43 protein-coding genes and 2 tRNA genes (2 of these 45 only partly in view) are annotated in these 57,671 nt (G+C 61.4%); 31 read left to right on the top strand and 14 right to left on the bottom strand.

Annotated elements, in window-relative coordinates; translation table 11 throughout:
* From smpB to BINDI_RS04975, 7 genes are all read left to right on the top strand, one after another.
* Positions 1 to 7, top strand: the final stretch of a protein-coding gene (gene smpB / locus BINDI_RS05005; protein ID WP_033490497.1) for an SsrA-binding protein SmpB. 470 nt of this gene lie to the left of the window's left edge; 7 of the gene's 477 nt are visible here — the last part of the coding sequence; its start codon lies beyond the left edge, outside the window; the stop codon is at positions 5 to 7.
* Between the two features lie 318 nt (positions 8 to 325).
* Positions 326 to 1,270 (top strand): ABC transporter substrate-binding protein, encoded by a 945-nt coding sequence (locus BINDI_RS05000; protein WP_033490496.1) that lies wholly within the window; start codon positions 326 to 328, stop codon positions 1,268 to 1,270.
* Positions 1,271 to 1,439: 169 nt separating this feature from the next.
* Positions 1,440 to 2,405, top strand: a complete 966-nt coding sequence (locus BINDI_RS04995; protein WP_033490494.1) for an amino acid ABC transporter permease — start codon at positions 1,440 to 1,442, stop codon at positions 2,403 to 2,405.
* A gap of 56 nt (positions 2,406 to 2,461) precedes the next feature.
* On the top strand, positions 2,462 to 3,274 hold the full coding sequence (locus BINDI_RS04990) for an amino acid ABC transporter ATP-binding protein (protein WP_052108967.1): 813 nt from the start codon (positions 2,462 to 2,464) through the stop codon (positions 3,272 to 3,274).
* A 156-nt stretch (positions 3,275 to 3,430) separates the two neighbouring features.
* On the top strand, positions 3,431 to 5,323 hold the full coding sequence (gene glmS / locus BINDI_RS04985; protein ID WP_033490493.1) for a glutamine--fructose-6-phosphate transaminase (isomerizing): 1,893 nt from the start codon (positions 3,431 to 3,433) through the stop codon (positions 5,321 to 5,323).
* Positions 5,324 to 5,390: 67 nt separating this feature from the next.
* Entirely contained in the window at positions 5,391 to 6,137 is a 747-nt protein-coding gene (locus BINDI_RS04980) for a pseudouridine synthase (protein ID WP_052108965.1), read from the top strand.
* Between the two features lie 89 nt (positions 6,138 to 6,226).
* Positions 6,227 to 8,335 (top strand): beta-galactosidase, encoded by a 2,109-nt coding sequence (locus BINDI_RS04975; RefSeq protein ID WP_033490492.1) that lies wholly within the window; start codon positions 6,227 to 6,229, stop codon positions 8,333 to 8,335.
* Here the strand turns inward: BINDI_RS04975 and BINDI_RS04970 are convergent.
* A complete protein-coding gene (locus tag BINDI_RS04970; RefSeq protein WP_033490491.1) occupies positions 8,319 to 9,089 on the bottom strand; it encodes a type III pantothenate kinase in 771 nt (256 codons plus the stop codon). The two genes, BINDI_RS04975 and BINDI_RS04970, sit on opposite strands and share 17 nt — an antisense overlap.
* A 204-nt stretch (positions 9,090 to 9,293) precedes the next feature.
* Here BINDI_RS04970 and BINDI_RS04965 point away from each other — a divergent pair, with 204 nt between their 5' ends.
* The 14 genes from BINDI_RS04965 (at position 9,294) to BINDI_RS04900 (ending at position 26,651) form a co-directional block, all read left to right on the top strand.
* Positions 9,294 to 10,967: an ABC transporter substrate-binding protein gene (locus BINDI_RS04965; protein WP_033490490.1), complete on the top strand. Its 1,674-nt coding sequence runs from the start codon at positions 9,294 to 9,296 to the stop codon at positions 10,965 to 10,967.
* A gap of 5 nt (positions 10,968 to 10,972) precedes the next feature.
* A complete protein-coding gene (locus tag BINDI_RS04960) occupies positions 10,973 to 11,947 on the top strand; it encodes an ABC transporter permease (protein WP_033490968.1) in 975 nt (324 codons plus the stop codon).
* Between the two features lie 98 nt (positions 11,948 to 12,045).
* Positions 12,046 to 13,017, top strand: a complete 972-nt coding sequence (locus BINDI_RS04955) for an ABC transporter permease (protein ID WP_237742991.1) — start codon at positions 12,046 to 12,048, stop codon at positions 13,015 to 13,017.
* Positions 13,001 to 13,858: an ABC transporter ATP-binding protein gene (locus BINDI_RS04950; RefSeq protein WP_052108826.1), complete on the top strand. Its 858-nt coding sequence runs from the start codon at positions 13,001 to 13,003 to the stop codon at positions 13,856 to 13,858. Before BINDI_RS04955 ends, BINDI_RS04950 begins: the two co-directional genes overlap by 17 nt.
* A gap of 19 nt (positions 13,859 to 13,877) precedes the next feature.
* Positions 13,878 to 14,750 carry an ATP-binding cassette domain-containing protein gene (locus BINDI_RS04945; RefSeq protein ID WP_051875697.1) on the top strand — a complete coding sequence of 291 codons (873 nt, stop codon included), beginning with the start codon at positions 13,878 to 13,880 and terminating at the stop codon, positions 14,748 to 14,750.
* A 143-nt stretch (positions 14,751 to 14,893) separates the two neighbouring features.
* The gene (locus tag BINDI_RS04940) at positions 14,894 to 16,939 is read left to right on the top strand and encodes a RecQ family ATP-dependent DNA helicase (RefSeq protein WP_033490489.1); all 2,046 of its coding nucleotides are present in this window, start codon (positions 14,894 to 14,896) and stop codon (positions 16,937 to 16,939) included.
* A 114-nt stretch (positions 16,940 to 17,053) separates the two neighbouring features.
* Positions 17,054 to 17,536: an S-ribosylhomocysteine lyase gene (locus BINDI_RS04935; RefSeq protein ID WP_033490487.1), complete on the top strand. Its 483-nt coding sequence runs from the start codon at positions 17,054 to 17,056 to the stop codon at positions 17,534 to 17,536.
* A 318-nt stretch (positions 17,537 to 17,854) separates the two neighbouring features.
* Complete coding sequence (locus BINDI_RS04930; RefSeq protein ID WP_081830879.1) at positions 17,855 to 18,493, top strand: hypothetical protein; 639 nt, start codon at positions 17,855 to 17,857, stop codon at positions 18,491 to 18,493.
* Between the two features lie 190 nt (positions 18,494 to 18,683).
* The gene (gene alr / locus BINDI_RS04925; protein WP_033490963.1) at positions 18,684 to 20,042 is read left to right on the top strand and encodes an alanine racemase; all 1,359 of its coding nucleotides are present in this window, start codon (positions 18,684 to 18,686) and stop codon (positions 20,040 to 20,042) included.
* Positions 20,043 to 20,235: 193 nt separating this feature from the next.
* Positions 20,236 to 20,694 carry an Ohr family peroxiredoxin gene (locus BINDI_RS04920; protein WP_033490485.1) on the top strand — a complete coding sequence of 153 codons (459 nt, stop codon included), beginning with the start codon at positions 20,236 to 20,238 and terminating at the stop codon, positions 20,692 to 20,694.
* 228 nt (positions 20,695 to 20,922) lie between these two features.
* Complete coding sequence (locus BINDI_RS04915) at positions 20,923 to 22,200, top strand: deoxyguanosinetriphosphate triphosphohydrolase (RefSeq protein ID WP_033490483.1); 1,278 nt, start codon at positions 20,923 to 20,925, stop codon at positions 22,198 to 22,200.
* Positions 22,201 to 22,276: 76 nt separating this feature from the next.
* On the top strand, positions 22,277 to 24,373 hold the full coding sequence (gene dnaG / locus BINDI_RS04910) for a DNA primase (RefSeq protein ID WP_033490481.1): 2,097 nt from the start codon (positions 22,277 to 22,279) through the stop codon (positions 24,371 to 24,373).
* 197 nt (positions 24,374 to 24,570) lie between these two features.
* Entirely contained in the window at positions 24,571 to 25,269 is a 699-nt protein-coding gene (locus BINDI_RS04905) for an HAD family hydrolase (RefSeq protein WP_033490479.1), read from the top strand.
* A 134-nt stretch (positions 25,270 to 25,403) separates the two neighbouring features.
* The gene (locus BINDI_RS04900; protein ID WP_081830804.1) at positions 25,404 to 26,651 is read left to right on the top strand and encodes an MFS transporter; all 1,248 of its coding nucleotides are present in this window, start codon (positions 25,404 to 25,406) and stop codon (positions 26,649 to 26,651) included.
* 65 nt (positions 26,652 to 26,716) lie between these two features.
* On the opposite strand, the gene BINDI_RS04895 is transcribed toward BINDI_RS04900, so the two are convergent.
* The gene (locus BINDI_RS04895) at positions 26,717 to 27,463 is read right to left on the bottom strand and encodes a helix-turn-helix transcriptional regulator (RefSeq protein WP_033490475.1); all 747 of its coding nucleotides are present in this window, start codon (positions 27,461 to 27,463) and stop codon (positions 26,717 to 26,719) included.
* 58 nt (positions 27,464 to 27,521) lie between these two features.
* Here BINDI_RS04895 and BINDI_RS07475 point away from each other — a divergent pair, with 58 nt between their 5' ends.
* Positions 27,522 to 30,221, top strand: a complete 2,700-nt coding sequence (locus BINDI_RS07475; RefSeq protein WP_052108822.1) for a DUF8744 domain-containing protein — start codon at positions 27,522 to 27,524, stop codon at positions 30,219 to 30,221.
* A gap of 314 nt (positions 30,222 to 30,535) precedes the next feature.
* Here the strand turns inward: BINDI_RS07475 and BINDI_RS04885 are convergent.
* Positions 30,536 to 30,612 (bottom strand) — tRNA-Arg (locus tag BINDI_RS04885).
* A 77-nt stretch (positions 30,613 to 30,689) separates the two neighbouring features.
* Positions 30,690 to 32,585 carry a 1-deoxy-D-xylulose-5-phosphate synthase gene (locus tag BINDI_RS04880; RefSeq protein WP_033490473.1) on the bottom strand — a complete coding sequence of 632 codons (1,896 nt, stop codon included), beginning with the start codon at positions 32,583 to 32,585 and terminating at the stop codon, positions 30,690 to 30,692.
* Between the two features lie 256 nt (positions 32,586 to 32,841).
* Here BINDI_RS04880 and purE point away from each other — a divergent pair, with 256 nt between their 5' ends.
* The 3 genes from purE to BINDI_RS04865 all read left to right on the top strand — a co-directional run bounded on the left by purE (position 32,842) and on the right by BINDI_RS04865 (position 34,988).
* Positions 32,842 to 33,348 (top strand): 5-(carboxyamino)imidazole ribonucleotide mutase, encoded by a 507-nt coding sequence (gene purE / locus BINDI_RS04875; protein ID WP_033490471.1) that lies wholly within the window; start codon positions 32,842 to 32,844, stop codon positions 33,346 to 33,348.
* Positions 33,332 to 34,513: a 5-(carboxyamino)imidazole ribonucleotide synthase gene (gene purK, locus BINDI_RS04870; RefSeq protein WP_033490469.1), complete on the top strand. Its 1,182-nt coding sequence runs from the start codon at positions 33,332 to 33,334 to the stop codon at positions 34,511 to 34,513. Before purE ends, purK begins: the two co-directional genes overlap by 17 nt.
* A 67-nt stretch (positions 34,514 to 34,580) precedes the next feature.
* Positions 34,581 to 34,988, top strand: coding sequence for a Fur family transcriptional regulator (locus BINDI_RS04865; protein ID WP_033490467.1), 408 nt, complete (start codon positions 34,581 to 34,583; stop codon positions 34,986 to 34,988).
* Positions 34,989 to 35,003: 15 nt separating this feature from the next.
* On the opposite strand, the gene BINDI_RS04860 is transcribed toward BINDI_RS04865, so the two are convergent.
* Both BINDI_RS04860 and BINDI_RS04855 read right to left on the bottom strand, forming a co-directional pair.
* Positions 35,004 to 37,676 carry a bifunctional lysylphosphatidylglycerol flippase/synthetase MprF gene (locus BINDI_RS04860; RefSeq protein WP_237742931.1) on the bottom strand — a complete coding sequence of 891 codons (2,673 nt, stop codon included), beginning with the start codon at positions 37,674 to 37,676 and terminating at the stop codon, positions 35,004 to 35,006.
* A 49-nt stretch (positions 37,677 to 37,725) separates the two neighbouring features.
* Positions 37,726 to 39,090 carry an alpha/beta hydrolase gene (locus BINDI_RS04855; protein WP_033490465.1) on the bottom strand — a complete coding sequence of 455 codons (1,365 nt, stop codon included), beginning with the start codon at positions 39,088 to 39,090 and terminating at the stop codon, positions 37,726 to 37,728.
* Between the two features lie 328 nt (positions 39,091 to 39,418).
* Here BINDI_RS04855 and BINDI_RS04850 point away from each other — a divergent pair, with 328 nt between their 5' ends.
* Both BINDI_RS04850 and BINDI_RS04845 read left to right on the top strand, forming a co-directional pair.
* On the top strand, positions 39,419 to 40,327 hold the full coding sequence (locus BINDI_RS04850) for a metal ABC transporter solute-binding protein, Zn/Mn family (protein WP_033490463.1): 909 nt from the start codon (positions 39,419 to 39,421) through the stop codon (positions 40,325 to 40,327).
* 214 nt (positions 40,328 to 40,541) lie between these two features.
* Positions 40,542 to 42,746: an alkaline phosphatase family protein gene (locus BINDI_RS04845; RefSeq protein WP_033490461.1), complete on the top strand. Its 2,205-nt coding sequence runs from the start codon at positions 40,542 to 40,544 to the stop codon at positions 42,744 to 42,746.
* A 77-nt stretch (positions 42,747 to 42,823) separates the two neighbouring features.
* Here BINDI_RS04845 and purD read toward each other — a convergent pair whose 3' ends face one another.
* The 6 genes from purD to purT form a co-directional block, all read right to left on the bottom strand.
* The gene (gene purD, locus BINDI_RS04840; RefSeq protein WP_033490459.1) at positions 42,824 to 44,098 is read right to left on the bottom strand and encodes a phosphoribosylamine--glycine ligase; all 1,275 of its coding nucleotides are present in this window, start codon (positions 44,096 to 44,098) and stop codon (positions 42,824 to 42,826) included.
* A 29-nt stretch (positions 44,099 to 44,127) separates the two neighbouring features.
* Positions 44,128 to 45,168 carry a phosphoribosylformylglycinamidine cyclo-ligase gene (gene purM, locus BINDI_RS04835; RefSeq protein ID WP_033490457.1) on the bottom strand — a complete coding sequence of 347 codons (1,041 nt, stop codon included), beginning with the start codon at positions 45,166 to 45,168 and terminating at the stop codon, positions 44,128 to 44,130.
* Positions 45,152 to 46,720 (bottom strand): amidophosphoribosyltransferase, encoded by a 1,569-nt coding sequence (purF, locus tag BINDI_RS04830; RefSeq protein ID WP_081830800.1) that lies wholly within the window; start codon positions 46,718 to 46,720, stop codon positions 45,152 to 45,154. The genes purM and purF overlap by 17 nt, the downstream gene beginning before the upstream one ends.
* 53 nt (positions 46,721 to 46,773) lie before the next feature.
* The gene (locus tag BINDI_RS04825) at positions 46,774 to 50,592 is read right to left on the bottom strand and encodes a phosphoribosylformylglycinamidine synthase (protein ID WP_033490455.1); all 3,819 of its coding nucleotides are present in this window, start codon (positions 50,590 to 50,592) and stop codon (positions 46,774 to 46,776) included.
* An 84-nt stretch (positions 50,593 to 50,676) separates the two neighbouring features.
* A complete protein-coding gene (gene purC / locus BINDI_RS04820; RefSeq protein ID WP_033490453.1) occupies positions 50,677 to 51,426 on the bottom strand; it encodes a phosphoribosylaminoimidazolesuccinocarboxamide synthase in 750 nt (249 codons plus the stop codon).
* A 122-nt stretch (positions 51,427 to 51,548) separates the two neighbouring features.
* Positions 51,549 to 52,886, bottom strand: a complete 1,338-nt coding sequence (gene purT, locus BINDI_RS04815; protein ID WP_081830799.1) for a formate-dependent phosphoribosylglycinamide formyltransferase — start codon at positions 52,884 to 52,886, stop codon at positions 51,549 to 51,551.
* A gap of 188 nt (positions 52,887 to 53,074) precedes the next feature.
* On the opposite strand from purT, the gene BINDI_RS04810 reads away from it, so the two are divergent.
* From BINDI_RS04810 to BINDI_RS04795, 4 genes are read left to right on the top strand one after another with little or no spacing between them, the layout of a single operon-like run.
* Positions 53,075 to 54,127, top strand: a complete 1,053-nt coding sequence (locus tag BINDI_RS04810; RefSeq protein WP_202805344.1) for a methionine ABC transporter ATP-binding protein — start codon at positions 53,075 to 53,077, stop codon at positions 54,125 to 54,127.
* Positions 54,124 to 54,804 carry a methionine ABC transporter permease gene (locus tag BINDI_RS04805; protein WP_033490451.1) on the top strand — a complete coding sequence of 227 codons (681 nt, stop codon included), beginning with the start codon at positions 54,124 to 54,126 and terminating at the stop codon, positions 54,802 to 54,804. The genes BINDI_RS04810 and BINDI_RS04805 overlap by 4 nt, the downstream gene beginning before the upstream one ends.
* Positions 54,805 to 54,828: 24 nt before the next feature.
* Entirely contained in the window at positions 54,829 to 55,707 is an 879-nt protein-coding gene (locus BINDI_RS04800) for a MetQ/NlpA family ABC transporter substrate-binding protein (RefSeq protein WP_033490450.1), read from the top strand.
* A gap of 45 nt (positions 55,708 to 55,752) precedes the next feature.
* The gene (locus BINDI_RS04795) at positions 55,753 to 56,616 is read left to right on the top strand and encodes a MetQ/NlpA family ABC transporter substrate-binding protein (protein WP_033490448.1); all 864 of its coding nucleotides are present in this window, start codon (positions 55,753 to 55,755) and stop codon (positions 56,614 to 56,616) included.
* A gap of 88 nt (positions 56,617 to 56,704) precedes the next feature.
* On the opposite strand, the gene BINDI_RS04790 is transcribed toward BINDI_RS04795, so the two are convergent.
* A tRNA-Gly gene (locus tag BINDI_RS04790) sits at positions 56,705 to 56,780 on the bottom strand.
* 131 nt (positions 56,781 to 56,911) lie between these two features.
* Positions 56,912 to 57,671, bottom strand: partial view of a threonine aldolase family protein gene (locus tag BINDI_RS04785; RefSeq protein WP_033490957.1) — the 3' portion only. Its footprint extends 266 nt past the window's final position; only the last 760 of its 1,026 coding nucleotides appear in the window; its start codon lies beyond the right edge, outside the window — the gene reads right to left on this strand; the stop codon is at positions 56,912 to 56,914.

Below are 57,671 nucleotides of genomic sequence, written 5' to 3'. Positions count from 1 at the left end.
TCGCTGACCTGTTGAGGGTGTTGCATAGCCCCTGACCGGCACAATCTGCAGAGATTCCCTGCAATCTCTAATTCATCTACTGGTATGAATAACGAGTGATATTTATGCATACGACACGCCCGAGTATTACATGCTGCTGAAGTGAGAACTTGCCTGATAAATACTGAAATTATGCGGGAAACATACGATAGGAAGAGAAGGAAGAGTGTGGTCATCTCGCTATATTGAAGTGCATAAAAATGCAAAAGAGTGCATAATAGTGCATGTCAAGTAAGGACGGATGTGGAGACAGCTGCCAGGTGGCTGCCTTCGGAGAGGGAGCTGAATGATGATGGGGAAGATGAAAGCAGCGGCTGCGGCCGCACTGAGCGTGGCCCTTCTGGCATCGGTCGGAGCCTGCGGAACGACGGATGAGGCCGACAAGACCAGCCAGGGAGGGAATACCGAAACAAGCTCCCACCCAGCAGCCTTCGATGTCAGCGGCATACAGAAGGACCCGGCAATCGCCGCCATGGTGCCCGAGTCGGTGGCCAAGGACGGGAAGCTGACCGTGGGCATGGAGACCACGTATGCGCCCGGAGAGTTCATGGATGAGGACGGGAAGACCCCTATCGGCTACGACGTGGACCTGTCGAAGGCCATCGCCAAGGTCATGGGGCTCGAAGGCGAAATGGTCAGCGCCTCCTTCGATACCATCATCCCCGCCATCGGTAGCAAGTATGATGCCGGCATCTCCAGCTTCACCATCACCAGGGAGCGGATGGAGTCGGTCGACTTTGTTTCCACCTTCAAGGCGGGCATGGCCTTCGCCGTCAAGAAGGGCAACCCCTCCAAGATTGATCCGAACGATATCTGCGGCGCCAAGGTCGGTGTGCAGACCGGCACCATAGAAGAGCAGCAGGCCACCGACACGATATCCGCCGACTGCAAGGCCAAGGGCAAGAAGCCTGTGGATGTGCAGTCGTACAAGCAGCAGACCGATGCCGCCACTGCGGTGGTCAACGGCAAGATCGACGTGTTCTACGCAGACTCCCAGGTGACGGGGTACGCCATCAAGCAGACCGGTGGACAGCTGGAGAAGCTGGGCAAGGATACCGATATCGTCCTGCAGGGTGCGGCCCTGAAGAAGGACAGCGGTATGGCCGAGGCCACCCAGGCGGCCATGCAGAAGCTGATCGATGACGGCACCTACGCCAAGATCCTCAAGAACTGGGGGGTCCAGAGCGGTGCCGTCGAGAAGGCTGAAACCAACCCCGCAGTCTCCGACTGAGAAGGTCGCGGGGGTCGTCAACAACTGACCCTGTATACACACATGGTCCGGCAATGGGTTCACGCACCCCGCTGCCGGACCTTCAACGGTGAGAAGCGGGCGATGCCCGCCCCCTCCACAGCAGTAGGCTGGACCTTAATCATGCCAGCCGTTCGGAAGGAAGCGCACGATGCAAACCAAGAAGAGGACGGAATCGGTTCGGATTCCCGACCGGATACAGGCCCGGCCTGTGCGCAAGCCGGGACCGATCGTGGCTGCCGTCATCGTGGCCATCTTCGTTGCCATGCTGATTCATGGCATGGTGACCAACCCCAAGTTCGACTGGCCCACGGTCTGGAAGTACCTCTTCAATGAGCACGTTCTGGACGGTATCAAGTGGACCCTCCTTCTGACCATCTACGCCATGGTTCTGGCCACGGTTCTGGCCATCATCCTGGCTGTCATGCGCAAATCGTCCAATCCGGTCCTGCGCTGGGTCAGCTGGTTCTTCATTTGGTTCTTCCGGGGCACGCCCGTATACACCCAGCTGGTTTTCTGGGGCCTTCTTTCCGTTCTGATTCCCAAGCTGGCCATCGGGATACCTTTCGGACCCGAATTCTGGAGCATAGACACCAAGACTGTGTTGAACGCAACCGTGGCCACGATTCTGGGTCTGGGACTCAACGAGGCCGCCTACCTTTCCGAGATTGTCCGTGCCGGCATCGAGGCAGTTGACCCCGGGCAGAGCGAGGCTGCCAAAGCCCTGGGCATGCCCCCCTCGATGATCATGCGTCGAATCGTCCTTCCCCAGGCCATGCGCATCATCGTGCCGCCCACCGGGAACGAGACCATAGGCATGCTCAAAACAACCTCTCTGGCCCTGGCCGTCCCCTTCACCCTGGAGCTCCAGTTCGCCACCAATGCCATCGCCAACCGCATCTACAAGACCATCCCCCTCCTGATTGTGGCCAGCATCTGGTACCTGGTCATCACGTCGGTGCTTATGGTCGTCCAGGCCCAGCTTGAAAAGCATTATGGCAAGGGATTCGATTCACGGCCTCTGGCCAGCAAGTCCACCAAGGGGACCGACGGCAGTGAAGACGGTCAGGATGTTGACAAGATCAACCAGGTCCTGATGGCGGGGTTGAACGCATGAGCAGGGGAGCGGAGCCGGGTATGAGGAAAGACCCAGAGGAAACGGAAGGACCGGTCGTGAAAACGGATCAAAGCGAGGATCGGAAGCAGCCGGACTCTTCAAAGCCGGCCATCATCATCAGGGACGTGCACAAGGCCTTCGGTGACCTTCACGTGCTCAAGGGAATCAGCCTGGAGGTCATGCCGGGCACGGTGACCGCCATCCTGGGCCCTTCGGGGTCGGGCAAGTCCACCCTTCTGAGGATGATTAATCAGCTGGAGACCAGGACCGCCGGTGAAATCTACGTCAATGGGGAGCTCACCGGATACAGGCAGGTGGAGACGTCACATGGTCCGGTCCTGCAGACTCTGGACGATAAGGCCATCGCCCGCCAGCGGGCCAGGATTGGCATGGTGTTCCAACGGTTCAACCTTTTCCCCCATATGACAGCCCTAGGCAACGTCATGGAGGCTCCCGTCCATGTCGGAGGGGTTTCCAAGGCCAAGGCGCATGAGGAGGCCGAGGTCCAGCTGGACCGGGTCGGTCTGGGTGACCGCATGGACTACTATCCCGCCCAACTGTCAGGCGGTCAGCAGCAGAGGGTGGCCATTGCAAGGGCCCTGGCCATGCACCCTGACATCATGCTCTTCGATGAACCAACCAGTGCCCTGGATCCCGAGCTTGTCGGGGAGGTCCTGGGCGTTATGCGCCAGGTCGCCGGCGAGGGAATGACCATGGTTGTGGTCACCCATGAAATGGGCTTCGCCCGTGAGGTTGCCGATCAGATCGTGTTCATGGACGAGGGTGTGGTGGTAGAGCAGGGCGGTCCGAAGATCATCGACCATCCTGCCACGGACCGCTTCCGAAGCTTCCTCGATACCGTTCTGTAAGGAGGAGCGGATCGCTAAGCGGTTTGGTTGTTCCTTGTGGGGTTCCGGGCCGTTCCTTATTCCGATGCCTTTGGTCTGGTGCGGGCTTGTAGAAATTCGGGCAAGAAGACCCTTGGACGGCGGGGCCGCCCAGGCACCTGGCTAGACTAGTGGACCATGTGTGGAATCGTTGGATATGCCGGATCGGTTCATGCGGCCTGTGGAAGGCCACTTGAAGTCTGCCTGAATGGCCTCGGACGCCTCGAATACCGTGGATATGACTCCACCGGTGTGGCCCTGGCGGCCCCCGGTATGGAAAAGGTCGAGGTGCGCAAGAAGGCCGGGCGGTTGAAGAACCTCCTTGCGGACATCGAGAAATCCCCCTTGCCTGACGCAACCGTGGGTATCGGTCACACCCGCTGGGCCACCAACGGTGAACCGACCGACCTGAATGCCCATCCCCACCAGAGCCGGGACGGCAAGGTCGCCATCATCCATAACGGGATCATCGAAAACGCCTCGCAGCTTCGTCTGGACCTGCAGACCGAAGGATACACATTCGTCTCCGCCACCGACACCGAGGTGGCCGCCAAGCTCATCGGCAAGGCCGCCCAGGAGATCATCGATGCCGAGGGGGCTCCGGACATCTTCAAGGCCACCCGTCGTGTGGCCCGGATGCTCAAGGGCGCCTTCACCATCCTGGTCGTCGACAGTCGGCAACCCGACCTGGTTGTCGGGGTCCGGCACGACTCTCCGCTGGTTGTGGGCCTGGGCGACGGGGAGAACTTCCTGGGTTCCGACGTGGCCGCCTTTGTCGCCTACACCAAGGAGGCCCTGGAGCTGGGCCAGGACCAGGCGGTCTGCATCAGCGCCGATTCGGTCATCGTCACCGATTTCATGGGGGAGCCCGTCCCCGAACCTCGCCGTTACACGGTCGACTGGGATGCCTCGGCTGCCGATAAGGGCGGCTGGGAGTCGTACATGGACAAGGAGATCCATGAGGATCCGGCCTCCGTGTCCGACACCCTCCTTGGACGGTATGACGACAAGGGGCACCTGGACCTGGACGAGGTCCACATCGATGCCGACGTCTTCCGTCAGATAGACAAGATCATCGTGGTGGCCTGCGGCACGGCCTCCTATGCCGGACTGGTGGCCAAGTACGCCATCGAGCATTGGGTTCGGATACCGGTGGAGGTGGAGCTGGCCCATGAGTTCCGCTACCGGGACCCGATTCTGACGTCACGAACCCTGGTCGTGGCCATCTCCCAGTCCGGAGAGACCATGGACACCCTGATGGCACTGCGGCACGCCCGGGAGCAAGGGTCGAGGGTCCTGGCCATCTGCAACACCCAGGGGTCCACGATTCCCCGGGAATCCGATGCCGTGCTCTATACCCATGCCGGGCCCGAGGTGGCCGTGGCCTCCACCAAGGCCTTCCTGGCCCAGATCGTCGCTGCCTACCTCCTGGGTCTCTACCTGGCCCAGGTCAAAGGGACCATGTACCGCGACGAGATTCATCAGACCATCGACAGCCTCAAGGCCATGCCATCCAAGATCCAGTGGGTCCTCGACACCCAGTCGGAGAAGGTGCAGGAGACGGCTGCACGGATGATCGATGCCCGTTCCTTCCTCTTCCTGGGTCGTCATGTGGGCTACCCGGTAGCCATGGAGGGCGCCCTGAAACTCAAGGAGATCGCCTACACCTTCACCGAGGGGTTTGCGGCCGGGGAATTGAAGCATGGCCCCATCGCCCTTGTCGAGCCGGGGGAGCCGGTCGTGGTGATTGTTCCCAGTCCGCGCGGACGGGATGTTCTCCACAGCAAGGTCATCTCGGCCATCGAGGAGGTCAAGGCGCGCGGTGCCTTTACCATCGCCGTGGCCGAGGAGGGTGACGAGGATGCCGGACGGTATGCGGATGTGGTCTTCCGCAGGCCTCAGTGCCCGACCCTGATGAGCCCCCTGGTCGATGTGGTCCCCCTGCAGCTCTTCGCGCTGGACATGGCCCAACTCAAGGGTCTGGACGTGGACAAGCCCAGGAACCTGGCCAAGTCCGTCACCGTCGAGTAGGGGAGGTCATCCGGTGCCCGAGCGGCCCCATCGGTGGGTTCTGGACGAACCGGATATTCCCTTCGACATGCCCATCCTCTATGAGGATTCCAGAATCATCGTTGTCGACAAGCCGCACTTCCTGGCCACCACCCCACGGGGGATGTGGTACAGGAGCACGGCTCTCATCAGACTCAGGGAGATGAGCGGCGAGAACGGCATCACTCCGGCTCACCGCCTGGACCGGGCAACGGCCGGGGTCCTGGTCTTCGTCCGGGACCCTGCGGCCCGAGGGGCCTATCAGATGCTGTTCCAGGAGCACCGCGTCAGGAAGACCTATGAGTGCCTTGCCCCGGTCCGTCCGGTCCGCCGGCCGGTGACAGGAACCGTGACCGGTCTGAACCGGCCCCGTCCCTTTCCACTCCTGCGCCGGTCGCACATCGTCAAGGATCGTGGTCGGCTGCAAGCCTTCGAGGTGCCCGGCAGGGTCAATGCCGAGACCCGTATCGAGTCGACTGCCGGCAGGGGACCGGTGTTCAGGTCATCCTCCGGGCTGGTGGGCGCCTATACCCTCCATCCGCGAACGGGGAAGACCCACCAGCTGAGGGTTCATATGAACTCCCTGGGACTTCCCATCGTCGGTGACGACCTGTATCCCCGCGTCCTGGAGCGCCCTTACGACGACTTCAGCAACCCTCTTCAGCTGGTTGCGCGCTCCCTGGCTTTTGTCGATCCTTACTCAGGTCATGAGCGTTTGTTCTTCTCCAGCGTACCGCTCGGCTTCGTCTCAAACTCAGGTCATAATGAACGAGTGGCATCCGATACAAGGTCGTGACCATGCCAAACCCTGAGGATGGGGTCGTGGGATGGTTATCAGGAGCCCGGACAGTGCAGCGATGAAGAGCATCCAGGAGGTTTCATTCCATGAGCAAACCCGAACGTCGTCCCTACCGGTGGCCCAGCCATCTCAAAAAGCAGGCATCCAAACTGTGGTATGGCTGTGACTACAACCCGGACCAATGGCCTGAGGAGGTCTGGGATGAGGATATCCGCCTTATGAACCAGGCCGGGGTCAACGTGGTGGCTCTGGCGGTCTTTTCCTGGTCGCGGATAGAACCCTCCGAGGGCGTGTTCGACTTCGATTGGCTTGATAGGATCATCGCCAAGCTGGGGAAGGCCGGTATCGGGGTCAACCTGGCATCCGCCACGGCCTCCCCGCCCGCCTGGCTGACCCAGTCACACCCGGAGATTCTCTGGAAGGACGAGCGCGGCGATACGGTCTGGCCCGGGGCACGTCAGCACTGGCGGCCCACGTCGCCCGTATTCCGCACATATGCCCTGAAGCTCTGCAAGGCCATGGCCGAGCATTACAAGGACAACCCCTATGTGGTGGCCTGGCACGTGGGCAATGAGTATGGTTGCCACAATCGTTTCGATTATTCGGATGATGCCATGCGCGCCTTCCAGCGTTGGTGCAAGCATCGTTACGGCACCATCGACGCCGTCAACGAGGCCTGGGGCACCTCCTTCTGGGCACAGCGGCTCAACGATTTTTCGCAGATACTCCCGCCTCGGTACATCGGTGAGGGGAACTTCCAGAACCCGGGTCGGCTCCTGGACTTCGAGCGGTTCAGCTCAGACGCCCTCAAGGAGTTCTTCATGGCCGAGCGCGACACCCTGGCCAAGATCACCCCGGACATCCCCCTGACCACCAACTTCATGGTCAGCTCCGAGGGATTCATCATGGATTATGACGACTGGGGACCCCAGGTGGACTTCGTCTCCAACGACCACTACTTCATGCCGGGTGAATCCCACCTGGACGAGCTGACCTACTCCTCCGGTCTGGTTGACTCCATTGCCAGGCGCAAACCCTGGTGGCTCATGGAGCACTCCACCTCGGCGGTCAACTGGCGGCCTATCAACTTCCGCAAGGAGCCGGGGCAGCTTGTCAGGGATGCCCTTGCCCACCTCTCACTGGGGGCGGACGCCATCTGCTACTTCCAGTGGCGTCAGTCCCAGTCCGGGGCGGAGAAATTCCATTCGGCCATGGTGCCCCACGCCGGCGAGGACTCGCAGGTCTTCCGTGATGTCTGCGAGCTGGGCAACGATCTGGTCGGCTTCTCCGATGCCGGGCTTGCCGGAACCGTGCTCGACAAGTCTCCGGTGGCCGTGGTTCTCGACTATGAGAGTGAGTGGGCCAGCAAACACTCGTCCGTTCCCAGCAAGAACGTCAGTCATGGCACCGAGCCGCTGGATTGGTACCGCGCCCTTCTGGACTTGGGCATCAGGGCGGACGTGGTGCCGGTTCGTTCCGACTGGGATACCTACCCGCTGGTCGTGCTGCCCTCCCTCTACCTGCTCAGCAGGGAGAACTCGGAGAGGCTGCATGACTACGTAGCCAAGGGCGGAAAGGTCATCGTCACCTATCTCAGCGGCATAAGCGACGCCCATGACCGCATATGGCTGGGTGGATACCCCGGGTCCATCCGGGATCTGCTGGGTATCAAAATCGAAGAGTTCGCCCCCATGGATCAGCACGTCGAAGGCGGCATGGACCACCTTGACCTGACCAACGGAACGGTGGCTCATGACTGGGCCGACGTCATCGCCTCCATATCCGATGACACCCGTATCCTGGCCCGGTACCAGGCGGATTCATGGACGGGTATGGATGGCATCCCGGCCCTGACCCTGCATGATTGGAAGCAGGGGAAGGCGGCCTATCTTGGGTGCAGGCTGGGGCGTGAAGGTCTGAAAAAGACCCTGCCTGAACTTCTGAAGGCCCTGAAGGTGGAGGGTCTGCAGGAGGCCGATGAGGCCCGCGGTGATGTCCTGCGGGTGGAGCGGGTCAGCGAGGACGGACGCAACCGGTTCGTCTTCCTTTTCAACCGCTCCCATCACCAGGTCCAGGTCGACCGGGAGGGGAGCGTCCTGGCGGCATCCCTGGCCTGGGAGGATACGGACGCGAAGACGGCCACCCTGGATGTGAACGGCGTCCTGGTTGAAAAGGTGGTCACCCGTCGGCATTGAGGTCGTGGATATAGGCCATGCCCTTGAAAATGAGTTCAGGGTCGTAGACGTCGATCAGGTCAGTGTCCTGTGAGAAGCTGCGACCCATGCCTCCGGTGGCGACCACCTGGAAATCCTGACTGATTTCGGTCTTGAACTGGGTGATGATACGCTCCAGGCCGCCGAGGAAGTTGTAGTAGAGACCCGCCTGCATGGCCGTCCTGGTACCTGTTGCCAGGATGGTATCCGGGCGGGTTATCTCGACCTGGGGCAGCTGTGCGGTCTTCTCGAAGAGTGCCCTGGCCCCGGAACGTATCCCTACGGTAATCAGCCCTGATCTGATCGTCCCCTTGGCGTCGACGTAATTGAAGGTGGTGGCCGTACCGAAATCCACCACCAGGACAGGTCCGCCATAGACCCGGTAGGCGCCGACACAATCGGCCAGGCAGTCCGCACCCAGGGAGCGGGGGTCGTCCAGGCGGATATTCATGCCCGTCCTGACCCCGGGGCCGACCACCAGGGGTTCAATGCCGAAGAACTTGGTCAGACAGGCCTTGAGGGGGTGCATGACATCGGGCGCGACCGAGGAGATGACGGCGTCATCCACATCCTCGGGTCGGTATCCGGCCATGGCCAGGTATTGGGTGAGCATGAGTCCGAACTCGTCGGCCGTATGATCCGTATGGGTGATCAGGCGGTAGGAGTCCCTGACCTGGCCCCCCTCCATGAATCCGACCTCGATGTTCGTGTTGCCAATATCCACGGCCACCAGCATGCTCGTCTCCCTTGCCATTCGGTTGGATTCCCTGAACGGGTGCCGACCTCTTGGACGGCTTCATCCCCTGGTTCCGATTCCATCATAGGGGGACGGGTGCGGTCATGTCGCCGCAATCCTGTTCCCGCCGGGTTTCGGGGCTATGCTGGTCAGTGGTGATCGACCAGTATGGCGGTCAACCGGAATTCGCAAGGAACACAGGTAATGAGACCAGATGAACCCGGCGTGCATGCTCCTGGCAGCGCGACCGAAGCAGATAAAAACCATGACCCGCTAAGTCGGGGGACGGGTGCCGAGAGTCGTCCGGGCCCAAGCACCGATCCGACCCTGAACGAAGCGTACCGGCCCATGTCGTCCTACGGCAATCCTCTGCCCTGGAAACTGCTCAGCCTGGTCCTGGCGCTGGGCCTGTTGGTCTCGCTCTGGACCGGCCATAGCGGGGGGCGCTTGGACCGGACCGAGGGGGGCCTGGTCGATTCAATCAGCATTGGTTTGAAGCTGGCTCCCGGCAACCTGGACATCCGCAACCAATCGGGGACCGCCCTGGACCAGCTCCTGATTGGGAACGTCTACGAAGGCCTGGTCGCCCGGGATTCGAACAACACGGTGATTCCCGGTCTGGCCAAGGACTGGGACATCTCCGAGGACGGGCTGGAGTACGTCTTCCACCTGCACAAGGGGATGCACTTTTCAAATGGGCACACCCTTGATGCGGATGACGTGGTCTGGTCCCTGCAGGAGCTCATGGACCACCACTACCAGGGCAGCGAAATGCTCAAGAACTACAGGTCCATCGAGCGGGTCGATGCCACAACGGTCAGACTGCGGCTGACCCGGCCATACCAATACCTGCTCTGGGAGTTGAGCGGACGGGCGGGATTGGTCTTCGACCGCCAGGCCACCTATGACATGAAGACCGCAGCCCAGGGATCAGGTCCCTATCTGATCGAGACCTTCCGCCCCAACGACTCGGTCCTTCTCAAGGCAGACCCCCACTACTGGGGGGACAGGAAACCCAAGACCAGGACCATCCGGATACGGTATCTGACCGATGACAATGCCGCCGTCAACGCCCTGCGAAGCGGGGATGTGCAGGCTCTGGCACCCATCACCGCCAACCTGGCCGGCCCCTTCCGGTCAGACCCCTCCTTCCAAGTTCGGACGGGGGAGGACACGGACAAGTTCGTCCTGGCCATGAACGGCAAGGGGGAGGCGACCTCCGATATCAGGGTCCGTCAGGCCATCCGGTATGCCATCGACCATGAGCAGCTGATTGCCTCCCGTGGCGGTGTCGACAAGGCCATGGGAGGGCCGATCCCCTCCCTGGACCCGGGATATGAGGATCTGACAGGCCTTTTCCCCCATGACCCCGACAAGGCCCGCCAGTTGCTGGGCGAGGCCGGTTACGGGCCGGGGCATCCTCTGCGATTGCGGTTGACGTATGCCAATACCTACGGCACCGAGCTGGGGGATCAGCTGCGCTCGCAGCTCAAGGTCGTCGGCATCGAGCTGGACGTCAGGGTGGTCGAGTTCTCGGTCTGGCTCCAGGATGTTCATGCCAACAAGGACTACGATCTCTCCCTGGTCGACCACGGTGAGAGTCACGATTTCTATCAATGGGCCACGCCGACCTATTACTACAACTACGATTCGCCCGAAGTGCGCCGGCTCTACGACCGGGCCATGGATACGGTCTCGCAGGAACGTTCGCAAGAACTCCTGACCCAGGCTGCGCGCAGGGTCAGCGAGGATGCTGCGGCCGACTGGCTCTTCAACTACCGGATCACCACAGCCTGGCATCAGGGTCTTGAGGGGTTCCCGGTCAATCTGAACCAGTCCCTCCTGCCCCTCTCGGACCTGACCTATCGGAGGGATTGACCATGGTGAGATTCCTGACCAGGCGCCTGGCTCTTTTTGCTCTGGCGCTGGTGTTCATCTCCATCCTGGTGTTCGCTGCGCTACGTATCCTGCCGGGCGATGTGGCATCAGTGATGGCCGGGCTGAATGCCCCTCCCGAGCGGGTGGAGACGCTGAGGCAACAGATGGGGCTGGATCATTCCTATCCCAGGCAATACCTGGATTGGGCGAACGGGCTGATTCATGGGGACCTTGGGCGGTCCCTCCTGACTGGTCGTCCGGTCGCCGCCCAGGTAGGGGAGCGGGCCCAGGTCACTTTTCCGCTCATCCTGTGCGGTCTGGTCGTCGCCCTTGCGCTGGGTATTCCCCTGGGTTGTGCCTCGGCCTTGGCACGGAGTCCGAGGATGAGGTCCATCAGCCATATGGTCGCCATCGTAGGGGGAGCCGTTCCGGCCCTCTGGTCCGGCCTGCTTCTCATCATGCTCTTCTCCAAGGGGGGCGGTCTGGTCGGTCTCCTTCCATCCCAGGGCTTCCCCATCCAGGGTTGGGGCCAGCCGGGACGGGCCCTGGAATCCCTCATCCTGCCTGCCCTGTCAACGGGCATCATCGTGGGTGCCGGCATTATGCGATACACGCGCTCCCTCCTGGGTGACATGCTCTCCTCCGGATATGTGGACATGGGTATGGCCTGTGGGATGACACGGACCCAGGCCGCCCTCCGTATCGGTCTGCGGGTGGCTTCGCCGCAGCTGGTTTCCGTTGTGGGGCTGACCATGGCCGAGATGATTACCGGGGTCATGGTCAGTGAGAACCTGTTCGCCCTGCCGGGGCTGGGTTCCATGCTGGTCACCGATGTCGGGAATCGTGATCTTCCGGCCGTCCAGTCGGAACTCTTCCTCCTGGCGGTCTTTTTCCTGTTTCTGGGATTGCTGGTGGATGTTGCCCATAGATTGATTGATCCGCGGCTGCGAGGCGCGGTCGGGCAGGAGGTGGATGCCTGATGAAGACGGAATATGCAGGCAAGGGACACTGTGGAAGGACCTCCGTCTTTCCCGGTCATCTGGGCTTTTCCGGACGGACCCGGGTTGTTCTGGGCACTATGTGGAAGAAGGCCTCGGGGCGGTATTCCCTGATTGTCCTGGCAATCTGGGCTCTGGTTTCCCTGATTTCCCGATTCTGGACACCGGTCCCTGTCTGGGCCACTGACGGCTACCGAATCTGGCAGACCCCAAATAGTGCCCATCTCCTTGGCACGGATGGCACCGGGGCCGACATCCTCTCCTGGCTGATGGCGGGGTCGGCGACCAACCTGGTCATCAGCCTCCTGTCGGTTCTCCTGTCGGGTGTGCTGGGGCTTGGCCTGGTCATGGCCATGGTTTCACGCCATTCGGGGTTTTCCGAGGCGGTCGTGGTCCTGGTGGATGCCTTGATTTCCCTGCCTACGGTCCTTCTCGCCCTGATTCTGGCGGTCCCCCTGGGGCCCAGTATGGCTGTCGTCATTGTGGCCTGTGGAATAGGCTACGGACTCAATCTGGCTCGAATCGTGCGACCGCAGGCCCTTCTGGTGGCAGGATCGGATTATGTGCAATCCGCCAGGCACAGCGGGGTGGGGTCCGTCAGGATATTCTTCACCCATCTGGTGCCCAATATTGTTCCGGTTCTCTGCGTTCAGCTCTCCATGTCGGCGGGGACATCTGTCCTGGCCGAGTCGGGTCTGACCTATCTTGGTGTGGGCGTTCCATCGGGTCTGCCATCCTGGGGGCACTCGCTGTCTACGTCGGTCAGGTTCATCGACATCTTCCCCCTGACCGTGGTCTGGCCCGGGCTGGTGGTCACCATGGTCGTGGTGGCTCTGAATCTCTTCGGTGATGCCCTGCGTGACGCCATCGATCCTGTCACCAACCCCGGCCTCAGGGCCGCCGTGGCCTCTGCCAACCGGCCCCTCCACCGGTCCAGGAGTTGGGAGGCCCCTGAAGGCTGCGTCCATGCCGACTCGACCTCCAGGCCGGCTGTCCATGACGGTCGTGCGGATCACTCCACCCAAGGAGGCTGTGATGTCGCTGAAGATTGAAGGTCTCACCATGTCCATCAACGGGCATTCCATCCTTGACGGGGTGGACCTCAAGGTGGCGGACGGGCAGCGGGTGGGACTGATCGGCTCCTCGGGTTCAGGGAAATCGATGATTGCCCGGAGCATCCTGGGGACCGCGCCCCTGACGGCATCCTTGTCGGGTTCCATCCTGGTAGACGGATTCCAGGTTGTGGGTTCGGATGATCTCTCACTAGCGGACATGCGTGGCTCACGGGTGGGGATGGTCTTCCAGAATCCATCGATGGCCCTGAACCCGATCAGACCGGTCGGTACCCAAATCGAGCTTCCCCTTCGCCGTCACTACCGTCTGAATGCAGGGGAACGACGCAGGCGGGTCGCGGAGGTGCTGACTGAGGTCGGGTTGGATGAATCGTTGGCCGGCTCGTATCCGCATGAGCTGTCCGGTGGTCAGCAGCAGCGTGTGGCCATCGCCACGGCCCTGGTCACCAGACCGCGACTGATTCTGGCCGACGAGCCGACCACGGCCCTGGATGCCATCACCCAGCGGCAGATTGTGGACCTCCTGGTCTCCCTGGCCGAGAGGAGCGGGGCCTCCCTTCTCTTCATCACCCATGACTTCTCCGTCCTGACCAGGGTTGCCGATTATTGCTACATCCTGGATGCCGGTCGTGTGGTCGAAGAGGGAGAAACCCGAAGTGTCCTGTGCAACCCCTCCAGCCATCAGGGCATGGCCCTGGTGCAGGCGGCCAAAGAGCTGACTCTCGGTACGGGTGAGAGCGGACTCGGCGATAAGCCCGAACCCGGGCCAGGTATCGCTGTGGTCCCGGTCGGGGAAGGAGACAGCCGTGGACAGGCATGAAAGAGCGGGCTTGTCAGGTATGGCAGATTCCGAGGTTGTCAGGTCTTCGCCCTCTGTCTCCTCCACTCCTGATCCGATTCTGGTTGGGAGCGGGCTGACCAAGACATATCCCTCGGTCGGTCATGGGAAGGTCGGGAAGGCCGCGGTGTCGGGAATCGATGTCTCCCTCTCCCCCGGGGAGTGTCTGGCGGTCATCGGTGAGTCAGGTTCGGGCAAGACCACCCTCTCCCGCCTTCTTCTGGGCCAGTTGAGGCCGGATGCGGGACAGGTGACATACCGGGGGGTGCCCGTCCAGGATGGGTCGTCGTCCGCCAGGTCCCTCGCCCGGGACTCCGCCCTCGTCTTCCAGAACCCCTTCACCTCCCTTGATCCCCGGTGGACCATCGGCCGCTCGGTTGCGGAACCCCTTCTGGCTGCGGAAAGGAGGGATGGTGGGCCCGGCTGGGGTCGCCGTCGTGTCGAAGAGAACGTCGTCGATGAGGTTGCCGATGTCCTGTCCCGGGTGCGGCTCGATCCGGCCCGGGTCATGGCCGCCTACCCGGCGGACCTTTCCGGTGGACAGGCCCAGAGGGCTGCCGTGGCTAGAGCCTTGATCGCGAAGCCGCGAATCCTTCTGGCCGATGAACCGATGAGCGCCATTGATGTTTCGGCCAGGGTGGGGATTCTTCACACGCTCCAATCGGTCATGGCCGAGTCCAGGCAGCAGTCCGGTTCATCCGACGCGATGGCGATGATTATCATCTCCCACGACCTGGGCGTGGTCCAGCACATAGCGGACAGGGTCATGGTGCTCAGTCGGGGAGTGGTTGTGGAGGAGGGGCCTGTGGAGGCCATACTTGCCCATCCCGGAGAGTCCTATACCCGGCAGCTCGTTGCTGCGGCGACCATGTGATTGGCTCCGCCCGAGATTCCGTCCATACGTGAGTTGGCGGGACGCTGGCGGGCAGCCGCTCAGGGATCCGTCCCGATGGAGGTTGACCACATGGTCATTTCGCCCACTGCGTCACTCCCGGCGAGGCAATAGACTGGAGAATCATGGTGGACATAGAGGATGCAGGACGGGCGCTGAAGCGATATTTCGGGTATGAGTCCTTCAGGCCGGGTCAGGGGGACCTGGTCAAGGCCATCCTGGGTGGGCAGGACTGCCTGGGTGTTATGCCGACCGGGGCCGGCAAGTCCATCTGTTATCAGATTCCAGCCACCCTGCTGGATGGTTTGACCATCGTCATATCGCCCCTGGTCTCCCTGATGAAGGATCAGGTGGATGGGCTGGAGGATGCCGGCATTCAGGCTTCATTCGTCAACTCCACCCAGGATATGGATGAGCAGGCCCTCGCTCTGGCCCAGGCGGCACAGGGGCGGAGCAAGATCCTGTATGTGGCCCCCGAACGGTTGGACGCCCCCAGGTTCAGGGACTTCGCCCAGCGTGTGAGGATATCCCTACTGGCTGTGGACGAGGCCCACTGTGTATCCCAGTGGGGACAGGACTTCCGTCCCTCCTACCTGGGTATCGGCGACTTCATCAGGTCCCTTCCGCAGAGGCCGACGGTTGCGGCCTTCACCGCCACGGCCACCGAGAAGGTGCGTCGCGACATCGTATACATGCTGGGCCTGAACGACCCTTATGTGGCGGTGACGGGGTTCGATCGTCCCAACCTCTTCTTTGATGTGATCAAGCTGGAGACCAAACACAAGAACAGTTGGGTTGCCCGGTACGCCCGGAAGCACCAGGACGAATCGGGCATCGTCTACTGCGCCACCCGTAAGGAGACCGAAGCCCTGGCCGATGACCTGACCAAGGTCGGCATTAGTGCCGTCAGCTACCACGCAGGCATGGATGCCCAGGACAGGGAGCGAGCGCAACGGGACTTCGTCAACGACAAGGTGCAGGTGGTTGTGGCCACCAACGCCTTCGGTATGGGCATTGACAAGTCCAATGTGCGATATGTGATACACCACAATATGCCGGAGAGCATCGAGGCTTACTACCAGGAGGCGGGCAGGGCCGGACGCGATGGGGAGCCCGCCAGATGCTCCCTGCTCTGGAATGAGAGTGACATAGTCACGCGCAGGCGGCTGCTCGACATGGACAGCGGGAATGACCGCCTGACCGGTGACCAGGCCGAAGCGGTCCGGGCCGAGCACCGGCGTCTGCTCAATGTCATGATCGGATACTGCCGGACCACCGGCTGCCTGCACCAGTACATGCTGCGGTACTTCGGTGAGGAGATGGCACAGGCCGCCGCCGGTCCGTCGCCTGCCGCCGCCGACAAGGGGGAATCCGCCCAGGTCGGACGCTCCGGAGCGGGGAGCGAGGAGGGTGAAGAAGGGTCAGGCCAGGATGGTTGCCGTAATTGCTCCAACTGTCTGAGCACCTTCGAGACCATCGATGTCAGCGACGTGGCCCGCGCCATCAGCAGGTGTGTGCATGATGTCAACCAGGGGTTCGGATCGGGGAAGATCACCCAGATACTGCGGGGGTCGCGGTCGCAGGACCTCCTTCGGCGTGGACTTGACCGATGCCCCAGCTACGGGGCCCTTTCCTCAGTTCCGGAGGCGCGAATCCGCGATGTTCTCAACCAGATGGCCTCGGACGGGTACCTGAATATCACCGAAGGCCGGTTGCCCATGGTCCACTTCGGCCCCAAGGCCGCGCAGACGGTCGCTCCCGACTTCCACTATGAAATCAAGCGGACGGAGCGGCGGGGAGTGGCTGTTGCCGTGGACGACCAGGATACCGGTAGGGTTTACGGCGCCAGTTCCTCCTTGGGCGATGCCCCCTCCTCTATGATGGGGGAGGACGGCCTGGACCAGGCCGGGGTCGGCGATGTCAGCCCCGCTGATGAAGAACTCTTCCAGAAGTTGCGCGATCTGCGAACCGTCATAGCCAGGGAAATAGGGAAACCTCCCTACATCGTCTTCTCCGACAAGGCCTTGCGAGATATGTGCCGGCTCCGTCCCACCGATGATGCTGCCTTCCTGGCGGTCAACGGTGTGGGGCAGCACAAGCTGGAGCAGTATGGTACCCGGTTCATGAAGGCCATCGCCGATTTCTCCACCGAAGGCGGGGTTGAGGGTTAAGAGACGCAGAGATGGACGAAGAGGCAGATAGACCGGTCGGCCTACCATGAAACGTATACGATTTCATCAGAGTCGCCTTCCATTTGGGGGCGGCTGGCAGGAAAGGAAACGAATATGGACGACAAGCCTGTAGTCGAGAGCTTCGAACTTGACCACACCAAGGTCAAGGCCCCCTATGTCCGTCTGATTGACGAGGAGGAGGGCCCCAAGGGCGACATTATCTCCAACTATGACCTGCGCCTGGTCCAGCCCAACGAGAACGCCATACCGACCGGAGGCCTCCACACCATCGAGCACACCATCGCCGTGCTGTTGCGTGAACGGATTCCCGGCTACATCGACTGCTCACCGTTCGGTTGCCGCACTGGATTCCATCTCCTGGCCTGGGGTCGTCATTCCACCGAGGAAGTCGCCAAGGCACTGAAGGAGTCCCTGGAGTTCATCGCAGAGAAGGCCACCTGGGATGATGTGCCCGGTACGGAAATCACCTCCTGCGGCAACTACCGTGACCATTCCCTCTTCTCCGCCAAGCAGTGGAGCCGCGACATCGTGGACGCCGGTATCAGCTCCGACCCCTACGAGCGCAAGCTGGTCTGACTTCGGCAGAGATTTGATTCCGGGACCGTCGAAGGTCCCGGTTTTTTGTGCCTGATGACGTATATGGGGGTATGCCGCTTCCTGCTGCGCTAAGCCGGAGTATGCGGTTGCTGGCTTGCCCTGAGTGCCGATCGTCCCGGGTCTTTCCGCGGGCCATTGGAACACGGAATGAGCCGGAGTATTCCCCGATTCGCTCAATGCGTAGTAGTTTTCCTACGACTTGCCATTGGTTACACTCATACTTCGGCAAAGCGCAGGGGCCTGGAAACCCCTGCCTCTCAGGTTAGGAAAGAGGTGCCAAGAGTGCGCAGGTACGAGATGGAAACGGCTCGTTGGATTCGCCATGCCACCATGGATGACTTCGATGCCATCATGGCGGTCTATGCCTATGCCCGCAAGAAGATGGCCGAAACCGGCAATCCACGCCAGTGGGGCGACAAGTATCCGCTGCCTGAACGTATCCAGGCGGACATCGAGGGAGGGCACACCCTCCTCCTGGTGGATGATGCGGCGGCCCTGGTCGACCCACCCGAGGATCCGGACTACCCGGAACCTGAGCTGGACGAGCATCGCGGCGAGCACGAGCGCATCATCGGTGTCTTCGCCATCTTCCATGACGAGGATCCTGACTACAAGGTCATCGACGGGGAGTGGTTGGACGACCAGCCCTACACCACCATCCACCGGGTGGCCTCCTCCGGTCTGGGACGTCATGCAGCCCACGACCTGCTGAGCTGGAGTATGCGCCATTTCGAGAACGTTCGTGCTGATACCGGAATGAAGAACTATGCCATGCAGCACATCCTTGAGACCCACGGATTCACCAAGTGCGGAAACATCGTCATGCCGCAGAACAAGGATATCGACCAGGTGAGGCTTGCGTATCAGCGCCATGACGTTACGGACGGCACCGTCTGCGGTCCGAAGGACACAGCCAGGCAACTGCTTTCCGTATAAACGAAGGCAGCAAGGATGATGTGCCGTTCATGCCCCGATAAGCGGAAGTCGTGGACGGTGTAAAGCAAGAGAATCACGGTCCCCCTCCTCTCCCGGAGGGTCTGTGGTCCACGGGACGGCAAGTGCCGGTATGGTCAGGGTATGGACCATGCCGGCACTTTTTGACTCAGGCCTGTCGCACAATGGTCCCATGAGTTTGAATGCAGCACCGTCCTGGGACTTCTCTTCGGATGCCGGCCGAGATAACTACGAGAAGGCCCTGGAGGCTTATCCCGGCCAGGTCATCGTCGACCTTGCAACCCTCAAGGCCAACATGGGGGAGCTGGTCAGCAGGGTCGGGGAGTCCGGGTCCGGTGCGCAGGTCATGGGTGTGGTCAAGGCCGATGCTTACGGTCACGGTCTGATACCGGCCGCCTTGGCCGCGCTCGCGGGAGGTGCCACATGGCTCGGAACCGCCCAGCCCCGTGAGGCCCTTCATCTTCGAAGGGCGGGTATCGGTCCGGACAGGTGCCGGATACTGACCTGGATGTACAACGTCGACAAGGCCCCCCTGGATGACCTCATTCGCGCCGACATCGATCTGGCTGTTGGTTCCCTGCACATCATCGATCGGGTGGAGGAGGCGGCCAGGCGGGTCGGCATGCCGGCCAGGATACATGTGAAAGTCGATACAGGTTTCGGCCGTAATGGGTTCACGCCGCAAACCTTCGACTCGGCCCTGGAAGAGCTGGGCCCCCTGGCTGCCGAGGGTGTCCTCGACGTCGTCGGGCTCTTCAGCCACTTGGCAGTGGCCGATATGCCGGACGTCCCCGATTTCGTTGCCTCGACCGACGCTCAGATCGCCTCCTTCGAGGAGTTCGTCCGTCGCCTGACCGCGGCTGGAATGAGGCCGATGATTCGTCATCTGGCCAATACCGCCGCAACCCTGAGCCGTCCCGATATCCACTACGAACTGACCCGCCCTGGTATCGGTATGTATGGGTACGAGCCTGACCCATCCATGGGCAGGTCCGCTGATTATGGTCTCAAACCCGCCATGACCCTCCAGGCTCAGCTGAGTACGGTCAAGGATCTGGAGGCCGGGCACGGGGTCTCCTACGGTCGCACCTATTTGACCAGCTCCGATACCTCTACGGCCATCCTGCCCCTGGGGTACGCGGATGGCATTCACCGATCCGCATCAGGATTCGATGTCGAGGGTTCCACCGGAACCATCCACCAAGGTGGTCCGGTTCGACTGATGACCAAGCAGGGGCCACGTCTTGTGCGAGTCTCGGGTCGGGTCTGCATGGACCAGTGCGTTCTGGACCTGGAGGGAAAGGCCGTGACCCTGGGGGTTGGGGAGGGCGACACGGTGGTCCTGTTCGGACCCGGGCGAGGTGAGTCCTTCTGCGAGCCCACCGCCGACGACTGGGCCAGGGCGGCGGGGACCATCAGTTATGAGATCTTCACCTGCCTGCGCAACCGGATACCCAGACTCTATCTGCATGCCTTCGAAGTCATCCGCCCCGAGGATATGCACCTCCTGGACCCGGCCACCATCCTCTGAGACTTACGGTCATACCTGATGATCCGGCTCGAATCTCCCACCTGGTAAAGATGACCAGCCGGTGGTGTCCGTCTCGGCCCGATTGTTGCTGAGCCGTTCTGATTTGGTGAGATGTCCCACAATCCTTGCCCGGACGGGAGAATCGTTCCCTGATATCCTTGCCAAGCTCCCGTCGGCATGATGAGATGAGGACATGAGCACATATGCAGGTAAGGAACCAAGCAGCATTTCGTACACGGCGGTTGCCGACATCACCGGAGGCCGTAATGGTCATGCGGTCAGCCACAACCCTGATCTCGCCCTGGATCTGGACACTCCCAAGGCCATGGGAGGCCAGGAAAACGGAACCAACCCCGAGCAACTGTTTGCCATAGGGTGGGGTGCATGTTTCCAGGGTGCCATGGGGCTGGCCGGCAAGGAACTGAGGGTGGCGGCCACCAAACTGGCCCAGAGCAAGGTCAGGGTCCATATCTCCCTGGGTGACGAGGGCGAATCCTTCGGTATCAAGGCCAGAATCGAGGTGGTCCTGCCCGGCATTGACCAGGAGACGGCCCAGCGCCTGGTTGACAGGACCCAGGAACTCTGCCCCTATTCCAAGGCCACAGCGGGCAATGTTCCCACAGAACTGGTGGTTGTCGATTCGCTGGACTGAATTCTTGGACTGATCGAGACCCCCCACGTTTCGAAATACCCGGTAATGGACGGTGGCCTAGACTTCCGGCAGGTGGTCCTCTCTATCGGAGCGCCATCTGGTTCCGAGTTGTGGTTCCCGTACCGAATGGGGGACAATTGGAACATCGGTAGGGGATAGGGCAGGTGATGTTTCTGCCGACTCGCAAAAGACTGACGGTTGTTTTGGTTCGGAAGGAGGCCCACCCGGATGGAAATCAGTGGAAGGCAGCGCCTCAGTGATGAGGGCTACACGGCCTTCGATGAGGAGCGCTGGGCTCCGGAGCCTCCAAAATCCAACTCCCGTACAGCCTTCGAACGTGATCGGGCACGGCTGGTCCATTCCTCCGCCCTGCGCCGCCTCGGAGCCAAAACCCAGATTCTGGTGGCGGGAACCGATGATTTCGTCAGGACCCGTCTGACCCATACTCTGGAGGTCGCCCAGATAGGGCGCCAAATCGGCACCATGCTGGGTTGCGACCCCGATGTGGTCGATTGTGCCTGCCTGGCGCACGATTTGGGTCACCCGCCCTTTGGGCACAACGGAGAGCGGGCGCTTTCCTCCATCGCCTCCTCCATCGGGGGATTCGAGGGAAACGCCCAGACCATGCGACTCCTGACCAGACTGGAACCCAAGGTCTTTCATCCTGATGGCCGCAGTGCCGGTGTCAACCTGACCAGGGCGGCCCTGGATGCCGCCGTCAAGTATCCCTGGACCTTGGCCGATGCGGCCAAGCATCCCAAGGGGGAGCGGTCTGCCAAGTACTGTGTCTATCCCGATGATGAGGAGGTCTTTGCCTGGCTCAAGCGGGACGCGCCCGTCAATACGACACCAATGGAATGCCAGGTCATGGACCTGTCCGACGACATCGCCTACAGCGTGCATGACGTGGAGGATGCCATCGTCATGGGCTCATTCGATCCACTTGCCCTGGCCGACCCGAGAGTCATGGACGGGGTGGTCGCCGCTGCTCGGTCCTGGTACGGCGAGCGCTGGGATGCGGATTTGCTTGTGCAGGCCCTGGGGAGGATGAAGGCCATGCTTCCCCTGCATTTCGACGGTTCGCGTCGGTCCCTGGCCCAGCTCAAGAACATGACCAGTGCCCTGATAGGACGGTTTGCGGGGTCTGTTGAGGCCGCCACCCGTCAGAAATACGGGCAAGGTCCTCTTACGCGGTACTCGGCCACCGTGGTCATCCCCGAGGGAACATCCTACGAAATCGTGGCACTGAAGGGGATCGCCGTCTACTTCGCCATGGAGCCCAGGGAACACGAGCCCTTCCATGAAGAACAGCTGAAAATCATCACCGACCTGGTGGAGGTCATGATGGCTGATTCCCCCAACCCCTCGGATGCGCTGGAGACGGTCTTCCTGGAGGACTGGGTAAAGGCTGGATCCGACGACGAACGTCTCCGCGTGGCCGTCGATCAGGTGGCCTCGCTGACCGATGGCTCGGCCTTGTCGCTCCATTCCATCATCTGCCAGTAGGTTCGACAGGCCTGGGACCCCTACTGTTTCCTCGTCGTCTCGAACCAGTTCCCGCGCCACGGCTAGTCTGGAGTATATGCCAGGACTGATCAAGAAAGAAGACATCGAGAAGGTGCGGGCCAAGGCCGACCTGTATGAAATCGTATCCGAGAGTGTGACCTTGAAGCCCTCGGGCTCGGGGACATACGTGGGTCTGTGCCCCTTCCACGATGAGAAGTCCCCCTCCTTTTCGGTCCGACCCTCCATGGGGGTCTGGCATTGCTTCGGTTGCGGCTTGGGTGGGGATGTCTTCACCTACGTCGAGCGGGAAGAGAACGTAGAGTTCGGTGATGCGGTTGAAATCCTGGCGGACAAGTACCACATCGAGCTTCACTACGACAATGACCGCAGGGAACAACGGAAGGGGTCCAAGAGGGCCCGCCTGCTGGAGGCCAACGAAGAGGCCCAGCGGTTCTTCGTCTCACAGATCATGACCAAGGAGGCCCTGGCCGCCCGCAAGCTCCTGGCGGGGCGAACCTTCACCCAGGCTGACAGCACCCATTTCGGGTGTGGCTACGCCCCTCGCGGCTGGGACAACCTCGTTCGTCACCTCTCCACCAAGGGATTCACTCAGCAGGAGATGCTGGATGCGGGACTGGCCAGACAGGGTCAGCGCGGTATCTATGACTACTTCCGCGGCAGGGTGACCTGGCCCATTCGTGACTCGACGGGCCGCACTCTGGGGTTCGGTGCCCGCAAGCTCTTCGAGGATGACAGCATCGGCGCCAAGTACATCAACACCCCCGATACCCAGCTCTACCGGAAGAACCAGGTTCTCTACGGTATCGACCTGGCCAAGGATGCCATCGTCAAGAAGCGCCAGGTGGTCATCGTCGAGGGGTACACCGATGTCATGGCCTGCCACCTTGCCGGTGTCGATACTGCTGTGGCCACCTGCGGAACGGCCTTTGGGGAGGACCATGCCAAGATAGTCCGACGGCTCATTTCCGACGATGCCCTGGGGGCGATTCAGCTGGTGGGGCCCGTCCGGGGCTCCCGTGTGGTCTTCACCTTTGACGGGGACGCAGCGGGGCAGAAGGCCGCCCTCCACGCCTTCGGGCTTGACGGCAGCTTCCTCACCCAGACCTTCGTGGCTGTGGCGCGGGACAACCTGGATCCCTGTGATCTGCGTATCCAGCATGGAGACCAGGCGGTCAAGTCCCTGGTGGACGAGGCAAGGCCCCTCTATGATTTTGTGATTGATTCGGCCGTTGATATGTTCGATACCCAGTACACGACCGGGCAGATAGGGGCGGTCAAGGCCGTGGCGCCTATCATCGCCCAGATCAGGGACCGGTCGCTGGTGGGCATCTATACCCGGAAGGCGGCCCGCAGAATCGGTGTGGATCTGGACCTGCTTCAACAGGAGGTCAGTGCCGCTCGGCGGAGTATGCGCATACACGACCAGAGCGCCTATGCGATCAGGCAGCCCCGGTACGGCAATGCTGGGAGGGAGCTGTCCGACCGGAATCCCTACGAGGAGTCTGCGCGTCGCCGGGAGCTGGAGAAGAAGGATGCGGCCGACCAGGGATACTACAGGATTGACGATTCCGTTTTTATCTGCGAGCAGCAGTTCATGGGTCTGTTGATTCAGATACCTCGCGCCGTCAATCGTGATGTGTATAGCCAGCTGAGCGTCGACAGCTTCGTGGTTCCCATCTTCCGCACCCTCTATCAAGCTGTGGAAGCCGCAGGCGGGCTGCCAGCCGCAGACACCCCACAGGGTCTATGGATGCACAATCTGAGCAAGGAGGCTGGGCCCTTGCTGGAATCCGCCATCAATGAGCTGGCGGTCATGCCCCTGCCATTGGCTGCTCCCGACAAGGATACGCAGTCTCCGGTATCGGGCCGCGTCGGTCCTGCCGGTGGTCCGGGTGCCGGTCAGGAAGCGGAGCCTGCCGCGAACGCTGCGGCCATACAGCTCAGAGAGGCCACCGCAGAAGAGCGGCAATACGCCTCGGAACTTCTGGCCAGGCTTCTTGATGCCACCTATATGCGGTTGATTTCGGCCGCCCGTCACCAGATGAACCGACTGCCGGATGGGCAGGAGAAGTTCGACCTTCTGGGCAAGATCACCGAGTATGAAACCCTCCGTAAGGAGCTCAGCAACCAGGTATTCGGCAACGTCAACTGACTGAGGAATCGTGGTGGTCCGGTTCACGTCCTTGCTTGGAAGCGGGAGCGGACCGGGGCCGGGGTGGTGAGTCCTGTCGATAAGCTGTCAGTATGGAAAACGACTGGCAGAGCGAAGTACCCATACCCGGCGGCGAGTCTGTAGAAGCATGTGAAATCTCCGGTTCACCAAGGGGTGGTACCCGCTGCTCTGGCAGGATGGACGGGGATGGGCTCCCTCTGGCTGTCTTCTGGGATATGGACGGTACCCTCATCGATTCGGAGCCGTACTGGCACCAGGTGGAGATAGAGCTGACGCAGCAGTATGGCGGGTACTGGAACGAGGAGATGGGGTGGCAGGTGTCGGGGAAACCGCTTCCCCAGGTTGCGCGACTTCTCAGGGAGCATGGGCTACAGGTTCCCGAGGAGGATATCCCCGGTATGCTCATCGATGGTGTTGCCCGCAAGGAACAGGAGCGTATGCCTTGGATCAGTGGGGTGTTCGACCTCTTGAAGGCCCTGTCGCGATCAGGTGTCCCCTCTGTTCTGGTCACCACATCACCGCGGCGCATGGCCCGGGCGGTGGTTGAGCAGGCGCCCCGAGGTGCATTTGTGGATTTCGTCTGCGGCGATGACGGGCTGTCACAGAAGCCTGATCCGGCTCCTTATCTGTATGCGGCGAAACTTGCGGGTATAAAAGAAGCCGATTGCATGTCCGCCTGCATCGCCTTCGAAGATTCGGCGACGGGCCTTCGCTCGGCGGTTGCTTCCGGTGCTACAACGATTGCCTTCACCGGAGTCACCCCCAATCCACGTGTCGATGGCCCGCAATTCGCCTCCATTGACAGCTACGTCGGCCTCGGCCCGAACGATCTGGGTGCCTTCGTGGCAGGCAGGGGTTCCGGGCTGCATCCCTGACCGGGTGACAGCAAGGCCTGATGGACGGATCTGCAGGTCCATCACCTTCTGCAACCAACTGTTTCCGCATCGCCCTGGGACCGGCTCTGGCCCTGGGGTAGACTGTCTCGGGCAAGCTGAGATTGGAGAAGGTGATGAGCGAGGGGAAACGGACGTCGGGGGACGTGTCGGGCAGGGTGTTTACCCGTCGGAATCTGGGTATTCTTGCAGGAATCATGGCCTTGGCGGTCATGTCGCGGTTCGATTCCGTCATCTCGCCCTCGGTCGCAGCCATCCAGGCCTCCTTCCCTCACGCCGACCCATCCACGGTGGAATCGGTGGTGTCGGTAGGGGCGTCGGCCGCGATCGTTTCCGCCCTCCTCTTTGGTCAGCTCATGACCTGGATGAGGTTCAGGACCGCCGGTTGCATCAGCTGTTTCTGCATCGCTCTAGGCGGGTTGCTTCCCCTGTTCATCCATGACAACGTCAACCAGCTTCTCGTCTTCGCCCTGGTGGTTGGGTTCGGTGTGGGCATCACGACGACGATCCTTCCCAGCCTTTCGGCGCGCTTCTTCAGGGGGGATCGGCTGGCCGGACTCATGGGGGTGGTTCTGGCTGTCCAGGATGGTTCATCCATGCTCATCCTTGCTCTGGGCGGTTTCCTGGCCAAGGGCGGGTGGCTCCATAACTACTGGTTGTATCTACTTGCCCTGCCTGCCCTGATCATGGTCTTCTTCCTGGTTCCCAATGTGGGCACGGTCGAGGAGGACGAAACGGAAACCTACCATTCGGATTCCCCCACATCCGAAGTTGGACAGCAATACTGGTGGGGTATCGTCTCCTGCGTACTGATAGGATTCCTCAGCATCTTTTTGGTGGCCGTTCTTTACAACAAGCTGGCGGTCTACATAACCCGTTACGGCCTGGGAGATACCGGTGCGGCAGGTCTGGCATTGATGTTCAATACGGGGTCGTCCGTCGTGATAGGTCTCAGCATCAACGGCATCCGGCGTCTGCTCCGCGAATGGACGATTCCCGCCGCCTTTGCCCTGATGTCCGTGGGTGCGATCCTCTTCCTGGTCACCCGCTCATTCCCCCTGGTCTGTCTGTCCGCCTTCCTGGTGGGGTCGGGCAGTGCCATCATCATGGCCACCTGCCCCTTCCTTCTGTCCAATCTGACCTCTCCCAGGCGGTACCCGCTGGTGATGGGTATCTTCTCGGCCACCACCAGTCTGGGATTCACCACGTCTACCTGGGCCTTCAAGGGTCTTTCCGGACTTTTGGATCTGAATCCGGTGACCGGCAGCTTCGCCGGTATGCTCGTGATTTCCCTGGTGGCGGCGGTCATCCTTGCGGCAACGCGGTTCCAGAGGCGTATGGAGACCCACTTCATCAAAGGGTGAGTCGGTTCAAGGACGCAGTAAACCGGAGTGCCCGGAATGACCGTGGACGGGTCCGGTTCGACGTCTCAATCCTTGTCGATGGCCTTGTTGGAAGTCTGCACCTCCAGGAGGCATCCTTTCGGGGAGGCGAAGGGCTCCAATCGGGTCCTTGTCCGAAGTCCCCTGCCTGCCATGATCCCCTGGATCATGCCCAGGTGGATGGTGCAGATGATGGGGTGGGCTAGGGCGTCATCCATGAAGGGGCAGGCCGTCAGATAGCAGCTTCGTTGATCTTCTCCGATGGGTTCCGGCCTGAACCCCAGGTTCTCCAGGACGTTCAGTGGCGGTCCGGAAGGGTTTGACGGTGAAGATCCGCCGGCTGATCGGTGTTCCCGATTGGACAGGTGCCGGCCCCAGGTTCTCCCTGCTTCAAGGGCGGACTCGACTCTGGCCTGAGGGTCGGCGATGGATGATTCCAGGGCTATGCAGAGCGAGGCAATCATGTCCTCCCTTGCCTGCTCCTGGTCTGCCGGAGTGTAGATGATACTCGGCCTTCCGCGGCCGCTCTTGTGGCTGTTCGGAGAATTCGCTCCGGCGGTCTCCGCTTGGTGGCGAATCAACCTGCCCTGCTTCACCAGATGTTCGAGATGGAAGCGGGCTGTTGTCGGATGGATGCCGAAGATCATCCCGACTTGATATGCGGAGAGGCCCGGGGCGCCGGAGCGGGTTTCCCCCTGAATGCGGTCGAGGATTGCGGAACGCAGAGCTTCCCCGTTTCGTCGTTTGGCGGGGGTCTCGTTTCCGCTGGAAGGGGTTTGAATTTCCTGACTCATCGATTAAATTGTATAACTATCCAATTAAATATGAAACCACGGCAAGGTGGTCGATTCCATGCAGGATGACAAGACGACGCGCAGGACCGGAGACAAGGCTGCCCTGCCCAAAGCAAGGATTGCTCTCCTGGTCGGTGCGGGACTGGCGGCCCTTCTCGGTCTGGTTGCGGCGCTGATTCGTGCCGACCTGATTCATCCCTCCGGCAGGGTCCCCCTGGCTGACCTGCATGGAGGCTTGATGGTCTACGGGTTTCTGGGCTCGGCCATAGGCCTGGAACGGGCAGTGGCCTTTCGCTCTGGCGGTCCCGGCAAGCCGCGCTGGGGATTCCTGGCTCCGGCCATGGGTCTGCTTGGATCGCTCCTGGGCATCATGGTCCTGGTGGCTTCCGCTCTGGGTGCCCAGTCCGGGGTTCTCAGGATTGAGCTCTTGGCAGGTATTCCCTGGACCCTGTCCATGTTGGCCTTGACGGCTGTGTATGCGGCCATATGGTGCCGTCAGGCATCGGCTGAAGTGCTGATGCAAACGCTTGCGTCCTTGTTGGGTCTGGTCGGGGCCGCCGGTTGGGTGGCTGGATTGGACTCCGCCGTTCTTTCTCCCTCCTGGTTGCTCTTCCTGGTACTGACCATAGTGGGGGAGCGGGTTGAACTGGCCAGGGCCGCTTTTTCGAGTGTTCGTCTGGAATCGGGGATACTCGGTTTGAGCCTCCTGCTGGTGCTGATGTTGCCTGCCCAGTGTATGGCTCCCCAGGTTGGGTATCCGCTTCTGGGATTGTCCCTGGCCCTGCTTCTTCTGGTTATGGCTGGTCACGATGTGGCCAAAACCACCTTCCGACATGGTGGACTGCCTGGATTCATGGGAACCTGCATGATGTCCGCCTACGGATGGGGTCTGCTGGCGGCTCTGATCTGGATGGTCGCCCCGTTGGATTCGCAGACCTATTGGGGAGACATGGCTCTGCATGCCCTGGCCATAGGGTTCATCCTGACCATGGTCATCGCCCACGTGTGTATGATCGTCCCCTCGGTCATCCGCAGGCCCCTGCCCTTCCACCCATTGCTCTGGGTGGCCTGGGGATTCATGCAGGCCGGACTCCTCATTCGGCTCCTGGGTACCATTCGGCTCTTCGCGCCCATGTGGAAGGTGGGGAATGCCCTGAATGTTGTGGGGATGCTGGCCATGATGATGACCGTGGTCTACCTGGCCGCCTGCGGGAAACGGATTCTGGCATCCAAGCGGCAGCACCGCCGGCAGGGTGAGGATTCGGTAGACGGAATGCCCGAGGCGATTGTGCTGCGCAACGATTTGGTCCTTACCGCCATTACCGTCCTGCTCCTGGTCGCTGGAATGGTTCTGATGGTGATTCGTCCCGGGCTGGTCAAGTCGGCAGGAGACACATCCGGTATCGGGAACAGTTCTGTCCACGCGGTGGAATACGGCGTGATGCCGGCGGAAAACGTCAAACCCACCGGACATGTCACCCAGGTGACGGTGGGGGTGAAGGGTATGGCTTTCGTTCCTGACTCAATCACCGTGCCGGCAGGCGACCGTCTGGTCGTAGACTTCCGCAACACCGGCGACCAAAGGCATGATCTGGTTTTTGCGAACGGTAAGGAGACGGGTGTGGTTCCTGTCGATGGGGCCGCGCGTATCGATGTTGGCGTAATCGGGGCCGATACCCTTGGCTGGTGCTCCCTGGCGGGGCACCGTCAAATGGGTATGGAGCTGAAGGTCAGGGCCAAGGGGGCGGCATCCACGGCCGGCGACCACCACATGGAGGGTATGGCGGCGATGGGGTCTGGTGATGTTGCGGACTATTCCGTTCCGACAGCCGCCAAGCTCAAGGCCCAGGCTGAGAAGTCCAATCCCGCATCAGCGGCCCTTCCGCCCCTGAAGGACGGAAACCGGGCGGGAGTCCGGCAATATGTATTGGACATCAAGGAGCGCAAGGAAAAGGTGGCTCCCGGGCTCGAACGGACTGTGTGGAGCTTCGATGACGCCGATGACCCACGTGATTCGGATTCGCGCCCCCGCGCCCAGGGACCGGTACTCAGGGGGCATGTGGGCGACACCTTTGAAGTGACCGTTCGAAACAAGGGCAGTATGAGCCACTCCATCGATTTCCATGCCGGTCCGGCTGTGCCGCAGGTCATGATGCGCAACATCGAACCCGGCAAGGACCTTCGGTACACCTTCAAGGCAGAGCGTGCGGGCATTTGGATGTACCACTGCAGCAGTGAACCCATGTCCAACCACATAGCCAACGGTATGTATGGGGCGGTGGTCGTGGATGATGGCACCCTGCCAGCCGTTGATGCCGAGTATGTCCTGGTCCAGTCGGAAACATATCTGGGCGCCAAGGGCGGAACGGCCGATTCCGTCAAGGTGGTGTCCATGAACCCCGACATCATGGCCTTCAATGGTCGGGCATTCCAATATGACGCCCACCCGCTCGGGCTCAAGGCTGGCGAACGGGTCCGCATATGGGTGCTGGATGCCGGTCCCAATCAGCCCCTGGCCTTTCATGTGGTCGGTACCCAGTTCGATACGGTTTGGACCGAGGGGCGTTATCTGATTGGCGGAACGGCTGCTGCAGACCCATCAGTATCGGCCTCTGCCGGGGCCCAGGTCCTGCCCCTCTTGCCCGCCCAGGGCGGCTTCGTGGAATTCAGGGTTGACCAGCCGGGTGACTACCCCATGGTCAATCATGCAATGAGCCTGGCCGAAAAGGGCGCACATGGACTCTTGCGGGTTTCATGAGCGATGACAGCGTAATCGCGTATCGATGATTGCGTTTTAATGTGACTGGTTCGACTGACCAGGGCAGAGCGGGCAGGATCGCGAGCGCCTGGCCGGACTGCACCAGTAGGTGAAGACGGATATCGCTTCCGTCTGGTACGGGGCTAGGGAGGGCGAGGTTGGGGACCTGGAATGGAGGGATGGGCCCCAGGTTTAGCCCCCCCCCCTCCCGCCGCAAAAAGATGGCACACACATGGCACACACAATGGGGGTGTTTTTGATGTTGGCGGTCAAAAAGTAAACCCCCACTTTCCAATGGGGGTAGGGGTTTTGGCTGGTGACCCCGGCCGGATTCGAACCGGCGACCTACAGATTAGAAGTCAGTTGCTCTATCCAGCTGAGCTACGGGGCCAAACGCTACCATTGTACCCATAGGCCCAGCCCGGCGAGTTACCGGTCGACGGCCGGTGTTGGGCCCAATGGCGTGTACTAGTCCCTGCCTTGTAGCGCCGAGATGATGGAATCGGTCATAACCTCTGTGTTCAACCCGTACCGCTGATTCAAGATGGTCAAGGGCACCCGGTCATTGATTTCCTTGTCGGCGCCGAAGGTGAGGACTTGGATGGTGTTGGACTCGCAGCTGGCAGCGATTCCTTGTCCCCATCCGCCCAGGAGCTGCCCGTCTTCCATGGTCACCACCAGACGGTGGTTCCGGTCCAGTGCTTGCAGGGTGGTCAAGTCAGGATGCGAATACTGATGGGGATCCATGACCGTCGCATTGATGCCGGCCCGCTCCCGGAGGGAATCGGCGACCCGGCAGGCTTGGGGAAGCATGTCGCCCAGCCCCAGGATTGCCACGGTATTGCCCTTTCGCACGATTCCGTAGGAGTTCCACGGGTCCTGGGAATCAGTGCCGGTTCCGGAGTGGTTGGAATCTGGAGCCATCCCGGGTTCCATGGACAGCCGACCCTCCAGGGTATCGGGCAGTCCGGCCGCACGTTCGGAGGCTAGGATGCGTTCTCCTGGCACTCGAATGACGACAGGACGGCGGGCGGGGCCGGTGGCCCAGGCCAGCATCCGGAGGAAGTCGTCGCCGCTCCCGGGCGCCAGGCAGGTCAGTCCGGGGATGGAGTTCATCATGGCGATGTCGCTGGCGCCCGAGTGGGTTGCATCGGTCCCGGATATTCCGGTGGAGAAGTTCAGCAGGGTGATGGCGCTCCCATTGATGGCCATCTCTTGCTCGATTTGGTCATAGGCCCGCTGGAAGAAGGTGGATGAGGTCGCTACGACGGGGGTTCCGCCAGCCTTGGCCAGCCCGGCCGCGAAGGCCACGGCGTGTGATTCGGCGATACCGACATCCAGATAATGCCGCCCCGCCTCGCTGCGGAATTCGGGATCGATGCCGTTGGACAGGGGGGTTGCGGGGGAGATAACCACCAGTCCGGGTTCGTTCTGGAAGCGGGGCTGGAGGGCCTGCATGGCCATTCTCCCGTAGACCTTACGGGAATTGGCTGCCTTGCTGTTGGCCTTGATGCCGTTCTGCCAGTGGTTGGCCTCCACCTGTCCCTCGGCCGGCAGTGCCGGCAGGGTGGGTTCATCCGCCCCGGCTCCGGGTTCTTCGCTCCTGCCCTGTCCGAGTCCGAGCCCCTTGCGGGTGTGGATATGGACCACCACCGGATGGTCGATGTCCTTGATTTCCGAGAAGGCCTGTACCAGGGGGCCTATGGAATTGCCCTCCTCCACATATCGATAGTCCAGGTTGAGATCCCGGAAGGGATTTCGCTCGGATTGGCCGCCGGTGGCCCGCAGGGCGGCCAATGACCGGTAGAGTCCGCCGTGGTTCTCGGCGATGGACATTTCGTTGTCGTTGACCACGATGATCAGGTTGCCGCCCTGTTCGGCCGCCCAGTTCAGGCCTTCAAAGGCCGGGCCGCTGCTCAAGGCGCCGTCTCCTATGAAGGCGATGACGTTCCCCGTGCCTCCCGCAAGGTCTCGGGTCTTGGCCAGGCCACAGGCCAGGGAGATGGAGGTTCCGGTGTGTCCAAGAACGAAGTCGTCGTATTCGCTTTCCTCCGGGGATGTGAAGCCGGAGACGCCGCCAAAGCGCTCAGGGTTGGTGAAGGCCTGCTTCCGACCGGTCAGGATCTTGTGGGTGTAGGCCTGGTGGGAGACGTCGAAGACCAGATGATCATGGGGCAGGTCAAAAACCCTGTGCAGGGCGATGGTGGCCTCCACGACGGCCAGATTGGATCCGAGGTGCCCCCCGTATCGTCTGCAGTAATCGATGAGCAGGGTACGGATTTCCTGGGCCAGGCGGTCCAGTTCATCCCCGGTCAGGTTTTTCAGGTCCTGAGGGGAGTCGATTCCATCGAGAAGTGTACCCATGCCTGTCAGCTTTCCCGTCCTTCCGGTCCGTAGACCACGACCAACACGATGCGGCAACGATTCTATCGGCTGGGTGATGCGATGTCTTCCAGAACCCCATATGTTCACGATGCCCGGCCCTAACATCCATCAGACTGACACGATTCGCATGGCAGGAGTTCCGGTTGGTCGATGAACTGGGCGATTCGGCCTGTTTTTCAACGGGAATCTCTCCGGGGATGGGTACTATCGAAACTGCCGAGCGAGGGAGATCCGAATGGTTGATACAGACGACGATAAGGCCTTGGTTGCAGTGGTGATGGGGTCATCCAGCGATTGGGAGACGATGCGGGAGGCATGCGCGGTTCTGGACAGGTTCCAGGTCCCCTACATGAAGCAGGTCATTTCGGCTCACCGGACGCCGGGACTCATGGCGGACTTCGCCCATGAGGCTCGGTCCAAAGGCATCAGGGTCGTCATCGCCGGAGCGGGGGGTGCCGCCCACCTGCCTGGTATGTTGGCTGCCCAAACCACCCTGCCGGTCATTGGGGTACCCGTTCAGTCACGTGCTCTGAGTGGCGTGGATTCCCTTCTCTCCATTGTTCAGATGCCCTCCGGGATTCCTGTGGCCACCACCGCCATCGGCAAGGCGGGAGCCACCAATGCCGGCCTGCTGGCCGTCAGTATCCTGTCCACAACGGACGAGGGTTTGGCGGCGGACCTAGCGGATTATCGCGAAGGACTCGCCAAGAAGGTGGAGGAGTCGAATGCCGAGCTTGTCTGAGGAAACGGCGGGGCGTATCGATCATTTGGAACCCGGCGCGGTCATCGGCATCGTCGGGGGTGGTCAACTGGGGCGGATGATGGCTCTGAGCGCCAGGTATCGCGGATTCCGCATCGGCGTGCTGGACCCTATGCCCGACTGTCCGGTGGGGCAGGTGGCTGATTTTCAGATCACGGCCGACTATGACGATCGGGATGCAATCCGTCGGCTGGCGGAGCGTAGTGATGTCCTGACCTACGAGTTCGAGAATGTTGACGCCGAGGCCCTGGACGGGGTCCGGGACCAGGTGGCCATTCCCCAGGGGACCGAGCTTTTGCGGGTCACCCAGGACAGGGTCCACGAAAAGACCTTCGTCAACCGGCACGGGTTTGCAACAGCGCCCTGGAGACAGGTCGATGGGATGGACGACCTGGAGAAGGCCTTGGATGAGTTGGGTTACCCGACCGTGCTCAAGACGCGCACTGGTGGCTATGACGGCCACGGGCAGATGGTCCTGCGGTCGGCGGACGACCTGTGGCAGGTGGCCGAGCGGACCAGACAGGACACAGCAAGGGGGGTGGGGTTCCCGCCCTCTATTTTGGAGGGGTTCGTCGATTTCTCCTTTGAGGCCTCGGTCCTGGTGACCGGCAACGGAAGCCAATATGTGACCTTCCCGATGGTTCGCAATGACCACCGACACAACATCCTGCACATGACCCTGGCACCGGCCGGGGCCGGCCGGGAGATCGAGGAGGAGGCCGGACGACTGGCCCTGAGGCTGGCTGAAGGATTCAGGCTGGCCGGCACCCTGGCCATAGAACTCTTCGTGATGCCGGACGGAGGCCTGGTGGTCAACGAGATGGCCCCCCGTCCCCACAATTCCGGTCACTACACCATCGAGGCCTGCTCCCTGGATCAGTTCGATGCCCACATCCGAGGTATCGCCGGATGGCCCCTGGCTCAGCCACGTCTGCTCAGTCCTGCCGTTATGGTCAATATCCTGGGGCAGCATGTAAGGCCGGTCCTGGGGCAGCTTACAGATCATCCTGAGTGGAACCTGCACGACTATGGCAAGGCCGAGGTGCGGACCGACCGGAAGATGGGGCATCTGACCGTCCTCACCGATGATCCCCGGGCCACGGCTCGGGACCTGGAAGCCTCCGGCTGCTGGGATGACCTGCGCTGAGCCGAAACCACTTACCCCTTTAGTCGGGGTGCTGTAGGGTGGAATGGCTTAAGGAGGGCTCTGAACGATGACCACCAGTGCTTCCAGGAAGACCAGGCAGAAGGACGCCGTCTGGCAGGCCCTGCGCGCGCAGGATGATTTCGTTTCGGCCCAGGACCTGTATACGGTCCTGAACGATTCAGGGAGCCATATCGGTCTGGCCACTGTATATCGGCAACTCAGTGCCCTTCACCTTTCGGGGAACCTTGACTGTATAGAACACGGCGGAGTGCGTCTGTACCGGATCTGTGCAGCGCAACGCCGCCATCACCATCATCTGGTCTGTGAATCATGTGGAAGGACCGTCGAGATCACGCCCCCGGATGGGGGGTGGCTCGACTCGGTGGCGCAGGCATACGGCTTCACGGTCTCGTCCCATACCCTTGAGGTCTATGGCCTCTGCGGCGATTGTCAGGCCGCCCCGGTCGAGCAGTGAATCGGTGGTCTGGCCTCAGGCGGCCGGGTGGTCCGGTTGGTCGTTTTCCCTGTCGGTTTCTCCGGGTTGCCCGGTATCCGGCTCCCTGCTTCCGGCCCTCTCTTTGGAGGAGCTGCTGGGCATGATGGACTTCAGGGCATCCAGTGCCTGGGATGCCTTGAGATCGGGCAGATAGGCCTGGAGTACCGACAGCCCGATCTGTGCCAGCTGGGCGGGATCGGGGTAGCAGATGTAGACAGGATGTTCAGCCGGTTGGAACTTCTTCTTGAAGAAGAAGAGTGAGTGGAACCCGTAGGCAGGCTCCATCAAATCGGCCACCATGCCCAGAACGTGCTGGAGGAACTCGGTGTTGCCTGGTGCCTCGTCCTGGTCGGGGTCCATTCCGGCCAGTGGTGCAGCCGAGAGGCTCATGAATTCGACGGTGCCCTGGTCGCGCAGCCTTTCGGCCATGCGGGCTATGAGGAACTCCATGATTCCGTTGGGGCTGTCGGTCCGGTGCCGCATGAAATCCAAGGTCCATCCGATGATCTGCCCCTGCCGGTAGGTGGGCATCCAGCTGGTCACCCCGAGGACCGTTCCTTCGGCGTCGATCGCATAGAGGATGGCCATGCGGGAGTCTCGGAGCTCGTCCAGACCGCCCAGGGTGAACTTCATTTCGGGTAGGGCCTTGAGCTCTGCCCACTGTTCGGATATATCCACGATCTGGGACTGGACATCCCAGGGTGCGTCGTTGAAGGTGGTCAGCACGTCGGTGATATTGTCCCGCTTGGCCTTGTTGATGGCGGTGCGGATATCCTGCCATTTCTTTCCTCGGGTCTGCCACAGGCTGGGGGTGACGACCATCTCCGAGCCCACTTTCAGGGTGGACCAGCCCCGGAGGGCCAGCTGGTCCCGCTGGGGCTTGTGGACGCTGTAGAAGACCGGGGACCAGGAGTGCTCGGAGCAGTACCGGGAGAAGTCATCCAGATCCGTCATGAATTCGTCCGGGTCGCCGAAGGGGCCGGTGGTGGTCAGGGCGATGCCGTGCATGACCCGGTAGGCGATTGCCGACCGGCCGGTGGGTGAGAACCAGTAGTTGTTGCCCTCCCAGGTGGTCATGAACGACATGCTTTCACCGCCGGTCTGGACCAGGGCGCCGGCCCGTAGGCGCTCGCTCTCATTCTGGATGACGGAGGAACGCATCCAGGCCAGGAGGACCACCAGGAAGACCATCCAGAAGATGAATCCGACCGCATCGCTGACCACCAGGCTGGTCAGCGTCCGGGGAACCATGAAGGGGCGGAACCGTCCGGCAATGCCGTTGGGGAGGTAGAGCTCAGGCAGTTCGGACATGACCGTGTTCAGGGTTGCCCTGGGCCGGAAGGACCAGGGGCTCGCCGTGGCGAAGGCGATGTACCCGACTGCCGTGGTCACGAATCCCACCAGGATCGCCACCCAGCCGGTGCGGATACGGGAGGGTATGGTGCGCACCAGGAAGACATGCATGTTGCGGATGATGAAGAGGCAGAAAACCAGTGGGGGGAGGGCGATGACCAGGAGGGACGGGACGGCTCCGTGCCTGATGGCCTGGGGCAATCCGTCGCCGATGGTCATGGGGAAGACCAGATAGTAGAGCAGGGCGAGCACCACGGTCAGACCATTCAAAGCCAGGCTTGCGGCGGCCGCCACCCGCCGACCGTGGTAGATGCCCCAGGAAATGGCCAGCATGACCAGGGTCGGCATAAGCAGGGTCAGCAGGGCTCCACCGATGGTGTGGTTTGGTGTGAACCCATACTGGGCATAGCAGCTGGCCTGGTTGTCCCTGGACAGGCAGCGTGCCAGGCTGGTACTGGTGGCATGGTTCGGACTCAGGAACATGCCCAGGGGGGTGAAGAACCCCGCCCTGACCTTGGATGAGACGGTTACTAGGGGGCCGAGCGCGAGGACCGTGGAAATGGCTCCGAGGAGGTGTCTGGTCTCATAGGCTCCGCTCTTGCCCGGCAGATCGGCATCCTTGACGGGGCCGTGCCAGATGTGGCCGACCAGGTGGCCGATCAGGGCCGCGGCCAGGGTGCAGTAAACGCCTGGATTGCCGGTGTAGAGGACCAGGAGGATAAGGGCCGTGTATCCGATCAGCCCGATTCTTCTGCGCCAGAGGAAATCGCTGAAGGGGATGGAGGCCATCAGGGCGCCGATGACCAGTGCTATTGGATTCAAGGTCATGGGGATGCGAAGGAACCAGGACCAGTGGTCTTCCAGAGCATTGATGCCCGCGCATATCAGTAGGCCAACCACAGCCCCGCCCACGGCGCTGATCAGGGACGCCATGATTGTTCTGCGCCTGCCCAGGCGGGTTTCCGCGATGCAGAGCACGACCAGAACCAGGAGGGAATCGACAATCAGCTGCCCGGGATTGCTGGTGATGAAGAGGGTGATGAGGAGTCGTGCGAATTGGAGGGGGAGCCCTGGCGCATGGGACCCGGGCGGGGGCGCCAGGTGCTGGCGGGCAATCAGGTCGGCCAGGGGGGTTCCCATACGGGTGGAACGGGGTATGCCCAGGAACCATATGATCAGCCATGAAAAGAGATTGACGGCCACCAGGACCAGGGTGAAGGTCAGGGCAAGAACATGTCGCTTCATCCACCTGATTGCATCCTGGGCCAGAACGGCCCGGGCGGACTTCTCCATCATATTCGGGCCTTGCTGCATTGTTTCCATGTTCGCTTCGATTCCTGTTCCTGCCGATGGTCTGTGGTGATTACTGCAACTGCAGTCTGGTGATATTGGGATGGTCTTCGATGGCTCGGTCCATGGGGCCCATCCCCATACGTTCTCCCAGCCATTCCAAACCGGGGCTCCAGGCGGTCCTGACCGTATGCCAGTCGTGGCCCGATCCTTGGGCCACGACTACCTCAACCGTCATTCCAGCGGATTTGGCGGCCTTGGCGATGGTCATCATGCTCTGCCGGGAGTGGGGGTCCTGGGAGCCGGCGGCCGTGAAGAGGGTCTGCTTGGACGGCGCTTTGGCGGCGATGGCCTTGGTCGGGACCTGGGCCAGGAACCTGGAACGGTCGCCGCTGAAGTAGTCCCGGATCATCTGTTCCTGCTTGCCCTGGGTGGGTTCCAGCTCCCCGTCGGCGGGAAGGATGTTCCCGTAGATTTCGGGGTGGCGCGGTCCGAGCTGGGTGGAGCAGGTGCCGCCCTGGGAGAATCCGCCAATGGTCCACATGGAAGGCTGGTTGGCGACTGGCAGGTGTTCCCTGATCCAGTTCGGTACGTCTCGGCTCATGTAGGCTTCAGCATTTCCGTAAACGGGGGAGTCCACGCAAAGGCTGTTGTGGGTGGAGGATCCGTTCTGGTCGGGGGAGACGACGATGGGTGCCAGTCCGTTGTGACGGGCGGCGTAAGAATCCATGAGCGATGGGATGCCCGCGGCGGTGAAGAGACGGTCGGGGCTGCCGGGCTGACCTGCCAGGAGGACGAAGACGGGCAGTGCGGGTGGTTTGGGACTCAAGGCCGCCGGTGGCAGATAGACATCGGCAGGGCGGGCGTGGAAGCTGGACTCGCTGCCGACGATTCTAACTGTATATGCCTGCCCCCGGGCTGGATGCGGTGGTGTCTCCCCCCTGGAGGCCAGGCCCTGCCAGTCCGCAACCGACATGACCGGCTGTTTGGGGGAGGACTCTTTCAGTTCCTGGTAGATGGGCACGCTGAAGATGGACCCGATGGTTGTGTATTCCCCGTATATGATGTCGATGCGCAGGGCTGCGGACAGAACCGTGAAAAGGATGGTCAGGGCGGCCAGGGCCCGTTTCCATCCATGATTGTGCATCAGGGCCATGGTCGCGAATCCGGCCGCAAGGCAGCCCAGACCAACGGTCAGGATGACCATCCAGCCCAGGGATACCCCGAAGACCATGAAGACATCGGAGACAAGCCAGGCCAGGAGGAGTCCAGTAGCGCCGCTGATGAGACCAACGGCCACTTGACGGAGCAGGTCCCTGGGGCGGCGGTCCAGGAGCGCCATGACAATCAGGGCCACCAGCGTCAAAGCGGTCAGGGTGAACAGGGTGGTGGGCAGTCCCCCTGATGTCAGACGAATCCGAGACAACCACTTGAGCATGGGTTCCTTCCAATCAAATCATCGTCCCGTTCGGTGTGTGGACCGTCCCGAACGGGGTGGAATTCTGTCTCTGCTGATGACTGTTTTACTCCTATTTGCCCCCGCATTACGTTCCCCTGGCGCAAACTTCAATACTATCCAGTTCTCTTCACGGGTAGCGCTACTCCGAACCTGGCCGAATCCCGTGGTGATACAGGCCGGGCCGTCGGCGTGTCGGCCCGGGGCACCGGGACTGTCCACAGGGTGGAGGATGCTACTCTTATTGATAATCAATCTCAGTAAAGTTATCCGGATGTAACAGGTCCGGAGAAGGAGCCCGTGAGCAACCATGCCCAAACGCAGTCTTCTCTCATCCCTCCCATCCATTGTGGCTGCCCTGGTCTGCCTGGCCCTTCTGATTTCCACGGCAGCCTGTGGTGCCTCCGAGCAGGGTGGGCAGGGTTCCGGGCCGATTTCCGTGGTCACCAGCATCAACCAGTGGTCCTCCCTGGTCGCACAGCTGGGTGGGGACCAGGTCGAGGTGAAGACCATCCTGAAGAACACCTCCACCGATGCTCACGACTACGAACCCACCACGGCCGATATCGCCATGATCAGCAAGGCCGACCTGGTCATCGTCAACGGGGCCGGGCTGGATGGATGGGCCACCAAGGCCGCCAAGACCAATGGGACGGAGCTCGTTGACCTGGCGGCCCGATCAGGGCACCGGACGGGCGACAATCCGCATATCTGGTTCTCCTCCCAGGCCCGGTCCGATGCAGCCAAGGCCGTCACCCAGGCTTACAAGAAGCTGCGGCCCCGGGAATCCAAGCAGTTCGACAGCCTCAATAAGGCCTGGAACCGGAAACAGACCGAGCTCAAGGAGCGTATCGCCAAGGTGGGGGAGGACACCAGGGGGAAGCGGTTCGCGGCCACCGAATCCGTGGCCAACTACCTGACCGAGGACCTGGGCATGGAGGATCTGACCCCGCAAGGGTACCTGAGGGCGGCGGCCAACGAGAGCGAGCCGTCTCCTGACGATATCCGTCAGTTCCAGGAACTTCTCAGAGAGGCCAAGGTGGACCTTCTGGTCTTCAATTCCCAGGAGTCCAACAGCGTCACCGACCAGATCATGGGGGCGTCCATGGCCTCCAAGATTCCCGTTGTCCGGGTCAGTGAGCAGATGCCGTCCGAGTATCAGACCCTGGAGGATTGGATCGACGCCCTGATTGAGGAGTTTGCCACCGCCGCCGATTGAGTCCGGTGGTGCCCGACATGCCACCCTGGCCTCGCTACCTGCGTGGGGCCCCGGTGGAGGCGCGACGAACCGGTGCGGATCCGGAAAGGGGTTCGGGTGAAGCCTCTTTTGCCTGCGGATTGTCTCATCGGCTGTGAAGAATTGCCTGGTATGGTGTTTCCGATGATTCCATCATCGTGCAGATTGTGAATTGTATTGAGGTCAGGAGTTTCCCGTGAGTCAAACAGATGCCAGCTCTGAGTCCGTCCAGGATTCTCAGACCCGGCAGGAGCGCCCGCAATCAAGGTTGGATGCCTTGAAGGACCGTTTCTCCCCGAAGGCATGGGTCTATGCCTTGGTTTTCATATGCATGGACTTCATGACGGTGGGCATCCTGCAGTGGGGTGTCTCCCTGGACAGCTCCCGGGTGGAGCTCTCCAATCCCCTGATCGGGTTCTGGGGATTCATCTCCGCCATGTGGACCGATTGCCGTTTCGTACTCATCCTCAACATGCTTGCCATCGGTCTGGTCTATGCCGCTCTGATTTTCCTGACCAACCGGTTCTGGGTCTCCTCCTGCATCATCGTGACCGTGGCTGCCGTCATTGCCGTCATCGAGCGACTCAAGGTCCAGTCCAGGTACGAGGTCATTCTTCCGTCCGATCTGAATTTCCTCCATGCCGATGCCGGTAATCTGGTCTCCTTCATACCCTCCGGTGCCCTGATCAAGATTCTGGCCGGTCTGGTGGCGTTGGCCCTGCTGGTTCTGATCTGCTGGCTTCTTACCCGTATGGACGCCGGGCGCGGTCGTTGGGTCCGTACCGGCAACAAGCCTCTGGGGGCATCGGTCCGTGTGGTCGGTGTTCTGGTTCCGACACTGGTGATTGCGATCTTCATGTCAACGGTCGGCACCTACGGTAGCCCTGCTTATCATGTCTCCCAGTGGATGGGCGACAAACCCTCCATGTGGGATTCGGTCTATGACGCCCAGCGCAACGGTGTCTTCGTCTCCTTCTCCCGGCAGCTCAAGCCCAAGGTCATGGAAATGCCCGACGGGTACAGCAAGGACACCATGGAGTCCGTGGCCAAGCGGTACAGGTCGGAAGCCGAGAAGATCAACCAGGACAGGTCGGCCTATACCGATGAGTCCACCCTGGTCTACATCCTCTCCGAGTCGTATTCGGATCCGACCAGGGTGCCCGGAGTCCTTCTGAATGAGGACCCCATGCCCAACATCCGCCAGATCAAGCGGGAGACGACCAGCGGCCTCATGCTCTCCTCCGGCTACGGCGGCGGTACGGCCAACCTGGAGTTCCAGGCCATGACCGGCCTGAGCATGGCCAACTTCGACCCCTCGCTGACCTCGCCTTATCAGCAGGTGATTCCCCACCTGCAGTGGATACCGACCGTCAACCGTGCCTGGGCCAAGCCTTCGCAGTCGCAGGCCTTCCACCCCTATGAGTCCTCCATGTACTCAAGGGCGGATAACTACAAGAAGTTCGGATTCTCGCATTTCTACTCCCTGACCGGCCCTGACTACATCGCCCACCAGGAGAGAATCGGCCGCAGCCAGTACGCTTCGGACAAGGCCTCCTATGACAGCGCCTTGGAGAAAATGGGCGATGACCAGGGCAACCAGTTCATCGAGATCATCACGATGCAGAATCACATGCCCTATAGCGACTGGTACGACGACAACCAGTTCTCGGTTTCCACGGATGACCCGTCAAGGCCTTTGGGTGATGACGAGATGAATTCGATCAGAACCTACGCCAAGGGGGTCAGTCTGTCCGACCAGGCCACCAAGGACTTCCTGGATGCTCTGGACAGGCAGGAAAAACCCGTAACCGTGGTCTTCTACGGTGACCATCTCCCCGGAATCTATGGCACGGCAAGCTGGGACAAGAACAACTCCCTGGCCCTCCACCTGACGGACTACTTCATCTGGTCCAACAAGGCCTCGGCCTCCTCGGGGCGGCAGATACCGAACAGCCAGTACTCGTCGCCGAACTTCTTCCAGGCCCAGGCCGCCGAGCACATGGACACCAAGGTGTCGCCCTATGTGGCCTTCCTGACCTCCTTGCATCAGCGGATCTCGGCACTGGAACCGCCGGTGGCCAACCAGATTCAGGGATGGGACAGGATTCCCGAGGGGCAGACCAACTACCTGGATGACCAGGGCAATCCCATGGATGCCAGGGAGTTCGATAAGAGAACCAAGCAGTTGATGGAGGATTACCGGCTGATTCAGTACGACATAATGGCCGGGGAGCAGTACCTGAAGGAAACGGACTTCATGTCCACGCCCACCAGGGCATCGGATGCCAAGGCCGCGCGGGAAAAGGCCCAGGCCCAGGCCGCGAAGAAGGCCAAGGCCACCAAGGCCGGGCAGCAGGTGGATGAAGACCAAGAGGGGAAGCACACCTCTTCCGGACAGTAGGATCAGGCTCCGGGAATACAGCAGGACCCGCAACCCTCACGGGGAGGCGGGTCCTTGTTGTTCCTCGGGTACGGACTTCAGAGCGTTTCCAATCCCCTGTGCCCTATGTCGTGGCGGTAGAAGAGGCCGGATGTGTCCAGGTCATCCAGGAGACCGTAGATTCTCTCCTGAGCCTGACGGAGGTCAGGGCCGCTTGCCCGGATCACGGCGGTTCTGCCGGAGGCGGCGGTCAGTCCGCCCTGGATGGACCCATCAACCCCGGCGTAATAGGCCTGAAGGTCTTCCCGCGGCTCAACCAGGGGTACCGGGGCACCCTTGTCGGGATGTCCGGGATACCCGTCGGCTGCCAGGACCACGCAGATCTCACTCACATCCCGGCGCCAGGTGAAGGTCGGTTCCCCTCCGTCCATCAGTGTCCTGATGCCGAGGGCCAGGTCGCTGGTGAGGAGGGGGAGCACGACCTCGGTCTCGGGGTCCCCCATCCTGGCGTTGAACTCGACCACCTTGGGGCCCTGGTCCGTGACCATCAGTCCCGTATAGAGGATGCCGGTGAAGGGTGTGCCCTCTTCGACCATGGCTCTGACCGTAGGTTTGACGATGGTCTCCAAGGCCATGTCGGCCAGGTCATCACCGAACTGGGGAAGGGGGCTGTAGGCACCCATTCCCCCCGTGTTGGGCCCCTTATCATTGTCATAGGCGGGCTTGTGGTCCTGAGCGAGGGGCATGGGCCAGACCTGCTCGCCCCGGACGAAGCACATCAGGGAGCATTCCTGGCCGCTCATGTAATCCTCGATGACCACCCTGGCCCCGGCCTGACCGAAACGCCTGTCGACGAACACCTGCTCCAGGGCATCCAGGGCCTGATCCAGGGTCATGGCCACGGTCACCCCCTTGCCGGCAGCCAGTCCGTCGGCCTTGACCACAATCGGTGCGCCATGCTCCCGTACGTACTGTTGTGCCGGTTCCAGGCGATCGAAAGTGGCGTAGGCGGCGGTGGGAATCCCATGGCGTCTCATCAGGGCCTTGGCGAAGTCCTTGGATCCTTCAATCTGCGCGGCAGCCCGGGTGGGGCCGAAAGCGCGTATACCGGCCTCGGTCAGGTGGTCGACCAGGCCTTCGATCAGGGGCTGTTCGGGGCCAACGAAGACCCAATCGATGGAGTGCTGATGGATATAATCCACTACTGCCGCCGAGTCCGTCGTGTCCAGGTCGGCCAGATGGATGCCATCCAGGGCCATACCTGGATTGCCCGGGGCGCAGAAGACCTCGTTCACGGTCCGCCCGGCCAGGAGTGTGACCGCTATGGCATGTTCCCTGGCTCCCGAACCGATGACCAGAATCCTATCCGACATTCTCCGTCTCCTTTTCCGATTCCGACGATTCAGTCGCCTCGGGTCAGAACGACCCGCTCGCCCCGGTCCTCGACCACTTGGCCAATCAGGTAAAAGTCCTCGTGTTCCTGATTCAGGGCCGTCTGCAGGGCATCAAGCTTGTCCGGATCGACCACCAGGACCATGCCGATACCCATGTTGAAGATGTTGTACATCTCCATATGGTCCACCTGGCCGTAGCGTTCGATCATGTCGAAGATGGGCGGCACCGTCCAGGAATCGACCCTGAACTCGGCCGCCGTACCTGCGGGCAGAATCCGGGGGACCTTCTCCACGAATCCGCCGCCGGTGATGTGGGCGACGCCATGAAGGAGGCCCTGCTCGAAAAGGGGTTTCAGTGCCGATACATAGATTCTGGTGGGTGTGAGGAGTTCCTCCGCCAGGGTCGGACCGCCCAGTTCCTTGGGTCGATCGCCCGGATTCAGACCACCCTGCTCGAAGAGCGCCTTGCGAATCAGGGAGAACCCGTTCGAGTGGGCGCCGGAGGAGGGCAGGCCCACCAGCACATCTCCTGGCCGGATGGCGCTGCCGTCAATGATTCGTTCCTTCTCGACCACACCCACTGTGAACCCGGCCAGGTCGTACTCGTCGGGCTGATACATGTCGGGCATTTCGGCGGTTTCGCCGCCTACCAGGGCGGCTCCGGCCTGCACGCACCCATCAGCGACCCCCTTGACCACCTGCTCCAGAAGGACCGGGTCGTTGCGCCCGCAGGCGATGTAGTCCAGGAAGAAGAGCGGTTCGGCACCCTGGGCGATGATGTCATTGACGCACATGGCCACGCAATCGATTCCGATGGTGTCGTGCTTCCCCGCCGCCTTGGCCACCATGAGTTTGGTTCCGACCCCATCGGTGCCTGAGACCAGGACCGGTTGCTGGTATCCGAGGGAGGAGAGGTCGAAGAGGCCGCCGAATCCGCCAATCTGGCCGGCACCGGGCCTTGCCGTGCGGGCGGTATGGGACTTGATTCGCTCAATCAGCTCATACCCGGCTTCGACCTTGACTCCTGCCTGCTCATATGCTCCTGGCATGGTTCTGCTCTCCTGTCTTTCCGGAAGGATTGGTGGTCATGGACGTCTGATGTATGGCCCGGCGGTTTCTGTCCACTGGCATGGTCAGCCCATAGGACCCCTTGGTTCCTGACAGCCCCTCCCTGTCCTGGGCGGTAAGGGAGGAGAGGAAGGAATCCTCATAGTCGTCCAGGTCGGTCGGGTAGTCCCCGTTGAAGTAGGCCACGCAGAGTCCCTGATATGGACCCTCCTCATGCAGGCCTATGGACTCCACCAGCCCGTCCAGGCTCAGGTAGGCCAGGGAGTCCGCACCGATGAAGTCCCTGATTTCGTCAATCGACTTCTTGGCGGCGATCAGCTCGGAAGTGCGTTGTATGTCGATGCCGTAATAGCAGGGGTATCTCAGGGGAGGGGAGGCGATACGCATGTGGACTTCACTGGCTCCGGCCTCGCGCAGGAGCTGGACGATTCGGTGTGAGGTGGTTCCCCGGACGATGGAATCATCGATGACGACCACCCGTTTGCCGGCCACGACGCCGCGGACGGCTGCCAGCTTCATGCGTACACCCTGTTCCCGCAGTTCCTGGCTGGGCTGGATGAAGGTCCGGGCCACATACTGGTTCTTGATCAGTCCCATCTCATTCGGCAGTCCCGATGCCTCGGCGTACCCTGAGGCCGCTGAGAGGGACGAGTTGGGCACCCCGATGACCATGTCGGCGTCAACCGGGGATTCCATGGCCAGTCTGGCCCCCATCCTCTTCCTGGCCGAGTGGACGTTGACCCCGTATATGTTGGAGTCCGGTCGGGCAAAGTAGATGAACTCCATGGAGCAGATGGCCAGTTGGGTGTGGTCGGTGTACGACTCGATACGGTAGCCCGAATCATCCACGCGGACGATTTCGCCGGGCCGGATGTCCCGGATGAGTCTGGCTCCGACCACGTCAAGGGCACAGGTTTCGGAAGCCAGGACATAGGCCCCGTTGCTCAGCTGCCCCAGGGAGAGGGGGCGGAATCCGTTGGGATCCAGGGCCCCGATCATGCAGTCCCCGGTCATGAGGAGGTAGGCAAAACCACCATGCACCTGGGCCAGTGCCTCTTTCAAAGCGGCCATGAAGTCGGTGTGGTGTGAGCGACGAATCAGGTGCATGAGCACCTCGGTGTCGGAGTTGGAACGGAAGATGGCCCCCTCATCCTCCAGCTGCCTCTTGAGGCTCTGGCAGTTGGTCAGGTTCCCGTTATGGGCCAGGGCCAGGTCACCATCGCGGAACCGGAAGACGAAGGGCTGGATGTTGTCTATGGAGGCGGACCCGGCGGTGGCGTAGCGCACATGGCCGATTGCCCTGTTCCCGGTCAGTTCGGAAATGCTGGCCTCATCGGGGAAGACCTGGGTCAGGAGACCCAGACCACGACGCCCTATCAGGTGGCCCTGGTCGTTTGAGACGATGCCTGCTCCCTCCTGTCCACGGTGCTGGAGGGCATGCAGGCCGAAGTAGGTCAACCTGGCTGCGTCCGGATGGTTCCAGACCCCGAAGATCCCGCACTCCTCGTGGACGTTTTCAAGTTCCAAGGACATGGATTGCCTTCCTTCCTGGATTGGCCATATGTGCGGGGATTGGTGTGCGTGGCCTAGTCGGCAAAGTAGGTCACCCCCGAGCGGAAGAGTGGTTGGAAGCACCTGTCCGGGATGTTCCTGTACAGGTCGGGGCCGCTGCGTTCCGTGTGGCCCATCTTTCCCAGGACTCTGCCGTCCGGGCTGGTGATGGCCTCGATGGAGAGGCACGACCCGTTGGGGTTGATGTCCAGATCCATGGAGGGGTGTCCGTCGGCATCCACGTACTGGGCCGCCACCTGGTCCTGCTGTATCAGACTGTGCAGGGCCGCCTGATCGGCCACGAATCTTCCCTCCCCATGGCTGATGGCCATGGTATGGATGTCTCCCACCCTGCAGGCCGAGAGCCAGGGGGAGCGGTTGGAGCTGATTCGTGTGTTGACCAGTTTGCTCTGGTGGCGTCCGATGGTGTTGTAGGTCAGGGTGGGGGCTGTTGGTTCTGCGGCGACGATATCGCCGTAGGGGACCAGTCCCAGCTTGATCAGGGCCTGGAAGCCGTTGCAGATGCCCAGCATAAGGCCGTCCCGGTTCTTCAGGAGGTCGCGGACTGCATCGGCCACCCGGTCGGAGCGGAAGAAGGAGGCAATGAACTTGGCCGACCCGTCGGGTTCGTCGCCGCCGGAGAATCCGCCGGGGAGCATGACGATCTGGCTGGATCCGATGGCATCGGCCAGGGCGCGGCTGCTGGTGGAAACGTCCTCGGGGGTCAGGTTCCTGATGACCAGAGTCTCCACCTCGGCACCGGCCTCGATGAAGGCCATGCGGGAATCGTACTCGCAGTTGGTGCCGGGGAAGACCGGGATGACGACCCGGGGTTTTGCCCGACTGCCCAAGGTGGGCCCGGTGGTCTTGTCCCTGGCCTTGCCGCCTGCCTGCTGCGCCACCCCAGCCTGGTGGAAGGCTCCATCAGGTCCGGGCCGGCCTATGGTCTCGACCTTTTCACCCCTGCCTCGATAGGGGAAGACGTCCTCCAGGCCTTCCGCCCAGATCTCTTCCAGTCCATCCAGGTCAAGATCATCCTGCCCCAGAACCAGGTGATACTCCTCCTCGACCGTTCCCATCCTGGTCAGGGATGCGCCGGCAGGGCAGTCGGGCATCGGGGTGTTCCGGTCGAGCTCGAAGACGAAGCTGCCATATGCCGGGCGGAAGAGATGGTCTGCCTCCACGGAGGGGTCAAGGGCCAATCCCAGCCGGTTGCCCAGGCACATCTCGAAGAGGGATTGGGCCAGGCACCCGTACCCGGGCGTGGATGCCGCCCTGACCAGTCCTCTTCCGGACAGGTTTTCCATCAGGTCCATTGCAGCCTTGAGACCGTTGGCCGAGGGAAGGAGTTCCTGGTCGGATGCGTCGGGGGTCAGGAGGTAGACCGGATTGCCGGCCTGCTTGAACTCAGGTGAGACGGCTGATTGGGCCTTTCCCAGGCTGACCGCAAAGCTGATCAGGGTTGGTGGAACGTCCAGATCCTCAAAACTGCCGGACATGGAGTCCTTACCCCCTATGGCTCCGACACCCAAGTCGAGCTGGGCCTGGAGTGCCCCCAGGACCCCGGCCACCGGCAGACCCCAGCGGTCAGGGTCCTGCCCCGGTTTGGGGTAGTACTCCTGAAGACTCAGATAGGCCCTTGAACGGCTGAATCCGGATGCCACCAGTTTGGACAGGCTCTCCGCGACGGCCAGATAGGCACCTGCATAGGGGTTGCACTGGCTGATATAGGGGTTGAATCCCCAGGCCATGGCGGAGGCGGTCGATGTGGATCTGTCCACCGGCAGCTTGGAGACCATGGCCTGTGCCGGGGTCAACTGCCTGGCGCCGCCGAAGGGCATGAGGACCGTGGAAGCGCCGATGGTGGAATCGAAACGTTCGGCCAGCCCCTTGTTGGAGCATACGTTGATATCGGCCAGGAGCTCCTTGTATCGCGACTCCAGCGACCCCGGGTGGTCCCAGGGGGTGCGGTAGTCGCGCCCGGCTGGGACATGGGCGCTCGCCTGATGCGGGGCACCATTGGATCCCAGGAACTCCCTGGGGATGTCGACGACGGTCTTGGACCGCCAGGTCATATGCAGACTGGGTTCCTCGGTCACCTCGGCGATGACGGTGGCTTCAAGGTTCTCCTCTCCGGCATACCCGATGAAGGTCTGGGCATCCCGGGCCGACACGGCCACAGCCATCCGTTCCTGACTTTCGGAGATGGCGATTTCCGTGCCATCAAGACCCTGGTACTTCAGTGGAACCCGGTCCAGGTTTATCCTGAGGCCGTCCGCGAGCTCTCCCACGGCCACTGCCACGCCGCCCGCTCCGAAATCGTTGCAGCGCTTGATGAGGCGGCAGGCGTCCTTACGGCGGAAGAGACGTTGCAGCTTGCGCTCCTCAGGGGCGTTGCCCTTCTGCACCTCGGCTCCGCACTCGTCGAGGCTCTCGGTGTTCTGCGACTTCGAAGCGCCTGTTGCTCCACCTATCCCGTCGCGCCCGGTCCGACCGCCGACCAGGATGATCAGGTCGCCGGGGGCTGGTTCCTCACGGATGACATGGTCGGCGGGGGTGGCCGCCACGACTGCGCCGACCTCCATGCGCTTGGCCTGGTATCCGGGATGATAGAGCTCGTGGACCTGCCCGGTGGCCAGACCGATCTGGTTTCCGTAGGACGAATACCCGTCGGCCGCTGATTGGACGATGCGGCGCTGGGGCAGCTTGCCGGTCAGGGTCTGCTCCAAGGGTGTTCTGGGATCGGCCGCTCCCGTCACCCGCATGGCCTGGTAGACGTAGCTGCGTCCCGACAGGGGGTCACGGATGGCGCCGCCGATGCAGGTTGCCGCCCCTCCGAAGGGCTCGATTTCCGTGGGATGGTTGTGGGTCTCGTTCTTGAAGAGGAACAGCCAATCCTGGTCCTCCCCGTCCACGTCGACGGTGGTGCGAACGGTGCAGGCGTTGACCTCTTCGGACTCGTCCAGTCCCCGCAGAATCCCCTCCTTCTTCAGGTATCGGGCACCGATGGTGCCCATATCCATCAGGCAGAGACGGCGGTCCTGGCGGTCCAGGTCCTTTCTGAGGGACAGATACCTGTCGAAGGCCTGGCGGACTACCTTGTCGTCGATTTCGATATTGGTCAGGTCGGTGCCGAACGTGGTGTGGCGGCAATGATCGGACCAATATGTGTCGATTACTTTCAGCTCGGTCAGGGTCGGGTCCCTGTCCTCTTGCCGGTAGTGGTCTTGACAGAAGCGGATATCGTCCAGATCCATCGCCAGGTCCTGACTGGTCATCAGATCATGCAGGGCCTGCTCGTCAAGGTCTCGGAAACCGGTCAGGACGGGCACCTCTTTCGGGCTGCCCGGATTCAACTGTAGGGTTTCGGGCTTCTCCAGGCCGGTCAATCGGGATTCGACAGGGTTGATGACGTAATCCTGGATGGCCGACACCTGGTCATCGCTGAGTTCGCCCAGGAGCACATAGACGGTTGCGGTGGCCACGGTGGGCCGCTGCCCCTGTCCAATCAGCTGGACGCACTGGGCCGCCGAATCGGCGCGTTGGTCGAACTGGCCCGGCAGGGCCGCAACGGCAAAGACCCTGGAAGGATCGCCATGGGCGTCCCTTCCAGGGTCTTTTGCCGCCAGTGCCTGGTCCAGGGTTCGGGAGACCCGGTCGGTCTGAGGCTGGCTGAATACCGTGGGCAGGCTTTCCTCGAAGAGTTCGGTATCGATACCCTCCAGGTCGTACCTGTTGATCAGGCGGACGGATTGCAGCTGGTGGATGCCCAGGACGGTATGGATCTGTTCGGTCAGCTGGCGGGCCGCCACATCGAAGCCGGGCTGTTTTTCTGTATAGACACGGAAGACCAAGGAAGGTGCCTCTCTGAGTGCTGGCGTTTGAAATCAGAAGGAATGATGGGGGAGAAGGTGCTCCAGGTTCGGCATAGACCGGCCTCAGTCCTGCCCGGTCTCTTCGGCCCGATCCAGGCGGGTCAGACCGTCCAGAATGGTCTGATAGGCAGGAATGATGCTTCCCAGGTCCCTGCGGAAGATGTCCTTGTCCAGGTGGGTGATGCCCCCATCCCGGTTCCGGGTTGACCATAGGCGGCAGGTGTCGGGGGTGATTTCGTCGGCCAGGAGGATGACCCCCTGGGAGGAGCGGCCCATTTCGATTTTGAAGTCCACCAATTCAACCTCGATGGCCTTGAAGATGGCGGTCAGGGCCTGGTTGATCTCGCGGGTCTTGGAGGCAATGATATCCAGGTCCTGCGCGGAGGCCAGGTCCAGGGCCAGAATGTCCTCCCGGTTGATGAAGGGGTCGTTCAGGGCATCGGACTTGTAGAAGAACTCAAGGACCGGCTGCTTGAGGGCGGTGCCTTCTTCGACCCCGTACCGTTCCGCGAAGGAACCTGCGGCCTTGTTCCGCATGACAATCTCCAGGGGGAACATGGTCATGTGTCGGTTGAGTTGTTCGGTGTCGGAAATCCGACGGATGAAATGGCTGGGAATCCCCCTCCGGGCGAGGAGGTTGAAGACCACCGAAGTGATTTGGTTGTTGAGATGGGCCTTGCCTGCGATGTTCTCTTTCTTGGCCCCGTTACCTGCCGTCGCCTGGTCTGTGTATTCGACCCAGAGCACATCTGGATTATCCGTCTCGTAGAGCTTCTTAGCTTTGCCTTGGTAGAGCATTCCCAACTTTTCCATGGTTCGCCTTCCTGAGCCGTGCTCGCGAATTGGAAATAACCGGACTGCGGACGAGGCCAGAATACCAAGGCCGAGTTACAAATCCGGGACTCGTCAGGAGCGGCGTGGCGGTACGAGGAGTCTTAAATCCTGTTTTGCCGTTCGCTCCGGCCCCTGGATTTGTGTTCAGTCTTTATACCTACCCGGGCATGAAGTCCTTGGACCATCCGGTCGGTCTTCCGTCTGACCTCATCCTGGTCGGACCCCTCGGCCAGGGCAACGGCCATCCGTCGTTGACCATGGACTTCGGGCTTGGAGAAGATGCGCAAATCGGTGCCGGGTTCGGACAGGACCCGGGGGACTCCAGTGAAGGTGACCTCTCCCTCGCCCCGGGTGAGCACGGCCTTACTGGCCGCGCTCCATCCCGGAGGCAGCATGAGTTCCAGGTCCTCTTGACGGACGGGGATGCCCAGGATGGCCCGGGCATGGAGGTCGAACTCCGAAAGCCGCTGGGAGATCATCGTGACCATGCCCGTATCATGCGGCCTTGGTGACACCTCGTTGAAAAGGATCCGGCCGTCTTTGAGAACGAAGATCTCCACCCCGTACACCCCCCAGCCGGTTTCCCCCTGCTTCCGGGCCAGGTTGGTCATGGCCAGGACCAGCCTTCGTGCCATGGAGGTTGCCCCCTCCAATATGGCCTGGTCCAGACCTGCGGGCTGCCAGGACTGTTGGTAATCCCCGTCCTCCTGGCACTGTCCGATGGGCTCGCAGGTGGCGATTCCGGCGCTGGAGGAGACGGTCAGGATGGTCAGCTCGTGGGCCAGGGGGGCCAGGGCTTCGACAATCACCCTGCAGGGTCGGCCCTCATGTCCTCCCGCCCTGGCGTCCGTCTGGGCCACCCGCCAGGCCTCATCCAGGTCCTGCCAGGTGCGCACCATGGTCTGCCCGTGCCCGGATGAACTCATGACGGGTTTGACGATGCAGGGCAACCCAACCTGCTCGGCTCCCAGGCGGAGCTGTTCCGGATTTTGGGCGAATCGATAGGGGGTCGTATCCAGGCCCACGGTGTCATGGGCGAAGGTTCGAAGGGCCTCCCTGTCCATGCACATGGCGGCCAGTCCGGAAGACGGAATAACCTGGATGCCCTGCTTGGCGGCCCATTCCAGTTGATCGGTGGCGATGGCCTCTACTTCGGGCACAATCAGGTCCGGTCGGATTTCAGTAATCAGGGCACGCAGGGCCTCGGGGTCGGTCATGGGCAGAACCTTGGAAGACTGGGCCACCTGGGCCGCCGGTGCGTCCTGGTAGGAATCGACGGCGCAGACCCACGCCCCCAGCCGAATCAGGCTGATGCAGATTTCCCTCCCCAATTCACCTGATCCGAGCAGGAGAACCCTGGTGGGTTGACTGCCCTGTGGGTTACCCAGGGGGCGGTCGGTGGCGGATGGCGGTCCGGCGGACATGACGGAATTGGTCATGGTCTCATTCTGCCACCGGGTACCCGCAGGAGGGTTCACTTGGCCCGGATGTCACACAGGTGGACCGCCTCCCGCCCCGCCCTTCCGCCCAACAATAAGCGCTCATAAATAAGACCTATAAGGAATGGCTTGGTTCCCTGCCTTGGCGGTCGTTACCATGACACTCAGTCGACATGGAAGGCGGGAAGGTGAACGATCAGACACCGGCGGTGGAGATTCGTGATCTCACCAAGACATATCGCAGTGACGATGAAGAGGACAAGACGGCCCTGGCTGAAGTCTCCTTGAGTATCGAGGAGGGGGACATTTTCGGCATCATCGGCCTGAGCGGAGCCGGGAAGTCCACCCTGGTTCGGTGCATCAATGGCCTGGAGGGGTACGACTCGGGCAGTGTCAGGGTGCGGGGACGGGAGGTGCGTGACCTGAATCCGGCCGATCTGCGCTCCCTTCGGCAGCGCACCGGGATGATCTTCCAGCACTTCAATCTGATGCCCTCCCGCACCGTGGCAGGCAATGTGGAGCTTCCCCTTCTTGGGGGCGGTATGCGGAAACCTGAGCGGGCGTCCAGGGTGGCCGAACTTCTGGACCTGGTCGGATTGTCGGACCTGGCAGACCACTACCCTGCAGAGCTCTCGGGTGGTCAGCAGCAGCGTGTGGCCATCGCCAGGGCACTGGCCAACGAGCCGGACATCCTGCTCAGTGATGAGGCCACCAGCGCCCTGGACCCCAACACCACCAAGTCCATCCTCCAGCTTCTGCGTGACCTCCATGACAGCCTGGGCATCACGGTGGTCCTGATTACCCACGAAATGTCCGTCATCAGGCAGATATGCAACAAGATCGCAGTCATTGACCACGGCACGATTGTGGAGCAGGGGAGGGTCTTCGATGTCTTCGCCGACCCCCAGGCCCAGCTGACCAGGTCATTCGTGGACACCACCTCCAATCTTGACAAGATCACCGACCTCCTGGCCCAGGATTCGCCCTTGGTGGCCCTGGATCCGGGGCAGGTCATCCTGCGCATGTCCTATGTCTCCAAGGAGATATCAGAGGCCTTGGTTTCGCATATCTCCCGCGCCTTCGACCTGGATGTCAACATCATCTTCGGTGATATCGATGTGGTCGAGGGTTCTCCACTAGGGGGCCTGGTGGTCAAGGTCGCCGGGACGGAGGGGCACATCGAGGACGCCCTGGCGTACCTGAAGGGTCGCAATATCGGAATCGAGGTTCTCAAGTCATGACATCGTTGCTTACCGCCTGGTTCCCCAATGTGATGAGCCGGCTTCCCGAGTTCTTCGACAGCCTGGTCCAGACCCTGGTCATGGTCGGGGTATCCGGAGTCATCTCCTTCGTCCTGTCCCTGATTATCGGTGTGGGCCTGATTGTGACCCGCCGCAACGGCATCAGGCGCAACGGTCTGGTCTTCAATGTCCTCGACAAACTGATCGACTTGTTCAGATCCATCCCCTTCATCATCCTGGCGGCCGCCCTGGTGCCGTTGACCAGGCTGTTGATGGGGACGGCCATCGGGCCCAAGGGTGCCATCTTCCCCCTGGTTGTGGGAATCACCCCCTTCTTTTCCAGACAGATAGAGTCCGCCCTGGCGGGTCTGGATCCGGGATACATCGAGGCCGCGGAATCCATGGGCATGTCCACCTGGCAGATTATCTGGCACGTGTATCTTCGTGAAAGCATCCCGGCCATCATCCGGGTGACCACAATCACCATCGTCAGTCTGGTGGGGGAGACGGCCACCGTGGGTATCGTGGGCGGAGGCGGGCTGGGGGACTTCGCCATCCGGCTGGGCTACCAGCGGTACATGTATGACGTGACTATGGCCACAATCATCGTTCTGGTCATTTTCATTGCCCTGATTGAACTCTTCGGCCGGCTCCTGGCCGAGGTCATCGAGCACTGAGCGCCGGGTGGAGGGTCGAGCAGAGTGGCACAAACCAAACGTACGGGTCGGAAAAGCCGGGCAAAGAAGGAGCTGGCGGTCCTGAGCCTGGTCATGATGCTTCTCCTGGCGGCAGTCGTGGGGGTCGACCTCCACCTGGATCGCACCGGTGCCGGGGCCCAGACGGTCACCATAGGGGTCATCGGCAGTTCCGATGATCAGATATGGAAGGCGGTCCAGCAGGAGCTGGACCGCCGGAACGAATATATCAGGATTAGGCTGAAGCCCTTCCAGGATGCCATCTACGTCAACCAGGCCACGGCCAACCGGGAGGTGGACCTCAATGCCGCCCAGCACTATGCCTATCTGGAGGATGACGCCAGAACGAACCACTACAAGCTCTCGGTCATCGGGGACACCTACATTTCTCCGATGAACCTCTACTCACGGAGGTACTCCAAGCCCTCCCAATTCCAGGATGGCGACAAGGTGGCCATCCCCAACAACGCCACCAACATGGGTCGCGCATTGAAGGTCCTGGCAGATGCCAAACTGATTGGTCTGCGCGACCCCAAGGCCACCAACCCCCTGCCTGAGGATGTGGTTGAGAACCCCAAGCATCTCCGGTTGGAGCAGGTGGATCCGGCGGGGATCCTCAACCTCCTGCCCGATTATGCCGGTGGGGTGACCAATGCCAATTTCGTCGTTGATGCGGGCATGAGTGTGCACGATGCCATCCACGAGGTCCCATACGACCTGCAGAATCCGGCCAATAAGCCTTATATCAACATCATCGTTACAACCAGTGATCAGAAGGACAATCCGACCTATGCCAAGGTGGTCAAGGCCTACCACTCCAAGCTGGTGGCCGACACAATCACCAGGGTGTACAAGGGGGCCTGTGTGCCGGCCTTCAAGGTTTGACAGGCGGGAACGGGGCGGCGCGCAGTCCGGGAAGAGGGGAAGAAGATGGCAAACAGAAGAACCAGGGCCAAGAGGGAACTGGCTGTCGTGTCCGTGCTCATGGTAGTTGTGGCCATCCTGATGGGCGTTGCATACGTCCGTATCAACCGGCCGACCCAGGGGGAGCGGGAAATCAGCATCGGTGTCGTGGGCAATGCGGACGAGGAGATATGGAAGGCAGTCCAGCATGAGCTTGATGCCCGCAACACCGGAATCCGGGTGAGGCTGAAGTCCTTCCAGTACGGGCGATACGCCAACCAGGCCTTGGCGAATAAGGAGACGGATCTCAACGCCTTCCAGCACTATGCCTTCATGGAGCAGGAGTCCAGGAAGAACGGGTACCACTTCGCTGCTGTAGGCGACACTTACATCTCCCCGCTCAACCTCTATTCCAAGCGTTACGCCAGCGTCGACCAGATCAAACCGGGTGAGCGTCTGGCCATCCCCAATGATCCGATAGACCTGGGGCGGGCCTTGAAGGTCCTGGACAGTGCCGGGCTGATTACGTTGCGTGACCCCAAGGCCACCACACCGGTACCGGAAGATGTTGTGGGCAATCCGCGGGGTCTGGTCCTGGACCAGGTGGATCCGACCGGCATCGTGAATCTGCTGCCCGACTATGCCGCTGGAATCACCAACACCAACTTCATCATCGATGCCGGCATGAAGGTTGACGATGCCATCTACCAGGTGCCGGGCGGTCTCAAATCACCTGCCAACCACCCCTATGTCAACATCATCGTGGCCAGGGCCGCCGACAAGGAACGTCCGGACATGAAGACCCTGGTTTCCGCCTATCACAGCAAGTATGTGGCCGACGCCATCAACCGGTATTACAAGGGGGCCGCCGTCCCTGCCTTCTCATACTGATAGGTGGCGATGGGCCCGGAGCCGGTACAGGGGACTTCCGGGTCCAACTGCGCCAGGGAGAATATGTCAAAAAGGAAGGAGTGGGGAGTGGAGCGGGCAACGGGACTCGGACCCGCGGTCTCGACCTTGGCAAGGTCGCGCTTTACCAACTAAGCTATGCCCGCACTGATGACGGTTCCGCTGGAACGACGACATCGACAGCCCGGCAATCGCGGGCGGTGCTGTACCAGTATACCGATGGGTGGGACGAAGTCGGGGTCGTGTCGTCACACGCTCCGTGCCTGACCAGGTTCAATCAGAGCAGATCAATCAGGGCCTTGGTGTCCTCGATTGATGTGGCCCAGGATGTGGCGAACCTGATGATTGTGTGGTCGGCATCGCTGCGCTCCCAGAAGTCAAATGCCACATGCTCTGCCAGCTCCTCCATCTTCCTGTTGTCCAGGCGCACGAAGGTCTGATTGGTGGGGGAGTCCATATAGATCTGATAGCCCCTCTCTCTCAAGGCCTCCTTGATCATTGTGGCGGTGTCGATGGCATTGCGGCTTATCCGCTTGTACAGGTCATCGGTGAAGAGGGCATCAAACTGTATGCCGAGCAGCCTTCCCTTGGCCAGGAGGGCCCCACGCCGCTTGATCATCGTGCTCATATGCTCTGGGGCGTCACCCTTGGGGAAGACCACGGCCTCACCGCAGAGGGCGCCCACCTTGGTTCCACCGATATAGAAGATGTCGCAGAGGGCGGCGATGTCGTCCAGGTCCACATCCGTCCCCGGTGCCACCAGGCCGTATCCCAGCCGGGCGCCATCCAGATAGAGGGGGATCTCATACCGGTGGCAGATATCAGAGAGCTGCTCAAGTTCCTGCCGGGTGTAGAGCGTGCCGTATTCGGTGGGGTGGGATATGTACACCATGCCGGGGAAGACCATCTGCTCGTGGTTGCCGTCGGCGTAGAACCCTTCAAGGTATGAATCCAGGGTGTCAGGGCGAATCTTCCCCCGGTCTCCCTCGACCGTAAGGACCTTGTGGTCGACTGCCTCGATGGCCCCCGCTTCGTGG

The sequence above is a fragment of the Bifidobacterium [indicum] DSM 20214 = LMG 11587 genome, from assembly GCF_000706765.1.
GTDB lineage: Bacteria > Actinomycetota > Actinomycetes > Actinomycetales > Bifidobacteriaceae > Bombiscardovia > Bombiscardovia coryneformis.
This window is presented reverse-complemented; position numbering and strand designations above follow the sequence as displayed.

Coding starts and splice junctions, on each gene's coding strand:
- BINDI_RS05000 (WP_033490496.1), top strand. CDS start 326: ATGATGATGGGGAAGATGAAAGCAGCGGCTGCGGCCGCACTGAGCGTG.
- BINDI_RS04995 (WP_033490494.1), top strand. CDS start 1,440: ATGCAAACCAAGAAGAGGACGGAATCGGTTCGGATTCCCGACCGGATA.
- glmS (WP_033490493.1), top strand. CDS start 3,431: ATGTGTGGAATCGTTGGATATGCCGGATCGGTTCATGCGGCCTGTGGA.
- BINDI_RS04980 (WP_052108965.1), top strand. CDS start 5,391: ATGCCCATCCTCTATGAGGATTCCAGAATCATCGTTGTCGACAAGCCG.
- BINDI_RS04975 (WP_033490492.1), top strand. CDS start 6,227: ATGAGCAAACCCGAACGTCGTCCCTACCGGTGGCCCAGCCATCTCAAA.
- BINDI_RS04970 (WP_033490491.1), bottom strand. CDS start 9,089: ATGCTGGTGGCCGTGGATATTGGCAACACGAACATCGAGGTCGGATTC.
- BINDI_RS04965 (WP_033490490.1), top strand. CDS start 9,294: ATGAGACCAGATGAACCCGGCGTGCATGCTCCTGGCAGCGCGACCGAA.
- BINDI_RS04955 (WP_237742991.1), top strand. CDS start 12,046: ATGTGGAAGAAGGCCTCGGGGCGGTATTCCCTGATTGTCCTGGCAATC.
- BINDI_RS04950 (WP_052108826.1), top strand. CDS start 13,001: ATGTCGCTGAAGATTGAAGGTCTCACCATGTCCATCAACGGGCATTCC.
- BINDI_RS04945 (WP_051875697.1), top strand. CDS start 13,878: ATGGCAGATTCCGAGGTTGTCAGGTCTTCGCCCTCTGTCTCCTCCACT.
- BINDI_RS04940 (WP_033490489.1), top strand. CDS start 14,894: ATGGTGGACATAGAGGATGCAGGACGGGCGCTGAAGCGATATTTCGGG.
- BINDI_RS04935 (WP_033490487.1), top strand. CDS start 17,054: ATGGACGACAAGCCTGTAGTCGAGAGCTTCGAACTTGACCACACCAAG.
- BINDI_RS04930 (WP_081830879.1), top strand. CDS start 17,855: ATGGAAACGGCTCGTTGGATTCGCCATGCCACCATGGATGACTTCGAT.
- alr (WP_033490963.1), top strand. CDS start 18,684: ATGAGTTTGAATGCAGCACCGTCCTGGGACTTCTCTTCGGATGCCGGC.
- BINDI_RS04920 (WP_033490485.1), top strand. CDS start 20,236: ATGAGCACATATGCAGGTAAGGAACCAAGCAGCATTTCGTACACGGCG.
- BINDI_RS04915 (WP_033490483.1), top strand. CDS start 20,923: ATGGAAATCAGTGGAAGGCAGCGCCTCAGTGATGAGGGCTACACGGCC.
- dnaG (WP_033490481.1), top strand. CDS start 22,277: ATGCCAGGACTGATCAAGAAAGAAGACATCGAGAAGGTGCGGGCCAAG.
- BINDI_RS04905 (WP_033490479.1), top strand. CDS start 24,571: ATGGACGGGGATGGGCTCCCTCTGGCTGTCTTCTGGGATATGGACGGT.
- BINDI_RS04900 (WP_081830804.1), top strand. CDS start 25,404: ATGAGCGAGGGGAAACGGACGTCGGGGGACGTGTCGGGCAGGGTGTTT.
- BINDI_RS04895 (WP_033490475.1), bottom strand. CDS start 27,463: ATGAGTCAGGAAATTCAAACCCCTTCCAGCGGAAACGAGACCCCCGCC.
- BINDI_RS07475 (WP_052108822.1), top strand. CDS start 27,522: ATGCAGGATGACAAGACGACGCGCAGGACCGGAGACAAGGCTGCCCTG.
- BINDI_RS04880 (WP_033490473.1), bottom strand. CDS start 32,585: ATGGGTACACTTCTCGATGGAATCGACTCCCCTCAGGACCTGAAAAAC.
- purE (WP_033490471.1), top strand. CDS start 32,842: ATGGTTGATACAGACGACGATAAGGCCTTGGTTGCAGTGGTGATGGGG.
- purK (WP_033490469.1), top strand. CDS start 33,332: ATGCCGAGCTTGTCTGAGGAAACGGCGGGGCGTATCGATCATTTGGAA.
- BINDI_RS04865 (WP_033490467.1), top strand. CDS start 34,581: ATGACCACCAGTGCTTCCAGGAAGACCAGGCAGAAGGACGCCGTCTGG.
- BINDI_RS04860 (WP_237742931.1), bottom strand. CDS start 37,676: ATGCAGCAAGGCCCGAATATGATGGAGAAGTCCGCCCGGGCCGTTCTG.
- BINDI_RS04855 (WP_033490465.1), bottom strand. CDS start 39,090: ATGCTCAAGTGGTTGTCTCGGATTCGTCTGACATCAGGGGGACTGCCC.
- BINDI_RS04850 (WP_033490463.1), top strand. CDS start 39,419: ATGCCCAAACGCAGTCTTCTCTCATCCCTCCCATCCATTGTGGCTGCC.
- purD (WP_033490459.1), bottom strand. CDS start 44,098: ATGTCGGATAGGATTCTGGTCATCGGTTCGGGAGCCAGGGAACATGCC.
- purM (WP_033490457.1), bottom strand. CDS start 45,168: ATGCCAGGAGCATATGAGCAGGCAGGAGTCAAGGTCGAAGCCGGGTAT.
- purF (WP_081830800.1), bottom strand. CDS start 46,720: ATGTCCTTGGAACTTGAAAACGTCCACGAGGAGTGCGGGATCTTCGGG.
- purC (WP_033490453.1), bottom strand. CDS start 51,426: ATGGAAAAGTTGGGAATGCTCTACCAAGGCAAAGCTAAGAAGCTCTAC.
- purT (WP_081830799.1), bottom strand. CDS start 52,886: ATGACCAATTCCGTCATGTCCGCCGGACCGCCATCCGCCACCGACCGC.
- BINDI_RS04805 (WP_033490451.1), top strand. CDS start 54,124: ATGACATCGTTGCTTACCGCCTGGTTCCCCAATGTGATGAGCCGGCTT.
- BINDI_RS04795 (WP_033490448.1), top strand. CDS start 55,753: ATGGCAAACAGAAGAACCAGGGCCAAGAGGGAACTGGCTGTCGTGTCC.